The sequence below is a fragment of the Oleiagrimonas citrea genome (assembly GCF_012395255.1).
Taxonomy (GTDB): Bacteria; Pseudomonadota; Gammaproteobacteria; order Xanthomonadales; family Rhodanobacteraceae; genus Oleiagrimonas; species Oleiagrimonas citrea.
Map to the genome: position 1 here is coordinate 54,420 of NZ_JAAZQD010000003.1, position 56,468 is coordinate 110,887.

The following is a 56,468-nucleotide window of genomic DNA, read 5'->3' on the forward strand; positions in this document are numbered from 1 at the left end:
CGTCGAGGAGCAGTCCAGAGCGATGCTGTCGGAAATCGAAAAAGCGGCCGGCGAGGCGGGTGTGAGTTGTCAGACCCATTTCCTGTACGGCGACCCGGTGCATCGGTCCATCATCAAGGCGGCTGATGACAACCATTGCGATCTGGTGGTGATGGGGTCGCACGGGCGCGGCAGTGTCGGCACGTTGCTGCTGGGCAGCGTGACACAGAAGGTGCTGGCTCACGACGAGCGCCCGGTGCTGGTGGTGCGCTGAAGCGCACCGCGTCTAGAGCGTCGTCGCCAGGCGTGTCCCTTGGTCGATGGCGCGCTTGGCGTCCAATTCTGCCGCGACGTCGGCGCCGCCGATGACGTGCGTGTCGATGCCGGCGGCGATCAGCGCATCGGCGAGTCCGCGATTCGGCTCCTGTCCGGCGCACACGATCACGTTGTCCACCGCCAGCACGCGTTCTTCCTCGTCGATGCGTACGTGCAGGCCGGCGTCGTCGATGCCCAGGTAGGTCACGCCGCCGAGCATGTGCACGCCTTTTTCTTTCAGCGTGGCGCGGTGCACCCAGCCCGTGGTCTTGTTCAGGCGCCGGCCCGGCCGGCCTTCGCTTCGCTGCAGCAGCCACAGTTCGCGCAGAGGCGGTTCGGGCGAGCGCGACGTCAGGCTGCCAGGTTGGCGCATGTTCTCGTCCACGCCCCATTCCGCGTTCCAGCGATGCACGTCGCTGCTGGGCGAGGGCATGCCCTGACTCAGGAATTCGGCGACGTCGAAGCCGATGCCGCCCGCGCCGATGATGGCCGCGCGCTTTCCGACGGGGGCATTGTTGCGCAGCACGTCGATGTAGCCGAGCACCATGGGATGGTCGCTGCCCGGCAAGTGCAGCGCGCGCGGCGTGACGCCGGTGGCGACCACCACGGCATCGAAGTCGCGCAGATTCTCGACTCCGGCTTCGGTGCCCAGGCGCAGAGTGACGTTCGCGTCGCGCAGGCGATGGTCGAAATAGCGCAGCGTCTCGTGGAACTCCTCTTTGCCGGGAATGCGCTTGGCCATGTTGAACTGCCCGCCGATGGCGTCGGCGCGGTCGAACAACGTCACGCGGTGGCCGCGTTCGGCCAGGGTCGCGGCGCAGGCGAGGCCGGCCGGTCCCGCACCGACCACGGCGTAGCGGCGCGGCGTGGCGGCGGGTTCGATCTTCAGTTCGGTTTCGTGGCAGGCCCGTGGATTGACCAGGCAGGAAGCGCGCTTGTTCTCGAACACGTGGTCCAGGCAGGCCTGGTTGCAGGCGATGCAGGTGTTGATGGTCTCGGCACGGGCAGCGCGGGCCTTGGTCAGCCAGTCCGGGTCGGCCAGCAGCGGCCGCGCCATCGACACCATGTCCGCATCGCCGGCGGCGAGGATGCGCTCGGCCACGTCCGGCATGTTGATGCGGTTGGTGGTGATGAGCGGCAGCTTCACCTCCTGTTTCATGCGCGCGGTGACCCAACTGAACGCACCGCGCGGCACGCTGGTGACGATGGTCGGTACGCGCGCCTCGTGCCAGCCGATGCCGGTGTTGATGAGCGTCGCACCCGCCGTCTCGATGGCCTTGGCCAGGCGCACGATGTCCGGCCACGACTGGCCGCCTTCGACCAGATCCAGCATGGACAGGCGGTAGATCAGAATGAAGTCCGGACCGACGGCCTCACGGATGCGGCGCACGATCTCGATGGGAAAGCGCATCCGTCGCTCGGCGTCGCCGCCCCAGGCATCGGTGCGCTGGTTGGTGCGTTCGGCCAGGAACTGATTGATCAGGTAGCCCTCCGAACCCATCACCTCGACGCCGTCGTAGCCGGCCCTTTTCGCCAACTCCGCGCTGCGCACGAAATCGGCGATGGTGCGCTCGACGCCGCGTGCGGACAGTGCGCGCGGGGTGAACGGTGTGATCGGCGACTTCACCTTCGAGGGCGCGACGGACAGCGGGTGATAGCCGTAGCGGCCTGCGTGCAGGATCTGCATGCAGATCCTGCCGCCTTCGGTATGCACGGCCTCGGTGATCTTGCGGTGACGACCGACATGCCACGGCATCGACATGCGTCCACCGAACGGCTTCAGCCAGCCGGCGATGCTGGGTGCGATGCCGCCGGTCACGATTAGGCCGACGCCGCCGCGCGCGCGCTCGGCGTAGAACGCGGCCAGCTTGTCGAAGTCCGCCGCGCGGTCCTCCAGGCCGACGTGCATCGATCCCATCAGCACGCGGTTGGGCAGGGTGCAGAAACCCAGGTCGAGCGGGCGAAAAAGGCTGGGGTAGGTGCTGTCGGTCATCGGCACGATCGGTTCCAAACGATCGTTTGATTATGGCCGCGATCTGGAGCCGGGGCCAGCCCGCCCGGCGAATCGTCTATTCCGCTTGCGCGCGATGCTCGCGGCGCTCGGCCCATACGCCCAGCCCGCACACGCCCGCCACCAGCACGATGTCGAGCACCCAGCGCATCGCGTCGTGGGCATTGAACCAGTCGCGCAGAAGATGATCGTGGGTGATCATGCGCGCCGCAGTCCAGGCGATGGCCGCCGCGCCGACGTAGATGATGGCCGGGAAGCGCTGGATCAGTTTCAGGATCAGGGTCGAACCCCAGACCACCAGCGGCACACTGATCAGCAGGCCGATGATGACCAGGCCCAGGTGGCCCTTGGAGGCGCCGGCGATGGCCAGCACGTTGTCCAGCCCCATCAGCGCATCGGCCACGATGATGGTGCGCATGGCGGCCCAGAAGCTGGTGGCGACCTTCACATTGGGATTGTCGCCTTCGTCGCCCTGGCGCAGCAGCTTCCAGGCGATTGGCAGCAGCACCAGACCGCCGACCAGCATCAGGCCGGGCAGCTTGAGCAGGAAGACCACCATGGTCGTCATGATCATGCGCACGGCAATGGCGCCGGCGGTGCCCCAGGCGATGGCCTTCTTCTGCAGTTCGGGCGGCAGGTTGCGGGCCGCGAGCGCGATGACGATGGCGTTGTCGCCCGCCAGCACCAGGTCGATGAGGATGATGGCCACCAGGCCGGAAAGCAGGTCGGGGGTCGAGAATTCCATGCAGGCTCCGTTGCGCGTGGGACTCGTGCGGACACCGGCGAACACGCGCGACGGTCCGCTGGCTGGCACAAAAGTCTCGCTCGCGGCTCGGTGCCGCCGCGACGACCGGGGCGTTGGTGCCCGTGATGACGATCGTCGCGCTAGGGAGCTACTCCCCTTTGATGGAACCGATTGTCGGCAGCCGGTGCATGCGGCGTCAAGCCGGCCGAGGCGGCGAAGATGCCGGGCAGGGTACAATGGGCGTTTGATTCCCTTCAGCGAGGTCCGTCATGAGCGCCCCCGACATCCGTTCCGCCCAGCGTCCCGATCCCGATCAGCCGATGGTCGACATCGCCGATTACGTCGCCGACTACACCATTGATTCGACCGAGGCCTACGACACCGCGCGCTACATGCTGCTGGACTCGCTGGGCTGCGCCATGCTGGCGATGAAGTTCCCCGAGTGCGTCAAGCATCTCGGTCCCATCGTCCCGGGTGCGAACCTGCCGGGCGGTACGCGCGTGCCTGGCACCAGCCATGAGCTGGATCCGGTGCAGGGCGCGTTCGCCATCGGCACGCAGATCCGCTGGCTGGACTTCAACGATACCTGGCTGGCTGCCGAGTGGGGCCATCCGTCGGACAACCTGGGCGCGATCCTCTCGGTCGCCGACTACCTCAGCCGCAAGGCCGAACGCGAGGGCGGCGAGCCGCTGACCGTGCGCGACGTGCTGGGCTACGCCATCAAGGCGCATGAGATCCAGGGTTGCTACGCGCTGAAGAACAGCTTCAACCGCGTCGGCCAGGACCACGTGATCCTGGTGCGTCTGGCCTCCACCGCCGTCGCCACCAAGATGCTGGGCGGCGACAAGGACGCCATCACCACCGCCGTGTCGCACAGCTGGATCGACAACGGTGCGCTGCGCACCTACCGTCACGCGCCGAACACCGGGCCACGCAAGAGCTGGGCCGCGGGCGACGCCTGCCGTCGCGCCGTCACCCACGCGCTGAATGCCGCGCACAAGGGCGTGGTCGGCTACCCGTCGGCGTTGACCGCCAAGACCTGGGGCTTCTACGACGTCGCTTTCGGCGGCAAGCCGTTCGAGTTCGAGCGTCCGTTCGGCAGCTACGTGATGGAGAACGTGCTGTTCAAGATCAGCTTCCCGGCCGAGTTCCACGCGCAGACCGCCGTCGAGTGCGCGATGCAGCTGCACGGCGAGGTCGCCGACAAGATCGATCAGATCGAGAAGATCGTCATCGAGACCCAGGAAGCCGGTTGCCGCATCATCGACAAGACCGGCCCGCTGGCCAACTACGCTGATCGCGATCACTGCATCCAGTACATGGTCGCCGTGCCGCTGATCTTCGGCCGTCTGACTGCCGCCGACTACAACGACGACGTCGCCGCCGATCCGCGCATCGACGCGCTGCGCGCCAAGATGGAAGTGGTCGAGAACGAGCAGTTCACCAAGGACTACTTCGATCCGGACAAGCGCTACATCGGCAACGCCGTGCAGGTGTTCTTCAAGGATGGCACCAGCACCGACAAGATCTCGATCGACTATCCGATCGGACACCGTCGCCGCCGCGACGAGGGCATCCCGGTGCTGCTGAACAAGTTCGAGCAGGCGCTGCGCGGACACCTTCCGGCACGTCAGGTGGAAGCGATCCTGGACGCCACTGCCGACCCGGCGAAGCTGGATGCGATGCCGATCCACGAGTTCCTGGCGCTCTTCACAGTCTGAGGACGTTTTTTGCTCTGACTCGTTTATGAACGGGTTTGTCCGCCCACGTGGGATTTGTTTGTTTTTTGATAAACTGGCGTCAACCGCACGGAAGGAAAAATGCGGGACGCTATTAACGGATTCCCAAGGCTCAGTTGTGGCAGGCGCAATGCCACCGTGGGCGGGAGCGGATGCGAAAAGCAACGAAGTGAAGAGGAGATTCCACATGAAACACAAGGCTTTGTACGTGCTTGTCGCGTTGACGCTTGGAAGCGTCAGTGCCGCGCATGCCCAGGACGCCATGTCCTCCAGCGACAACGGTCAGGCCATGAGCAGCAGCTCGAGCATGAGCAGCGACTCCAGCAGCATGAGCAGCGAAAAGTTCGATGGTCGCTGGTACATCGCGCCGACCATCGGCGGTTACTACAACGATACCGACCGCAACACCAACAGCCGCCAGTTGTACTACGGCCTGGGCTTCGGCAAGTTCGTGAATCCGAATGTGTCGATCGATGCGTTCGCCGACTACACCAGCCGCGACATCGACTACAGCAGCGGTAAGTGGAAGAACCTGACCATGGGCCTGGCCGCGCGTTTCTACGGCGGCAGCTGGGACTCCTGGCGTCCGTACGCCCTGCTGGGTGCGATGGGCAGCCATCACACCAGCATGCTGGACAGCGGTTGGGCGCCGGCGGCCGAAGTGGGTCTGGGCCTGTCCAAGACCATCAACGAGAACTCGGACTTCCGCGTCGAAGCCGGTTATCGCTATGACTGGGATAGCAATTCGCAGGTCACCGATGGTGGCTACGGCGATTACTTCCTGGGTCTGAGCATCGTTTCGCGCTTCGGTCAGGCTGCCGCGCCGCCGCCGCCGCCGCCGGTTGCTCCGCCGCCGCCGCCGCCGCCGACCTGTGATCAGCTCGACAGCGACAACGACGGTGTCAACAACTGCGACGACAAGTGCCCGAATACTGCAGCCGGCACCATCGTCGGCCCGGACGGTTGCGCGCAGAAGGTCGTCATCGATCTGCGTGGCGTGAACTTCAAGTTCGACCGTCCGCACAAGGGCGAGACCGACATCGGTCCGACCCTGCAGAAGCCGACGTCCGATTCGATGGACATCCTCAACCAGGCCGTCGATACGCTGAAGCGCTATCCGAACGTCCACGTCATGGTTGCGGGTTACACCGACTCGATCGGCACCGAGGCCTACAACCAGTCGCTGTCCGAGCGTCGTGCGAAGATCGTCTATGACTATCTGACCTCGCACGGTGTCGACGCCAGCCGTCTGGACGGCCCGGTGGGTCATGGCGAAAGCAACCCGGTCGCCAGCAACTCCACCGACGAGGGTCGTGCGCGCAACCGCCGCACGGAGCTGCAGGCCGAAGACCAGCAGTAAGCCTTCAAGGCAAGTGGTACGAAAAAGCCCGGCGCATGCGCCGGGCTTTTTCTTTGTCCGCGTCCGCGCCACCGCTGCGGGACCCGAGACATTGCCGCGTGCCGGACTTCGATCTCGAGCCGATGGCGACCCGGATGGGGCTTTCGTTGCGAAATCGGGCCAAATGTCCCGCGGCGAGCGGAGCCAAAGAAGGGCACCAACGCTGCCTCCATGGCTTGCCGACGGGATCGTTGTTCGTTCTCCTGGAATCCATGCGAAAAGCCCGGCATGCGCCGGGCTTTTCGGGCCTCGTTGTGACGGAGTCGCGCGTGCTTCAGGGCCGCACGAAGCGATAGTGTCCGACCAGCCACTGCTGTCCCTGTTCGTAGCCGAACAGTTCGGCGCAGGCCATCCAGAAGATCCGCCAGCGCTGATGCCACAGGCGGGCGTCCTCGCCGTAGGCTTCGCTCAGCACTTCAAGTACCCGTTCCCGGCGCGCGTCCTGATTGGCCAGCCAGAGGTTGGCCGTGCGCGCGTAGTGCCGGCCGGAAAGCCGCCATTGCCGCTGCAGCGTCAGATGCTGCTGGAAATGCAGCAGGGTATCGGCTGCGGGCATCAGGCCGCCGGTGAAGAAGTGCCGGCCCATCCAGTTGTCTCCGCCCTCGGTCTCGAACGGGTACATCAGCTCGCGATGGCAGAAGATGTGCACAAACAGCTTGCCACCACTGCGCAGCCAGGTGCCGATGTTGCGCAGCAGGTGCTCGTAGTTGCGCATGTGCTCGAACATCTCGATCGACACCACGCGGTCAAAGGCGTCGGCGTCCAGTTCCAGGCGATTGACGTCGTCGGTGATGACGCGAACGTTGTCCAGACCGCGTTCGCGGCACTGCGCTTCGATGTGGCGGCGCTGCAGCCCAGAATTGGAGACCGCAGTGATGCGGGCGCGCGGATAGCGCTCGGCCATCCACAGCGTCAGCGAACCCCAGCCGCAGCCGAGTTCCAGGATGTCCAGGCCATCCTCGAGTTCGGCGCGTTCGCCGTACAGCTCGAGCATCGCGTTCTCGCCTTCTTCCAGCGATTCGTTGCCCCAGGGGAAATAGCAGCTGGAGTATTTCAGGCGCGGTCCGAGGCATTCGCGAAAGAAGGCCGGCGGCAGTTCGTAGTGCTGTTCGTTGGCGGCGTCGGTATGAATCGCCAACGGACTCTTGCGCAGCTCGTTCAACAGATCGTTGAAATGCTGCCACTGCAGTTCGACGCCGCCTTCCTGTTCTTCGCGCAGGCGTTGCGCGCACAGTCGGCGGATGCCGAGCCGGAGCAGGCTGTCCGGAACCAGGCCGCGTTCGGCCAGTCCGATCAGCCCGCGTTCGCGCGGCATGCGGTGGTTCGATGAGGTCAAAGCCATGCTGTCGCTCATGAGTGGGCGTCCTCCTTGGGTGGCCAGGGAATGAAGGCGCTGGTGCTGCGTTGATAGTCGCGGTAGTCGTCGCCGCGGCTGCGCAGGGCCTGCGCCTCGGTGTAGGGAATGCCGGTGAGGCGGTACAGAAAGATCAGCATCAGCACGGGGCCGCTCCAGGCCAGCCAGCCGATCGGCGAACCGATGGCCAGTAGCGGGTAGGCGAACCAGTGGGTCCATTCGAAGAAATAGTTGGGGTGGCGCGAGTAGCGCCACAGGCCGGCGCGACAGGTCTTGCCGCGATGCGCCGGATCGGCGCGGAAGCGCGCCAGCTGGCGGTCGGCCAGCGCTTCACCGCCGACGCTGACCAGCCAGATCGCGACGGCCAGGACCAGGGCCCAGCGCGGTAGCGGCTGGACGTGGTTCGCCGCCGCCAGGAACGGCAGCGAAAGCAGGGTGGTGAACCCGGCCTGGGCCATGAAGAAGGCCAGGAACTTGCCTTGGGCGTCGTTCCAGTAGTCGCGCAGGTAGGCGTAGCGGCCGTCTTCCGGTTCGCTGTGGACGCGCCGGAACAGGTGCACGAACAGACGTGCGCCCCAAAGGCCGCCCAGGATCAGCACGGCTAGGCGCGCGATCATCGAGCCGCTGCCGACAGCGGCGTACCAGGCCGCGCTGGCGGCCATGGTGCCGGCCCAGACCACATCGACGATGCCGGCATTGCGCGTGACGCGTTGACGCAGCCAGGCCAGCAGCATCAGCACGGCGGTGGTGGCGAACACCAGCAGAGGTTGTGCCCACAGCGGAAGATCAGGCATGGCGGACTCCGGAATCAGTAGTTGCGCGTGTCTCGATGCGCTGCGCTAGCCGCAGCATCAGGGGCAGGGCGAAGGCCCACATCACGGCCAGAGCGATCAGGCCGGGGAGCGGACCTTCACCGAATTGCACGGCCTGCCAGCCGCGCGCGGCGGCCAGGTAGGCCAGCGGTCCGCCGATGCCGCCGAACAGCGCGCTCAGCACCGGGCGGCGGAACAGGAAGCGGAAGGTATGTCGCAGGGTCAGTGCGAAGCTGCACCAGATGGCCGCGATCCACAGCGGAGCCAGGTGCGGCGACGGCACCGGCGCGGCGTAGTGCAGCAGGCCGCTGGCGGCCATCAGCGAATCCATGGCGCAGCCCAGCGGCACCATCAGAGCCATCAGTTGCAGGTCGCTGCGCCGTTCCGGATCCCGCAGCACCATCGCGGCGAAGGGCAGCATCGCCAGCGCCGCGGGCCACCACAGACCGCGTCCGGCACCCCATACGGCGATGAACCAGACGATCTGGTATCCGACAACGTTGAGCCAGATGTTCACGCGGACTCCAGGTCGGGCAGCCAGGAGGCGCGTCGGTTGCCCGGCCGCGTGAACAGCATCTGCACGTCGCCGATGGAACGTTCCAGGAATCCGCCTTCGCAATAGGCCAGATAGAACTCCCACATGCGCACGAATTGTTCGTCGTAGCCCAGTTCGCGCACGTCCGGCAGGCGTTCGAGGAAACGCTCGCGCCAGGCACGCAGGGTCAGTGCGTAACTCGGGCCGATGTCTTCCAGGTTGAACAGACGCAGGTCGCTGCTCTGCGCCGCCGACTGCAGCATCGCGCTGACGCACGGAATGAAGCTGCCCGGGAAAATGTAGCGCTTGATGAAGTCGACCGCGTTCAGCGCCTGCCGGTAGCGATGGTCTTCGATGGTGATGGCCTGGATCAGTGCCGCGCCATCGTGCTTGAGCAGGTTGGCGACGGTGCGGAAATAGGTGCCCAGATACTGGTGGCCGATGGCCTCGATCATCTCGATGGAGACCAGCTTGTCGTAGCGGCCTTCGAGGTCGCGGTAGTCCTCGAGCAGCACTGTGACGCGGTCCTGCAGACCGGCGTGCGCGATCCGCTGCCGGGCCAGATCGTACTGTTCCTGCGAGATCGTCGTGGTGGTCACCCGGCAGCCATAGCGCGAGGCGGCGTGAATAGCGAACCCGCCCCATCCGGTACCGATCTCGACCACGTGATCGTCGGCCTTCAGGTCCAACTTGCGGCAGATGCGTTCGAGCTTGCGCGTGGCGGCGACGTCCAGCGATTCGCGCGGATCGGCGTAGATGGCCGAGGAATACATCAGTGACGGATCGAGGAACAGTTCGAACAACGGATTGCCGAGGTCGTAGTGCGCGGCAATGTTGCGCTTGCTGCCACCGCGCGTGTTGCGGCGCAGGGCGTGCCAGGCGCGCATCGCGAGACCACCGAGACGAGCCATGCCGGTTTCCATCGCATCGAGGATGTCGCGGTTGCGCACCAGAATGCGTACCAGCGCGACCAGGTCGTCGCATTGCCACAGGCCATCGATCCAGGCCTCGCCCGCACCGACGCTGCCGTGGCTGGCGAGGTGACGGTAGAACGCCGGATCGCGCACGCGGATGGACGCGTGCAGGGTGTGCTCGGGAACGGCGGCAGGTTGCCCCAGTGTTTCCTCGCCGAGTGGGTCGCGCAGCGTCAGCCGGCAGTCCGTGAGCTGCGCCATCTGCTTCAGCAGGCGTGCGCGGAGCATTTTCTCCAGGCCGGTGAAGGGGCGGGACTGTTCCGAGTAGGCTTGGTCGATTCGCATGTCCATGGCTTCAGCTCCCTTGTTTGCGGGGATGGTCGTAGACGGGGGTGCGTTTCAGGAACAGGCGCAGTGCCTGCCAGTGAATCGCGGCAATCACTTTCAGCGTCATCAGCGGATAGCGCAGCAGGACCCGCGCCAGCCCGACCCGGTTCAGCGGGCGTCGGTGCAGCACGAGCGTTGCGTCGAATTCCCGCTGTGTGCCGTTCAGGACGTCCATGTGTACTGCGAGGTGGCGGCTGGGTGCGGTGAAGCGCCAGGCGTAGTCGCGTTGCATGGCCATGAACGGCGAGACATGGAAGGTCTTCGGGAAGTGCCAGTGCGCGGCGCGCGCGCTTCGCTGCGCGTGCTCCATCGGCAGCACGTAGGCGTGACGTTCCTTCCAGGGCGTGTTGGTGATTTCGGCGACGATGGTTTCCAGCGTGACGCCGTCCGCGGCATAGCAGTAGTAGAAACTGACTGGGTTGAAGATGACGCCGAAGTAACGCAGGTGGGTCAGCAATCGAATCGGTCCTTCGGGGCGCGCACCGGTCGACTCGGCGACGCGCCGGCGCACGGCTTCGTCCAGGGATAGATTGGTCGGTCCCATATAGTCCGAGCGGCGGAAGGCAGCGACGTTGGTGCCTTCCACGGACCACAGCCAACGGTCCTCGAACAGGTCGTCGAGTTCGGCCAGGTCGATGTACAGCATCGCCACGCGATAGCGGAATGCGTGCGGTCGCGGCGCGTGCCGGCGGTGCCGCACCCAGCCTTCGTAGATGCCGCTGGCGAGTGGTTCGGCATCGGCCGCAGGAGCCGTTCCGCGCGGGATGTGTCGCGGGGCGGTCGAGTCGAGACGTTCACGCTGCATCGTGTTCACGGCCAGTGCACTCCCAGTCCGTTGGCGACCTCGACCGCGCTGCGCATGCCGTCCTCGTGGAAGCCCCAGCCCCACCAGGCACCGGCGAACCACGTGTTGCGGCGACCCTGGATTTCCGCCTTGCGCTGTTGCGCGGCGACGCTCTCGTGGGTGTAGACCGGATGCTGATAGCGCATTCGCGCCAGTACCCGGTCCGGGTCGATGCGGTCGCTGCAGTTGAGCGAGACGCAGAATGTATGCGGCGCGTCGATCGACTGCAGATGGTTCATGCAGTAGCTGACGGTGCAGGCCGCACCGGAATGCTCGGGAATCAAGGCGTTCCAGGCCGCCCAGGCTGCGCGCCGACGCGGCAGCACAGCGATGTCGGTGTGCAGGACCGTATCGTTGTCCTGCCACGGGATCGCACCGAGGATCTCGCGTTCCTCGGCGCTGGGGTCGCCGAGCAGCGCCAGGGCCTGATCGCTGTGGCAGGCCAGTACCACCTGATCGAAATGATCGTCGCCGGCAGCGCTGCGCACACGCACGCCATCGCGGGCGCGCTCGACGCGATCGACCGAGCAGCCGATGCGTTCCTGTACGCTCCAGCGTGTGCGGAGCGCGTCGATATAGCGACTCGAACCGCCCTGGACCACGCGCCAGGGCGGGCGTCCATCGACCTGCAGCATGTGATGGTTGGCCATGAAGCGGACCAGATAGGCAGCCGGGAACGACAGCACCTTCGCTTCCGGCGAGGACCACAGCGCGCTAGCCATGGGCACGATGTGCTGGTCGCGAAAGGCGTCGCCGTATCCTTGCGCGCCGAGATACTCGCCCAGCGTCGGACCCGGCCCGTCCTGCTGCAGCAAGGCGGGCGCTTCGCGGTAGAAGCGCAGGATGTCGCGGACCATGCCGTGAAAGCGCGGCGAGAAAAGGTTGCGGCGCTGGCAGAACAGTTTGTTGACGCTGGTGGCGTTGTATTCCAGACCGCTGCGCTCGTCGTGCACGGCGAAGCTCATCCTGGTCGGCTGGCCGGCGACGCCGAGTTCCTCGAACATCCGGCACAGCAGCGTGTAGTGCGTGGGGTTGTAGACGATGAATCCGCTGTCGATGGCGTAGCTGCGACCGTCGATCTCGATGTCGTGGGTATGCGTGTGGCCGCCGAGCCGGTCGGCGGCTTCGTACAGCACGACGTCGTGTTCGCGCGACAGCAGCCAGGCGCTGGCCAGCCCGGCGATGCCCGATCCGATGACGGCGATGCGCGACCTCATGCGCGGGGCTTCCCGTGCGGACGACGCAGCCCGACTGGGACCGGCTTGAGCGCGCGGATCAGTCCGAACGCGGCCATCAGGCGCAGGCCGTAGTAGGTCGCGTCGATCTCCCACCAGCGGAATCCCTGGCGCGCCGAGCCCGGGAAGTGGTGATGGTTGTTGTGCCAGCCTTCGCCCATGGTCAGCAGGGCCAGCCAGAGATTGTTGCGGCTGTTGTCGCGGGTGGCGAAACGACGCGAACCGAAGCGGTGCGCCAGCGAGTTGATCGTCACCGAGGCGTGGAACAGGGCGACGGTGGAGACGAAGAAGCCCCACACCAGCAACTGGCCACCGGTCACGCCCAGCGCCGGGTGCGCGGCGTGCAGCCAGTCACCGAGGAAAAACAGGCCGGCGGCGAGGGCGACCGGCACCACGATGTCGAAGCGGTCGATCCAGCGCAGCTCCGGATATTTCGCCAGATCGGGGATCACCGACCAATCGGTGACGAAACCGCGCCGGGTCAGGAACCAGCCCATGTGGCTCCAGAGGAAGCCGCGCTGCACCGGCGAGTGCAGGTCGGCCGGCTCATCGGAATGGCGATGGTGATTGCGATGGTGCGCCGCCCACCACAGTGGTCCGCGCTGCACGGCGCTGGCACCGATCACGGCGAACACGAACTGCAGCCAGCGCGGGGCGCGAAAGGCACGGTGCGAGAAGTAGCGGTGGTAGAAGGCAGTGATCGCGAACATGCGGATCAGGTAGAGCGCCAGCGCCGTCCACAGCGCGAAGGCCGACACCCCGACGTAGAACACGCCCAGGCAGGCCAGGTGCATGCCGATGAAGGGCACGACCCGCGCCCAGTCGATGCGGTCGGCGTTGGCGTCGTGTTCGTCGACTTGCGCGCCGGTGTCGAACCACAGGCGGATCGCGGTCCACAGGCGTTGGTGCATGCGGTCGGGACGGGCGGTGGAGGGCATGAATCGGTTCCGTGTGACGGGTCTGTGGAGAGATACGCAGGGCGAAGCGGATCGGATGCAGCAGAAAACGCCGATGCGCCGGTTTTTTTCGACCTTGTTTCGGGTATGTAGACTGGGCGGGTCCCGCGAGCTCCGGCGGCTGCCGTCGAGAGCGCGATGCAACCGCAACGAGGAGACGCGATGAATCGCATTCGCCTGTGGCTGGATACCCTGCGGACCAGCCTGTGGTTCGTGCCGACGCTGATCGTGCTGGCGTCCGTGGTGTTGGCCTACGCGCTGCTGGCGGCCGACGCGGCGCTGCCGCCCGAGTGGTGGAAGCACTACGGTGCGGGGGTCAATGCGGTGATGGACGTGCGCATCCGCGGCGCCACCGCGATCCTGCAGATGATCGGTACCTCGATCATCACCATCGCCGGCGTGGTGTTCTCCATCACCATCGCCGCCTTCACTCTGGCCGCGGGTCAGTACACCTCGCGCGTGCTGCGCAATTTCATCGGCGATCGCGGCAACCAGACGGTGTTGGGCAGCTTTCTGGGCATCTTCATCTACTGCATGCTGGTGCTGCGTTCACTGTCCAGCGCCAGCGACGCCGCGCATGCACCGGCGCTGGCGCTGCTGATGGCGATGGTGCTGGCTTTTTTCGCCATCGGCATCCTGATCTATTTCATCCACCACATCGCCATCGGGTTGCAGGCCACCAATGTCGTCGCAGCCATCGCGCGCGACGCGTTGCCCTCGATCGATCACCATTTTCCCGAACGGTTCGCGCCGCCGGAGCAGGACAATGTCGATCTGGAGCGTCCGCAGGGGGAGCATCGAAGTACGCTGCGTGCACACCGCAGCGGTTATCTCACGGGGGTTTCCTACGCTGCGCTGGCGGAGCGGGCCGAAGCGTGCAAAGGATGGATTCGCGTGTACCGCAACGCCGGTGAGTTCGTTGCCGAAGGCGAGGCGCTGGCTGAACTGGTGACGCCGGAGCCGGTCGAGGACGAGCGCATCGATGCCATGCGCGCGGTCTGGTCGTTTGGCGATCAGCGCACGTTGGCGAACGATCCCGGCTACGGTCTGCGTCAGCTGGTCGATGTGGCTTTGAAGGCGCTGTCGCCCGGCGTCAACGAGACCACCACGGGCGTGATGTGTGTGAACTGGATCGGCGTGATGCTGCTGCGCATGGCCGAGCGTCGTCTGCCCGCGCAGATGCGCGTGCGCGACGGCTGCATCCGCGTCATCACGCAGGCACCGCAACTGGGCGACTTCATCGCGCTGGGGTTCGATCAGATCCGTCAGAACGCATCGGGCAACGTGGCGATCCTGCGTCGTCTGCTGGAAGTGCTGCTGGCGCTGTCGGCCAGCGTGGGCGCGCACAAGGCGCGCAAGCCGATCTTGCGTCAGGTCGAAGCCATCGAGGCCATGATGCACGACACCGTCCGCTGGGATCACGATGCCGAACCGCTGCGCAAGCTGCTGGATACGTTGCGCGAACGGCTCGAAGGCGATACCGAATCACACGCAGAGGGCAAGCCGGCCGGCGAATGACCCCGACCGGGCGCAACCCGCGTCGGTCCGGCCACGTCGTACCGTGGTGCGCGCGATCATGTCCTGGCCCGTGCTTTCCCGGCGATACCGCCTCTCTTCGGGTTGCGCTGAATGCCGGGACCTGCGGCTACATGCGGGGCGATGCGTTGGACAGGTGCACGTGTCGCGGCTTGGCCAGACGCTCGAATTCGACGTAGGGCATGCGCACCAGGTCGGTGTGCGTGCCGTCGTTGAAGGCGATCTCCTCGTTCCCGGCCAGACGTTCGTCGAGGTACACATCCATGTCATACAGATGACCGAACGGCGGCATCGCACCGACTTCGCAATCCGGGAAGCGGTCGCGGAAGTCGGTCTCGGTCGCCAGTTCGACCCGTGACGCGTCGGTGAGGTGTCGCAGGTGACCCAGCGGTACGCGGTGCGCCGCCGGCAGCACCACCATGGCCAGACGGCCGTCCAGTTTCACCATGACGGTCTTGGCCAGCATGTCGCCACGGATGTGGGTGCTGGCGGCGACTTCCTGCGCGGTGATCGCACGGGTGTGATGGATGACTTCGTAGGGGACGTGCTGCTCGTGCAGAAGATGATGGAGTCTTGTCTCGCTCATGGCGCTGCCTCCTCGGGGTCGCGCCGTTCCGCTGGGCGCGGCCGGGTTGCCGGCACACGCGGCGCGTTCCCTGCCCGCGACGGGGAACCGCGCCTTCGTCGCCCCTGCGGCGCGACTCCAGACCGGCTTCGTGTGGGAAGCCGGTCTGCGTTCCAGCTTACTCCCGCCCGCGGCGTTCGTGAATGCCGCGGGCGGCGGAGATTCAGCCGCCGATCACGCCCAGCGAGCGGCCGACGCGGGTGAACGCGTCGATGGCCTTGTCCAGCTGTTCGCGGGTGTGCGCCGCGCTCATCTGCGTGCGGATGCGCGCCTGGCCCTTCGGCACCACCGGGAAGAAGAAACCGGTGACATAGATGCCCTCGTCGAGCAGTGCGTTGGCCATGGCCTGCGCCTTGGGCGCGTCGTGGATCATCACCGGCACGATCGGGTGGTTGCCCGGCTTGATCTCGAAGCCGGCTTCTTCCATGCGCTGGCGGAAGTAGGCCGTGTTCTCGACCAGCTTCTCGCGCAGGTCGCCGGCGGCGTCGAGCATCTCGAACACCTTGATGCCCGCGGCCACCACGTGCGGCGGCAGCGAGTTGGAGAACAGATACGGACGCGAGCGCTGACGCAGCATGTCGATGATCTCCTGGCGGCCGGTTGTGAAGCCGCCGACCGCGCCACCCAGCGATTTGCCCAGGGTGCCGGTGAAGATATCGATCTTGTCCATCACGCCGTGCACCTCGGCCGAGCCGCGACCGGTCTTGCCGAGGAAGCCGGTGCAGTGGCATTCGTCGATGTGCACCAGCGCGCCGTATTTCTCGGCCAGGGCGGTGATCTCGTCCAGCTTGGCGACGTAGCCGTCCATCGAGAACGCACCGTCGGTGGTGATCAGCTTGGCCTTGCAGCCGGCCTCGTCAGCGGCCTTGAGCTGGGCTTCCAGGTCGGCCATGTCGGAGTTGGCGTAGCGGAAGCGCTTGGCCTTGCACAGGCGCACGCCGTCGATGATCGAGGCGTGATTGAGCGCGTCGGAGATGATCGCGTCCTCGGGGCCGAGCAGCGGCTCGAACAGACCGCCGTTGGCGTCGAAGCAGGCCGCGTACAGGATGGCGTCGTCGGTGCCGAAGAACTCGGCGATCTTCGCTTCCAGCTGCTTGTGCAGGTCCTGCGTGCCGCAGATAAAGCGGACCGAGGCCATGCCGAAGCCGTGCGTGTCCAGCGCCTCCTTGGCGGCGGCGATGACCTCGGCGTTGTCGGCCAGGCCCAGGTAGTTGTTGGCGCAGAAGTTGAGCACCTTGCGGCCGTCCGCGAGGGTGATCTCCGACGACTGCGGCGAGGTGATGATGCGCTCGTCCTTGTACAGACCGTCGTTGCGGATGCTTTCGAGTTCGGTCTTCAGGCGTTCGCGGATGGTGTAGGCCATGTCGGGTCTCCCATGCTCCAGTATGGCGAAAAAAGGCGTTGGTGCGAGTGACACACAGGATCGTCATTCCTGCGAAAGCAGGAACCAAGCGTCTTTCAACGCTGCGTGGAAATCGCTGGGTTACTCGCTGCGCTCGCCCCTCCGGGGCCGTCCTGCGGACGTTCTGCGCGCTGCGCGCTTGTCCGGCGTCCGCAGGGATGACGTCCCGATGGGTTGTGCGTAGGTACGGGTGTCACGTCCAAGAACACACGACTTTGCCGCAGTTGCCCGCCGCCATCAGGTCGAAGCCGTTCTGGAAGTCGTCGATGCCGATCTGGTGCGTCAGCACCTTCTGCAGCGGGAAGCCGGTCAGCACCATCTGCGTCATCTTGTACCAGGTCTCGTACATGCGGCGGCCGTAGATGCCGTGCAGGGTCAGGCCCTTGAAGATGATCTTGTCCCAGTCCACGCCCGCGCCCTGGGGCAGCAGGCCGAGCAGGGCGATCTTGCCGCCGTGGTACATGCATTCGAGCATGTCGTTGAAGGCGTGCGGGTTGCCGCTCATCTCCATGCCGACGTCGAAGCCGTCCATGTGCAGATCGGCGACCGCGTCCTTCAAGCGCGCCTTGGATACGTTGACCACGCGCGTCGCGCCCATGTCGGCGGCCAGCTTCAGACGGTAGTCGTTGACGTCGGTGACGACCACGTTGCGCGCGCCGACATGCTTGGCGATGCCGGCGGCGATGATGCCGATGGGGCCGGCGCCGGTGATCAGCACGTCCTCGCCGACCAGGTCGAACTCCAGCGCACAGTGCGCGGCGTTGCCGTAGGGGTCGAAAAATGCGGCCAGCTCGGACGAGATCGGGTCCGGAATCGGCCACAGATTCGAGGCCGGCACGGCCACGTATTCGGCGAACGCGCCGTTACGGTTCACGCCGATGCCGATGGTGTGCGGGCACAGGTGCTGGCGTCCGGCGCGGCAGTTGCGGCAGTGACCGCAGACGATGTGGCCTTCGGCCGACACGCGCTGGCCGACCTCGTAGCCGGTCACGCCGGGCCCCATGTCGACGATGCGACCGACGAATTCGTGACCGATCACCAAGCCCGGCTTGATCGTGCGCTGCGCCCACTCGTCCCACTTGTAGATGTGCAGGTCGGTACCGCAGATCGCGGTCTTCTCCACCTTCACCAATACTTCGTTCGGGCCGATCTCGGGCAGCGGCACCTGTTCCATCCAGATGCCTTCGGCCGCCTCGCGCTTGACCAGCGCCTTCATCGTCTGTGACATGCAAAAAACCTCCTGCGTAAGCGGTCATTATAAGGGGTCGCGCAATCCCCAGGCTGTTGATGTAAGTGTATGACTTTATTCAGGTTGTCATTGCGTCGACTTTCGGGCATAAGCGGTGATCCGGGCGGAAGATCCGTCCAGGTAAGCGTCCCGTGAGGGGACGCGAACACCAGGAGAATGTTGTGCGACGACTGTTGATTGCGGCCGCGCTGACCGCGAGCCTAGGCATGACCCAAGCCGCCCGTGCCGACGAGGGCATGTGGCAACCTTCGCAGCTGCCGAAGCTGGCCAAGACGCTGAAGGCCGAAGGCCTGAAGCTGGACCCGAAGACGTTGACCGACCTCACGGCGTATCCCATGGGCGCGGTGGTGAGCCTGGGTTTCTGCACCGGCTCGTTCGTGTCGCCGCAGGGCCTGATCGTGACCAACCACCATTGCGGCTACGGTGCGCTGCAGTACAACTCCACCGACAAGAAGAATCTGATCGAGGACGGCTTTCTGGCCGGAACCAAGGCGGCCGAGTTGCCGGGCGGTCCGAATCTGCACATCTACGTCACCGAGAGCATTCGCGACGTCACCGGCGACATCAAGGCGGCGATCCAGCCGGACATGACGCCACTGGACCGCTACAACGCCATCGACACCGCCGAGAAAACCCTGGTCAAGCAGTGCGAGACCAGCGAGGACTTCCGCTGCGATGTCTACAGTTTCTATGGCGGCTACCGCTACCAGCTGATCAAGCAGCGCGAGATCAAGGACGTGCGTCTGGTCTATGCGCCGCCGGAATCCATCGGCAAGTATGGCGGCGACGTCGACAACTGGATGTGGCCGCGCCACACCGGCGACTTCAGCTACCTGCGTGCCTACGTTGCGCCGGATGGGCGTTCCGCGGCTTATAGCAAAGACAACGTGCCGTACATGCCCAAGCACTGGTTGAAGGTCAATCCGAAGGGATTGGAGGCTGGCGACTTCGCCATGGTGGTCGGGTATCCGGGCCGCACGAACCGCTATCGCCTGGCCGAGGAAGTGGCGGACGCGATCGACTGGCGCTATCCGACGTTGCAGAAGGTCTACGGCGATCTGCTGGGCATCATCGAGAAGGCCGGCAAGGCGGATCCCAAGGTCGCGGTGAAATACGCGGGCAGGGTGGCCAGCATCAACAACGGCCTCAAGAACTTCGAAGGTCAGCTGGCCGGCTTGACCAAGGCGCATGCCGTCGAGGTCAAACGTGCGCGAGAGGCGGGGCTGATGCAGTGGCTGAATGCGCATCCGAGTGCCGAGAACCGTGCCCTGACTGCCGACATCGCCAAGCTGCGCACTCTGATTGCCGCGCAGCGTGCGAACCGCGAGCGCAATCTGGACACGTCGCTGGCGACGCGCGGCCTGCTCGGCACGGCCATTCAGTTGGTGCGCCTGGCCGACGAACGCGGCAAGCCCGATCTGGAGCGCGAGCAGGGCCTGCAGAAGCGCGACGAGCCGCGTATCAAGGGCCGTCTGGAACAGATGGCGCGACGGATGGATCCGGGCGTGGATCGGCAGATGCTGGTCTACGGCCTGCAGCGCTACGTGAAGCTGCCCGCCGACCAGCGCATGAAGGCACTCGATGCCTGGCTGGACGGCGCCCGCGATCCGGCCGCGCTGGAGAAGAAAGCTGCGGCGCTGTATGCCGGCACGTCGCTGACCACCACCAAGGGCCGTTTGAAGTGGTTCGGTGCCGATGCCAAGCAGATCGCGGCCAGCGACGATGCGATGATCGCCCTGGCGCGCGCTCTGATGCCGGAGCTCAAGCAGCGTGAGCAGGAGGAAAAGGCCATTGGCGGTCAGTTCCAGACGCTGCGTCCACGTTATATGGAGGCGATGCTGGCCTGGAACCGCGCTGAGGGTCGGCCGATCTATCCCGACGCCAACAGCTCGTTGCGCGTCACCTTCGGCACCGTGCGCGGCTACAGCCCGAGAGACGCGGTCGAGTACCTGCCGTTCACCACGGCTGAAGGCATCCTGCAGAAGGACACCGGCAAGAAACCGTTCAACGCGCCCAAGGCCGAACTGGAGGCCATCCGCGCCAAGGCCTACGACGGCTACGCCTCGAAGCGGACCGGCTCGCTGCCGGTCGACTTCCTGACCAACGTCGACACCACCGGCGGCAACTCCGGCTCACCGACGCTGGATGCGAACGGCGAACTGGTGGGGCTGTTGTTCGATGGCAACTGGGAGTCGGTCAGCTCCGACTGGTTGTTCAACCCGAAGCTGACGCGCTCGATCCACGTCGATGTGCGCTACATGCTGTGGGTGATGCACCACCTCGATCATGCCGACAATCTGCTGAAGGAGATGGGCGTGCCAGCCCGGCGCTGACGCGATCCTTCGGCGACAGGAGAACGGGCGGCGCGTGCGTCGCCCGTTTTTTGTGTCCGCATTGCCTACAATGCCGCGCATGTCCGCGACCGATACCCGCCCGCTTGCCATTTTCCTGATGGGGCCAACCGCCACCGGCAAGACCGATCTTGCCTGTGCGCTGAGCGACGAGTTTCCGCTGTCCCTGATCAGCGTCGATTCGGCGCTGGTCTACCGCGGGCTGGATATCGGCAGCGCCAAGCCGGACGCGGCCACGCTGCGCCGCTATCCGCACGCGCTGATCGACATTCGCGACCCGGCGCAGCCGTATTCGGCGGCGGACTTCCGCGAGGATGCGCTGCTGGCCATGCGCGAGGCGACGGAGCAGGGTCGGGTGCCGCTACTGGTCGGCGGCACGGGCCTGTATTTCCGCGCCCTGCAGCACGGGCTGTCGCCGCTGCCGGAGGCCGATCCCGGGATTCGCGCGCGCCTGCAGGCCGAGGCTGAGCGCGAAGGCTGGCCGGCGTTGCATGCGCGCCTGCGCGCGCTCGATCCACAGGCGGCGGCGCGCATCGGCCCGCAGGACGCACAGCGCCTGTCGCGCGCGCTGGAGGTCATCGAACTCAGCGGCCAGCCGCTGAGCACCCTGCAGCAGGGACCGTCCGCGCCGCATTTTCCGTGGCGCGTGCTGAAACTGGCGCTGCTGCCGGTCGACCGTACACGGTTGCATGCGCGCATTGCGGCACGCGTGGACGGTATGCTCGAAGCAGGCCTGATCGAGGAAGTTCGGTGCCTGCGCGCTCGCGGCGATCTGCAGCCGGAACTGCCGGCCATCCGCGCCGTCGGTTATCGGCAGACCTGGCAGTATCTGGACAGCGAGCTGCCGCGCGAGGAGCTGGCCGAACGCATCGTCTTCGCCACACGTCAGCTGGCCAAGCGGCAGACCACCTGGCTGCGCCGCGAATTCGACGCGCGTTGCCTGGACCCGGACCGGCAGGATGTACTCGCGGAAGCGCGCCGTTCCGTGCACAGATTCCTCGCGCATGCCGGGACGGGCTAGCCCCGAAGTCTCTTCCTTCTGTGCCGCGCCGTTCGTCGCGGTCATCGTCTTGGATGCGCCGTCGACCTGCGAGCCGTCTGTGTCACCTCTGCATCGGAAGCTTCAGCGTGGCCCGGGATGCCCGGACATGGCTCTGCACGTTACGCGAAGTCGCCTGCGCAGCGTGCGTTGCGCATCACCTTTCTCCCCCTCCAGAACATGCTTCGCCCGCCCTGATGAGTTCTGAAAGCTCTATAGCGAACGGCCGCGTTCATTTATGCCGAATACGTGCTTGCGCGAAAACGGCAGGGGTTTAAGATTCCCGTCAGTGCCTGTTTCGTCCGGCGAGGAAGCCGAACGGAACGGGCGGGTTGCGATCGGGGCTGCCGGAACGGTTCGGCATGCCATTTCGCCGGTTGCCTGCATCATGCCTTGCGCGCGTCTGCGCGCAGCGAGGCGAGGGGAGATAACAACAATGTCCAAGGGACAATCCTTGCAAGACCCGTTCCTGAACGCCCTGCGCCGCGAGCGCGTTCCGGTCGCCGTGTACCTGGTCAACGGCATCAAGCTGCAAGGCACGATCGAATCGTTCGATCAGTTCGTCGTTCTGCTGCGCAATCAGGTCAGCCAGATGGTGTACAAGCACGCCATTTCCACGGTTGTGCCCAGCCGCAATGTGCGTCTGGACGACCATGGCGCGCAGAACAACCAGCAGGCGGAATCCGCCGAAGCCTGAACCGCGGCCCCTGCGCGGGGCGCTTCGCGGCTCGATCCGCCTCCGTCGCGGGGCGCCGGCGTTACACTATGCGTCCCGCCGTCGATGCATTCCGCATCGCGGCACGCATCCTCAGGGTGAACGCCTCTGTTTGAACGTGAGAAAAAAGGCGAGCGCGCCGTCGTCGTCCTGCCGCATGGCCGCGGCGACGTCGACAGCGCCAGCCGCGCCGACGAATTCGTCGAACTGGTGAGTTCGGCCGGCGCCGAAGTGCTGGCGCGGCTCGACGCGCGCGTCGACCGTCCGAACCCGAAGTTCTACATCGGTTCCGGCAAGGCCGACGAACTGGCCGAGATCGTGCGCGGCGTCGAAGCTGATCTCGTGCTGGTCGACCACACGCTGACGCCGGTACAGGAACGCAACCTCGAAGCGCATCTGAAGGCGCGCGTGGTCGACCGTGCGGGCCTGATTCTGGACATCTTCGCCCAGCGCGCGCGTTCGCACGAAGGCAAGCTGGAAGTCGAGTTGGCCCAGCTCAAGCACCTGGCCACGCGCCTGGTGCGCGGCTGGACGCATCTGGATACCCAGCGCGGCGGCGCCATCGGCAACCGCGGCCCCGGCGAGACGCAGCTGGAAACCGACCGCCGTCTGCTTGCCGCGCGGGTCAAGATGCTGACCCAGCGTCTGGCGAAGGTGAACACGCAGCGTGAGCAGCAGCGCCGTGCGCGTTTGCGCAACACGGTGCCGCGCGTGGCGCTGGTCGGTTACACCAACGCCGGCAAGTCCACGCTGTTCAACGTCATCACCACCGGTGGCGTGTACGCGGCCGATCAGCTGTTCGCCACGCTGGATCCGACCGTGCGCCGCATCGAGGACCTGTCCTGCGGACCGGCCGTGATCGCCGACACCGTCGGCTTCATCCGCGAGCTGCCGCATGACCTGGTCGCCGCCTTCCGCGCCACGCTGTCGGAGGCGCGCGACGCCGATCTGCTGCTGCACGTCAGCGATGCCGCCGACGACGAGCGTGAACTGCTGGCGCAGGTGGTCAACGAGGTGCTGGCGGAAATCGGCGCCGGCGATGTGCCGCAGTTGCGGGTGATGAACAAGATCGACCTGACCGATGCCGAACCGTCGATCCAGCGCGACGGCGAGGGGGTGCCCCAGCAGGTGTCGCTGTCGGCGGTGACGGGGCAGGGCCTGGACTTGCTGCGCCAGGCGCTGGGCGAGCGGCTCGGCGGCGAGCGTGTTCGCGTCGAGCTGCAATTGCCGCTCAGCGCCGGCCGCATGCACGCACGCCTGACCGCGCTCGGCGCCATCGCCGAAGAGCACGTCGACGCCGACGGCTGGCAGCTGCGCCTCGACGCGCCGCGCAGTGTGCTGGCACCGCTGGCCGGTTCCGGCGACGAGGCCGCGCGTGCCTTGCAGGCGGCGATCGCGCCGCCGCAGGAGCCGGTCTGAACCCGCCGGGGCAGGGGCTTGCACGGCCTCGATCTGCTACCATTTGCATCGTTTCGTATTCCCGGCGTGCCGCATTGATCGCGGGTGCCGGATTCGACCCTTCGCAGCGATGCACGAACCCTTCATGACAAGCAGCCGGCGTGGACGCAATGCGCCGACCCACCGGCTGCCCGCAGGAGACGCCTGACCCATGGCCTGGAATGAACCTGGTGGCGGAAAGCAGCGCGATCCCTGGGGCCGCAACAACGGCTCTGGCGGCAATGGCGGCAACGGCCCCGATTTCGAGAAATTCCTCAAACAGCTGCGTGCACGCTTCGGCCGGTTCGGTCGCGGCGGCGGCGGATTGTTCACCATCATCGTGGCGCTGCTGCTGGCCTGGGTGGTGCTGTCCAGCTACACCGTCATCGACGCACGTCAGGTCGGCGTGGTGCTGCGCTTCGGCCAGTACTCGCGCACGCTGCCGCCGGGCTTCCATTTGAAGTTGCCGGCGCCGATCGAGCATGTCAGCAAGGTCTTCACGACGCAGGTGCGTTCGGTTTCCGACCGGGCCACCATGCTGACCAACGACGAGAACATCGTCTCGGTCGATTTCAACGTGCAGTACCAGGTTTCGGACGCGCGCAAGTTCTTGTTCTCCATGACCGACCCGGACGAGACGCTGAAGGAGGCCGCCGAGGCCGCCGTGCGTTCGGTGGTCGGCAACAACAACATGGACACGCTGCTGTCCGGGCAGGGCGCGGAACTGGTCGCCAAGACCCGTGAAGCGCTGCAGAGCACGCTGGACGGTTACCACTGCGGCATCGTCGTGACCGAAGTCAGCTTCCAGAACGTGTCGCCGCCGGATCAGGTGCGCGATGCCTTCGACGACGTCAACAAGGCGCGCGAGGACAAACAGCGCATCGAGAACGAAGCGCAGGCCTACGCCAGCCAGGTGGTCCCGGTCGCACGTGGCGCCGCCGCGCGCATCGCGGCCGAAGCGGCCGGCTACAAGGCTGAGCGCATCGCCCGTGCCACCGGCGACACCGAGCGCTTCAAGCTGCTGCTGGCGCAGTATCGCGCCGCGCCGCAGGTCACGCGCGAACGCTTGTGGCTGGAGACCATGGAAAGCGTGCTGGCCAACAATCCGAAGGTCTTCGACGGCAGCAACGGTCGCAACATGATCTATCTGCCGGTGGACAAGCTGTTCGGCAAGTCCAAGAACGGTTCGCAGCCGTCCGACGCCGTGAAGGGCGCGGCGGTCCAGTCCAGCTCGACCACGGGAGGTGGCCAGTGAAGATCGCAAGCGCCATCGTCGCCATTCTCATTGTCCTGGGCGTGTGGAGTTCGGCCTTCGTCGTGCGTGAGGGACAGACCGCCATCGTCCTGCAGTTCGGCCGCATCGAGCGCACCAACGACCAGCCGGGCCTGCACTTCAAGTGGCCGTTCGTGCAGCAGGTCATGCGCTTCGACGCGCGCATCCAGACCCTGGACGCGCAGCCCGAGCGCTACTTCACGCTGGAGAAGAAGAGCGTCAAGGTCGACTTCTACGTGAAATGGCGCATCGCCAAGAACACCACGTACTATCTGGCCACCGCCGGCGACCTGACCCAGGCGCGTCAGCGTCTGTCGCCGATCATCAAGGACGCGCTGCGTTTCGAGGTCAACGCGCGCCCGCTGGACGAACTCATCTCCGGCGGCCGCAAGGACATCACCAAGCGCGTGCGCGAACTGGCCGACAAGTCCACGCGCAAGTCGCTGGGCATCGAGGTCGTGGACGTGCGCATCAAGCAGATCGATCTGCCCAGCGAAGTCAGCGACTCGGTCTACAAGCGCATGCGCGCCGAGCGCACCAAGCTGGCCAACGAACTGCGTTCGACCGGTAAGGAAGCCGGCGAAAAGATCCGCGCCGACGCCGACCGTCAGCGTCAGGTGTTGATCGCCGATGCTCACCGCGATGCCGCCAAGGTACGCGGCGAGGGTGACGCGACGGCCGCGCAGATCTACGCCAAGACCTACAGCCAGGACCCGAAGTTCTACGACTTCTACCGCAGCCTGCAGGCCTATCGCCACGCGTTCGCCAACGGCAAGGGCGTGCTGGTGCTGAAGTCCGATTCCAACTTCATGCGCTTCTTCGACAATCAGGACGGCAACAAGCGCTGACCGGCGCGTCGTCATGCCGAAGGATTTCTACGCCGCGCTGTGCCTGGTGCTCGTGTTCGAGGGGCTGGTGCTGTTCGCGGCCCCGCAGGCCTGGCAGCGCATGGCGCGCCAGGCCGCGGAGATGGAACCGAAGACCCTGCGCCTGATCGGCGCCGCGGCCCTCGCTATCGGCGTCATCACGCTGCGGTTCGTGTTTTAAGCGTCGTTGACCGGCAACGGAGAAGACAGGATGGGCATCCCGGCAACCGCATCGCGACATGATCGAGCCTGCTCCATGCTTGTCCTGCGCGCGCGCGATGTCCGTTCCAACGCAAGATCCGAAGTTCGTCATCCCGGCGAAGGCCGGGACCCCGCGACTCCAGGATCAGACCACAACGCAACGTAGGGCGGACGCCGTCCGCCAACCGTGAAACTCAATCTGAAACCGCCCGGTACGGGCACTTCCAGTCAAAGCGAGAACATCGAGATGGGCAAGTCAGTCGTAATCCTGGGCGCGCAGTGGGGCGACGAGGGCAAGGGCAAGATCGTCGATCTGCTGACCGAGCGCGTCGGCGCCGTGGCCCGCTTCCAGGGCGGTCACAACGCCGGCCACACGCTGGTCATCGACGGCAAGAAGACCGTCCTGCACCTGATCCCATCGGGCATCCTGCGTGAAGGCGTGACCTGCCTCATCGGCAACGGCGTGGTGCTGTCGCCGGCCGCGCTGAAGAACGAGATCGCCGAACTGGAATCCAACGGCGTCGAAGTCCGCTCGCGCCTGAAGATCAGCCCGGCCACGCCGCTGATCATGCCGTACCACATCGCCCTGGATCAGGCCCGCGAGAAGGCGGCCGGCGGCAAGGCCATTGGCACCACCGGTCGCGGCATCGGTCCGGCCTACGAGGACAAGGTCGCGCGCCGTTCCATCCGCGTCGCCGATCTGATGTACCCGCACGAGCTTCCGGAGAAGATCAAGACCGCCGTCGAGTACTACAACTTCGTTCTGACCCAGTGGCTGAAGGCCGAGCCGGTCGACGAGAAGGAAGTCCTGGACGCCGCATTGTCCTGGGGCGAATACATCCGCCCGATGGTCGACGACGTCGCCACCGTGCTGCATGACGTGCGCGCCGAGGGCGGCAACATCCTGTACGAAGGCGCGCAGGGCGCGCTGCTGGACATCGACCACGGCACCTATCCGTACGTCACCTCGTCCAACACCACCGTCGGCGGCGCGCTCGCCGGCACCGGCGTCGGCGCGTGCGACATCGACTACGTGCTGGGCATCTGCAAGGCCTACGCCACGCGCGTGGGTAGCGGTCCGTTCCCGACCGAGCTGCACGATGAGATCGGCGCCTACATCGCCAAGGCCGGCAACGAATTCGGCGCCAGCACCGGCCGCCCCCGCCGCTGCGGCTGGATCGACCTCGTCGCCCTGCAGCGCGCCGTGCAGATCAACGCCATCAACGGCCTGGCCATCACCAAGTTGGACGTGCTCGACGGCCTGGAGACCATCAAGGTCTGCATCGCCTACGAATACCGCGGCAAACGCCGTGAGCTCGCCCCGCTCGACGCCGACGGTTGGGAAGAGTGCAAGCCCGTTTACCTCGAGTTTCCTGGTTGGGACCAGCCGACTTCCGGCGTGCGCGAATGGAACAAGCTGCCTGCGGCGGCGCGTGCTTATCTTCGCGCTATCGAGGAGCTTTCCCACTGCCGTCTTGCCTTGGTCGCAACCGGGGCGGATCGTGATGATACGATTGTGTTGGAAGATCCTTTTGCGTGAGCGGTAGTACAGCAAGACCCTGTGGACCCCGCCTCGGCGGGGTTCTTTTGTTTTAGGGCGAGGAAGGCTTAGCGCATCTGACGAAGGTCGAGTCACTACTTGATGAGGCGCACATATTTCTTCTGATTCTTGCGGGGGTGTATCCCAATTTTTTGTGGTGGTTGCGCGCTAGCCAAAGTGGTAGGGCTTGCATGTCTGCCCTCAAAGGCTGTATACAAAAAAGGTGTGGCAAAGGGTTTGCTCTGTAACATCTCCTGCCGGTAATACACATATATTCCGATCAAAGGCGGAAGTCGTTTTGTGGTCGGGGCATGCAGAATTATCAAAGCATTTTCAACGTGTCTGTTGAAAGGGCGGGGGTAGAGCATTTTGAATGTGCAAAGAGTATGGCTTCGCTCTTAAAGGATTAGGATAGGTGCGTACAGGAAGTATGAGCAGTAACTTAGCAAGGATGTATGCCGATGTCCTCTCCGCTCTTTAGGGAAGAGGTCGCTGCAGCTCAGCGTGAACGATGGCTGGGTACAGTGCTTCTTCGCCCTCCACGGTTCGGCTGGTTTTTCTTGGCCTTGAGCGCGTTGGTACTAATATCTCTGTCATTTCTCATCGTGTTCGGCGAGTACACGGCGCATGAGCATGTCCGTGGTGTACTTGTGCCCACCAAGGGAGTCGTTACGGTCAATGCGAGATCTTCCGGTGTCGTGGCGAAAATACTTGTCTCGAACGGGGCGCGAGTGCGAGCGGGGCAAGCTCTTGTGAAGATATCGCGTGATATCGACAGTGCGTCGATGGGGAATACATATGCTTCAATTATAAAGTCTCTAAAACAAAAAAAAGAAAATCTAGAGTCCCAGCTCAAAGCCCAGGCGGAGTCAAATGAGCAACGTAAAGGCGATCTCAAGTCACGAGTTCGCGCATTAAAGTTGCAGCTGTCCGAGTTGGGGCAGCAAGTTGAAATACAGCGCGTGCGAGCGAACAGTGCGCAGGATCTATACGAACAGTGGAAAAAAATCGGTGATACGGGCGTCGTCAGTAAGCTCAGAATTCTGAATCAGAGGGATACAGCTCTTGAAAGTATTAGCCAGTTGAAGCAGTTGCTGCAGAAAAAGTTGGAGTTGGCGCAGAAGCTTGCTGATAGCGAGTCTAAACTCCGAGGGCTTCCACTCGAGGCGGAGTTGGCGCATAAAAAAATACAGGAACAATTGTCGGATGTTTCACAATCAATATCATCCAATGCGGCGGAGCACGCTGTTGTGTTGAGGGCGCCAGTCGCAGGGGTTGTAAGTAACCTTTTTGCCTATCCGGGACAGAGTGTTGCTCAGAAACAAGAGTTGGTTGATATTTTACCCAAGGGCAGCAAGCTGCAGGCGGAGTTGGTCGTCCCTAGCAGTGCAATAGGCTTCATCAGAAAGGGGGATCGTGTTGTACTGCATTATAAAGCGTTTCCCTACCAAAGGTTTGGCCAATATTATGGTGGGGTAAGTTTTGTTTCGAATAATATATTGTCATCATCGGATATCGAGAATATTACAAATGAGAAGGCGAATGGAGGAATGTACCGTGTGATTGCCAACATAGATAAGCAGGAAATATACGCTTACGGACGGAAGCATTACCTGAAGTCTGGCATGGCGCTTGAGGCGGATGTAATTTTAGGTCGTAGTAAAATACTGTACTGGTTTGTTGGTCCATTACGACATTTACGATCAGGATTCAAGGATGAAGGTTAGTGGGGAAGTCGAATGTACGCGATATTAGACGATATTAAAAAGAGGCTTCTTTCGCGTAAGCGTTTGCCACTAATAATGCAGAATGAGGCGGCGGAATGCGGTCTGGCGTGTATAGCTATGATTGCGCGTTACCATGGACATGATGTGGATCTTGCTAGTCTTCGGCGTCGATTCAATAGCTCACTGAAGGGTATTAATTTACACGATTTAATTGAATTTGCTAACAAACTAGACTTAGATACACGTCCTCTTCGGGTCGATATCGATTCTTTGCGCTTTATATCGCTCCCATGCATATTGCATTGGGATATGAATCACTTTGTAGTCCTGCATGGTTTAGGCAAGAACAAATTCGAAGTATATGACCCTGCGCAAGGGGGGTGTGTATATACCGCCGATGAGTTAAGCGAGCACTTCACGGGCGTCGTGGTTGAAGTTAAACCTGCAGCTAATTTTAAGCCAGTGCATGAGCGGGAAAGTGTTTCTTTATTCAGTCTGCTCGGCTCAATAGTCGGCCTCAAGCGATCTGCTATATTGTTATTGGGCTTGGCGTTGGCGATAGAGATTTTGGGTTTATTGCTTCCATTGCAAATGCAATTGGTCATTGATCAAGTTTTAACCTCAACAGATACCGCTTTATTATTAACATTGGGTTTTGCTTTTTCGTTAGTGATAATTTTGCAGTCGGCCTTAAAGTTCGCCCGCGGTTGGGTTTTGACATGGGTGGGTGCCAGCATAAATGTGCAATGGGTAACCAATTTGTTTGGCCACTTATTAAAATTGCCTCTTGATTTTTTTCATAGAAGACATATCGGTGATGTCTTGTCCAGGTTTAATTCCGTGACGGCTGTACAGAACACGTTGACAAGCTCATTTATTGAGTCCGTATTAGATGGTTTGATGAGCATTGTTGCCTTGTTGATATTATTTTTATACAGTGGAAAGTTAACGGGAATAGTCGTCTCCGCGTTTATAGTGTATTTGGCAGCAAGGATGATTTTATATAAATATATGTGGAGAGTGCATGAAGAGCGAATCGTGTACCGTGCACGGCAGCAAACTGAGCTCATGGAGTCGGTTCGCGGCGTGCAGGCGATTAAGCTAGCCAATAAACAAGCTTTGCGAAATGCGAAGCTGATGAGTGCAACCTATGAGGCGGCTCGCCGAGATCTTAAGAGTCAGCGCATAGATATCGCATTCAATGCTCTGAGCAAGTCGATATCGGCGGGGGGGAGAGTATTTTTAGTCACAGTGGGCGCATATTTGGTCATTAAGGCAAATTTCACTCTCGGCATGTTGGTCGCCTTTTTAGTTATTGCGGACCAGTTCATGGTCAAAGGGGGGGCGCTTATTGATAAATTCATTGAGTTCCGTATGCTGAAATTGCATGCAGAACGCATATCTGATATTGCTTTGGCCGAGGAAGAGGCTTTTGCATCGAGTGCATATAGCGGGGCGGACCCGGATCCGACGCTAGTGATGGAATCTATTAGTTTTCGTTATTCAGACAGCGATCCTTGGTTATTCGATAGATATAGTCTAAAAATATGTGAAGGGGAGTCCGTGGCAATTATTGGCCCTTCTGGGTGTGGCAAGTCTACTTTGGCTAAGCTTATGCTTGGTCTATTGAATCCTTGCGACGGAAAAATTTCAGTCGGTGGTGTCGATATTCGAGTTCTTGGTATGAATCGTTACAGAGGTATGGTTGCAGTGGTGATGCAGGACGACAATCTTTTTGCTGGTTCTATTGCTGACAATATCTCTTTTTTCGACCAACAAGCGAACTTTGAAGATGTTTGTGAAGCCGCGCGTGCCGCTGGAATCTTCGATGAAATATCGGTGATGCCCATGGGGTTTGAGACTTTAGTGGGTGACATGGGGTCTAGCTTATCTGGTGGCCAGAAGCAGCGCATCATTTTGGCTCGTGCCCTGTATAGAAAGCCAAAAATATTGGTCCTCGATGAGGCCACGAGCCATCTAGATGTGCGCTTGGAAAAATACGTTAATAGCGCCATACAAAAGATGAATATGACGCGAATTGTTATTGCGCATAGGCCGGAAACTATAGCCAGTGCTGATCGTGTTATCGATCTTGGTGCTTTAGGTATGCAAAAAGTTTCTGTGCCGGAAGGAGTTGCGAATTTGGCATGAGCCTATTTCGCGACATGCAGGGCGGAAGGTCCACGTGCCTTTGCCATGCAGAACATCCTGGATGAAATGTGTCCAGGATAAGGATGCATTGCGAGCGTGCAATATGGTGTGGCTACTTGCCACAAGTAAATCGCTCACGATGCTTAATTTTGAAGCTTAGGAGATTAATATGAAGCCGTTTGTTTTGACTCAGCATGAGAAGGACTTCGCTGCAATCCGTGAACTGCGTGACGCAGAGCTTGGCCATGTGTCTGGCGGCCTGTTGAAAGCTAAGCAGCTGAATACCATCACTGTTACGCCTAACAGCGATGGTGGCGATGATGGTTCTGATGAATAATTGATTCAGGATCTGTAAGAAATAAGTGGGAGGGAGAACTCCCTCCCACTCTTTGTTTATTTTTCAGGGATTATACGTTATGGAAGCCGCGAAACCTGTTTTGGTAGTTTTGGGTTCGAAGGTTGATCCGCATGTAAGTCGCGTGTCAGCCTGGCTGGAAAATGATGGTTCTGTGGAAGTAAAGGTCATCGATTATCTGGATGATACATATTTCGAATTATCGATGGATGAAAGTGGGAGGTACTCTCTGTGTATAGATGGTGAGCCTCTTGCTGAAAATTATATAATTTGGAACCGTGTAAAAATTTTGCCTGGTTCAGAGCTATATCTGAAGGGAGATGACCAATCTGCAGGGTATGCAGCTCGTGAATGGCGCGCATTCTATTCGCTTCTATGCGGCTTTTGTGGTTCGCGAGTTGTGAACTCACTGCAATCTCGCATGTGCATGATTAAGCCTTATCAGCAAGCCTTGGCTGCGGAGTCTGGATTCCTAGTAGCGCCTTCCATGGTTACGAATAAAAAGAACTCCGTAAAGGATTTCTATTCGGAAAATTCCGAAAAAATAATCATGAAATCTTTGTCCGGTGCTAAAGTGAAGCCTGAGGGGGATGGGGGGGTTCCTTTTAACATCATGACGATGCGTGTCTCTTCTGAAGATTTGGATGGGGCTTCCGATGAGCAGATACGCTACTGCCCCCATTTTTTCCAGCGTGAGATTGTCAAAAAATATGAGCTGAGAGTGGTTGTTGTTGGCGATAGAGTCATTCCTTTCCGCATTGATTCTCAAAAATATAAGGCGTCGTCCCTTGATTGGCGGAAGGGGCATGTTTTTGATAATTTCAAACCTTGTGCAATCGATGATGAAATAACAAAAAAGATAAAGTTTTTCATGCGTCGTATGGGGTTTTTCTTTGGCAGTATAGATATTGTTGTTGACACTGATGGTCGGCACTGGTTTTTGGAGTGCAATCAAGACGGTGCATGGGGCTGGCTCGATGATATTGTCGATGGAGCTTTAACTAGAGTTTTTGCCACTGAGTTTATGCGCCTTTTGGGCGTGAATTTCACCTGCGATGAGGGTGACGTTGCCTTGGTGTAAGTGGCTTGATGGTATTGGCTCATTTTATTGTGTGAGATGAGTGGGGCGTGGGTTCAGTTGATCCTTTTAACTCCCATAGTGTTTAAAGGACGCCGCTTTGAAAGTGGTCCCCGGGCGGTTTTATTTTTTAGAGAGCGTGGGGCATGGTCTACTCGGTAATGTGAGCGGATGGCATCATAAGGAGCTTGTTCACCACTGCCTGGGAGCCGCGCATGTTCAACATAGCTGTCGTTTTGCTCGTGATCACAGCAGGCGTGGCCTACATCAATCATCGCTTCGTGCGCTTGCCGACGGCGATCGGGGTGATGGTGATTGCGCTGGTCGGGTCGCTGGTGCTGGCGCTGCTCAACGGGATGGGCTTCAGTGGCCTGCATGACTACGAGACGTCGTTGCTGGCGTCCATCGATTTTCCCGAGGTGGTGCTGAAGGGCATGCTGTCGGTGCTGCTGTTCGCGGCGGCGCTGGGGGTGGATTTCAGCGATCTGCATGCGTATCGGTGGCATGTGACGGCGTTGGCGGTGCTGGGGACGATTGCCTCGACGCTGCTGATCGGCGGGGCGGTGTGGCTGGCGTTGGGCTGGGCGGGACTTTCGCTGTCGCTGCCGTATTGCCTGATTTTCGGGGCGCTGATTTCGCCGACTGATCCGGTGGCGGTGGCGGGCATCATCCGCAGTGCCGGTGCGCCGCGCAGCATGGATGTGGTGATCAGCGGTGAGTCGCTGTTCAACGACGGTATCGGCGTGGTGCTGTTCGCCATGCTGCTGGGCATGATCGCGGACGGCGGTGTGCCGGATTGGGGTCACGGTGCGATGCTGCTGGCGCGCGAGGCGGGCGGCGGCCTGATCTACGGACTCATTCTGGGCTGGATCACCTACCGCATCCTGCGCACTATCGATAATTATCAGGTCGAGATTCTGATCACGTTGGCGGCGGTGCTCGGCGGCTATGCGCTGGCGCGCGAGCTGGAGGTGTCGGGTCCGCTGGCGATGGTGGTGGCCGGTCTGGTGGTCGGCGAGCACGGGCGCGAGTTCGGCATGTCCGAGCTGACGCGTAAGCACCACGACGAGTTCTGGGAGCTGCTGGACTGGATGCTCAATTCAGTGCTGTTCGTGCTGATCGGGCTGGAGTTCGCGGCGGTGACGTTCTCGCTGCAGGTGTTGCTGGTATCGGCCGGGATGATCGTGGTGGCGCTGCTGGCGCGGCTGCTGTGCGCGGGCGCGCCGATGGCGGTGCTGTCGCGTTACTTCAACATGCCGCGCGGTGCGTGGCAGGTGCTGACCTGGGGTGGGTTGCGCGGTGCGATCTCGATCGCGCTGGCGTTGTCGCTGCCGAGTGGCCCGTCGCGCGACCTGATCCTGAGCATGACGTACTACATCGTGGTGTTCTCGATCCTGGTGCAGGGGCTGAGCATCGGCAAAGTGGTGCGCTGGGCGACGCGCAAGGAAGTGGAAGAGGGCGCCGTGCCGCGAGAGGGTGTCGATCTTTGATCAGCGGCTGCCGCGGCTCCGCTGCTGCGGTGTGTTGTCGGAAAAGCAATGCTCGCCCTCTCCGATGTGCGGGCCGAACGGGTTCCCGCGCTCGTTGCGGCCTGCGCTGCAAAGCTTGATTCCAGAATGTCTCGGGTGATTCAGCCGGCGCGGTAGCGCTCACGGGACTCATGCACGCTGCCGTCGGTTTCCAGTTCCAGGTGATCGCGCAACCAGGCGGCGAACTCGGCTTCGCTCAGGCGGCCTTCGGCCAGGGACAGCATGTGTGCGTATTTCTCCTCGTCGCTGGCGACCAGTCGGGCATCGTTGAGCGCCAGGAAGACGCGGTAGCAGACATGCGCGGTCCGCTTGTTGCCATCAACGAAGGGATGATTGCGCGCCAATGCATGCGCCAGCGATGCGGCGAGATCGGCCAGGTTGGGAGGCGGTTCGCCGTAGGTGTGCATCTGCTGAGGGCGCGCCAATGCGGACTCGAGCAGGCTCTCGTCGCGTACGCCGTTGCCGCCCCCATGTTCGGCCAGTTGGCGGTCGTGGATGGCGAGGGCGAGCGGTTTCTCGATCCAGGTAATCATGACGGGTCCCCGCTACTGCGCCAGCTTGTGCAGAACCTGGCGGTCCTCGCGCATGATCTGTTCGGCCACTTCCATCTGTGCAGCCAGCTTGGGGTCGTACGCGGTCAGCTTGATGCCGTCGGGCGTTTCCACGGCGTAGAGTTCGTCGCCTTTCTGCAGGCGCAGCCGGGCCAACAGATCCTTGGGCAGGATCACGCCGGAGGAATTGCCGATGGCGGTGATTTTCAGTTTCATGAGATCGCTCCACACTCAGGTTATAACAAATGTTATACCTTCTTGGCGACGCTGAACAAGCCGGGCGATGAGGCCCCGCTGCGATGCGTGTGCGTGCGGCGTACGATGGCCGTACCTTCCATCGAAGGAGCGTGTCATGTCCGCCGAAAGCAGCAAAAGCACGGCCGATCGCCTGCGCGATACGCTGGCGCAACTCAAGGAAATGCGGCATTACGCCAAGAACAACGTCGAGGTGCTGACCGCCGAGTGGCTGGTCTTCGACGGCGAATTGTCGAAGCTGAAGAAAGCCGATGCGATCGCCGATCTCATGGATCGCCAGGGGCAGCTGCATGATGCGCTGCAAGCGATGATCGAGGATCTGGAGGGCGTGCTCGACAAGCTTCCGCCCGAGGAGCCTCCGGCGTAGCCGGAATGACGACGAACGCCGTTCGCACACCGTGAAGGAACGATTGGGGCGCGCATAAAAAAACGCGGACCCGAAGGCCCGCGCTGTCGGAAAACTCCGAAATAGAAACGATTTATGCCTCGGTTTCGGCTTCCTTGTAGGCCTCGACCGGGATGCATTCGCAGAACACGTTCTTGTCGCCGTAGACGTTGTCGACGCGGGCAACCGGCGGCCAGTACTTCTGCTGCTTGAGCACGGCCAGCGGGAAGGCGGCCAACTCGCGCGGGTAGGCGTGGGTCCACTCGCTGCCGGCGACCATGGTCGCGGTATGCGGCGCGTTCTTCAGCGGGTTGTCGTCGCGGTCGAGCTTGCCGTCCTCGATCGCGCGGATTTCCTCGCGGATCTCGATCATGGCGTCGATGAAGCGGTCCAGTTCGTGCAGCGACTCGCTCTCGGTCGGCTCGACCATCAGCGTGCCGGCGACCGGGAAGCTCAGGGTCGGGGCGTGGAAGCCGAAGTCGATGAGGCGCTTGGCGACGTCCTCGGCCTCGATGCCGACGCTGTCCTTGAACGGACGCAGGTCGAGAATGCACTCGTGCGCCACCAGCTTCTTGCGGCCGGTGTACAGCGTCTTGTAGTGCGGCGCGAGGCGCTTGGACACGTAGTTGGCGTTGAGCAGCGCGACCTGGCTGGCCTTGCGCAGGCCGGCGGCGCCCATCATGGTGATGTACATCCAGGTGATGGGCAGAATGGACGCGCTGCCGAAGGTGGCCTGGCTGACCATGCCGACATCGCCTTCGCCACCGAACGCGCGCGGCAGGAACGGCGCCAGATGCGACTTCACCGCGCACGGGCCGACGCCCGGACCACCGCCGCCGTGCGGGATGCAGAAGGTCTTGTGCAGGTTGAGGTGCGAGACGTCCGAGCCCCACTTGCCGGGCTTGGCCAAGCCGACCAGCGCATTCATGTTGGCGCCGTCGGTGTACACCTGACCGCCGTGCGCATGCACGATCTCGCAGATCTCGACCACGTCTTCCTCGAACACGCCGTGCGTGGACGGGTAGGTCAGCATGATCGCGGCCAGGTCGTTCGCGTGCTTCTCGGCCTGTGCGCGGATGTCCTCGACGTCGACGTTGCCGTTGGCGTCGCACTTGGTCACCACCACCTTCATGCCGCACATCTGCGCGGAGGCCGGGTTGGTGCCGTGTGCGGACTCGGGGATCAGGCACACGTTGCGGTGGCCCTCATTGCGCGAACGATGCCAGGCGCGGATCGCCAGCAGGCCGGCGTATTCGCCCTGCGCGCCGGAGTTCGGCTGCAGGCTGACGGCATCGTAGCCGGTGCATTCGGCCAGCATCTGCTCCAGCTCGGTGATGAGCTGGGCGTAGCCGGCGGTCTGCACAGCCGGTGCCAACGGATGGATGTGGGCGAACTCGGGCCAGCTCACCGGGATCATTTCCGAGGTGGCGTTGAGCTTCATGGTGCAGCTGCCCAGCGGGATCATGGTGCGATCCATCGCCAGATCCTTGTCGGACAGGCTGCGCAGGTAGCGCAGCAGTTCGTGCTCGCTGTGGTGGGTGTTGAACACCGGATGGGTCAGGAACGGCGTGCGACGCAGCAGGGTGGCGGGCAGGGCGTCGGGCGTGGCGGCGTCCAAGGCGTCGACGTCGCTGATGGTGGCGCCGAACAGGCCGGCCAGCGTCATGACTTCGGCGCGGGTGGTGGTCTCGTCCAGGCTGATGCCGACACGGGTGTCGTCGATGTCGCGCAGGTTGATGCCGGCGACAGCGGCCTTGGCGTGGAGGGCCGTGGCGTCAACGCCGGTGATGTGCAGGGTGTCGAAGAAGTCGCCGTCCACCTGGATGCCGGCCTCGCGCAGCGCGGCGGCGAGGATGGCGGTGAGGCGGTGCGTGCGGCGGGCGATGCGCTGCAGGCCTTCCGGGCCGTGGTAGACGGCATACATGCCAGCCATCACCGCCAGCAGCACCTGCGCGGTGCAGATGTTGGAGGTCGCCTTCTCGCGGCGGATGTGCTGCTCGCGGGTCTGCAGGGTCAGGCGGTAGGCCTTCTTGCCCTCGGCGTCCACCGACACGCCGATCAGGCGGCCCGGCATGTTGCGCTTGTAGGCGTCGCGGCAGGCCAGCCAGGCGGCGTGCGGGCCGCCGAAGCCCAGCGGCACGCCGAAGCGCTGGCTGTTGCCGATGACGATGTCGGCGTCCCAGCTGCCGGGCGAGGCGATCAGGGTCAGCGCCAGCAGATCGGTGGCGACCACGACCAGTGCGCCGCGTGCGTGCACGGCGGCAGTCAGGGCTGCGTGGTCGGCGATGCGGCCGAAGGTGTCCGGGTACTGCAGCAGTACGCCGAAACCGTCGTCCTCGGCGGCTTCGGCGGCCGGGCCGAAGCGCAGTTCGATGTCGAGGCTCTCGGCACGGGTCTTCAACACTTCCAGCGTCTGCGGGTGCACGCCGTCGGCGACGTAGAACACGTTCGACTTCGCTTTGGCCTTGCGCATGGCCAGGGCCATGGCCTCGGCGGCGGCGGTGGCTTCGTCCAGCAGCGAGGCGTTGGCGATTTCCATACCGGTCAGGTCGGCGACCATGGTCTGGAAGTTGATCAGCGCTTCCATGCGGCCCTGCGAGATCTCCGCCTGGTACGGCGTGTAGGCCGTGTACCAGCCCGGGTTCTCGAAGATGTTGCGGGCGATGACGGCGGGCGTATGCGTGCCGTAGTAGCCCTGGCCGATGAAGCTGCGCGCGACGGTGTTCTTCTTCGCGACGGCCTGGATACGGGCCAGCGCCTCTTCCTCGGTGATCGCGTCCGGGAGGTTCAGCGGTGCGGTGGACTTGATGGAGCCGGGCACGATGGCGTCGGTCATCGCTTCCAGCGAATCGTGGCCGACGGCCTCGAGCATCTGCTGGATTTCGGCGTCGTTGGGGCCGATGTGACGGGCGACGAAGGCGTCGCGCTGTTCGAGGTCGCGCAGGGAAGGCGTGGAGGGCTGGCTCATGGCGGACGGTCCGGAAGCTGGGCGGCGGTCGATGAGACCTCGCGGGCGGTTCCGGTGGCCGTGCCGGCGTGATTCGCCGGGCAGTCCGCTTTTGCGGACGTGACGCCAGAACGCATCCTGCGGATGTCTCGTTGCGCGCCCCTCTGTCCTTTTGCCTGAGAGTTTGAAAAGCGCGTCGCGCTTTCTGCCCCTTCGGCGCCGGATCGAACCGGTCTCTCCAGAGTGTTTTGCGGCGTGCGCGCCGGTGTTTCGACGGGCCGTTTCGCGGCGGTGGTACGGGAGCCTGAGCGATTACGGGCGTTGCGCCTTCGGCAGCGGGTTGCCCCGCTTCTCCCACCGTGGTGTCACAGGGCGCGATTATACAGGGCGCTGGCGTATTTTTCGCCAGCCTCCAACGCCTTTTTTTGCCTGCTCGTGTCCGCCGTGGTGTGGACAGGTTCATTCGGGCGCCCGCATCATGAGGCCCGATTCGCGTTCCATGGAGTCTCGGCATGGCCGACACGCCCTTCGACATCGCCCAGATCGATCATGTGGTACTGCGCGTGCACGATCTCGACCGCATGCGGCGCTTCTATTGCGAAGTGCTCGGCTGTACCGCCGAACGCTGGCAGGAGGAGATCGGGTTGCTGCAGCTTCGCGCCGGCAGTTGTCTGATCGATCTGGTCAGCGTGGATGGCGCCATCGGCCGCAAGGGCGGCGCGGCGCCGGGCGACGAGGGGCACAACATGGATCATCTGTGCCTGCGCGTGGATCCGTTCCACGAAAAACGCATCGTCGCTCATCTGCAGGCGCACGGTGTACGCATCGGCGAATCCGGTCAGCGCTATGGCGCGCAGGGCAGCGGTCCGTCGTTGTATCTGTATGATCCAGAGGGCAACATGGTGGAGCTGAAGGCGACCCTGGAGCGTCCCGGCGGCGAAGTCTGAATCGGTGCGGATCGCAGATACTAAAAACCCCGCTCGAGGCGGGGTTTTCAGGGCGGTACCGGGACTGTATTAGCGTCGCGTTACCTTAAAATGGTGCCCAGGAGAGGACTCGAACCTCCACGGTTTTACCCGCTAGTACCTGAAACTAGTGCGTCTACCAATTCCGCCACCTGGGCAAGGTGCGGGCAACGCCATGGGCGTTGCGGAGCCGCGTAAGATAGGCACCTGAAGCCCACTTGTCAACATCCGGCTGCGGTCTTTTTTTCGAAGACGGCGCCAATCATTCTCACAAGGATTTCCTTTGACCAAGAAAACAACACGTTCCGGCAAGATTCCCGGCAAAGCCGCCGGCGCATCGCCGAACGATCCCTGGGCCGAACGCGAAGCGCAACGCTACGCGCGCCCGATTCCCAGTCGCGAAGCGATTCTTGCGCTGCTGGAAGCGCGCGGCGAGCTGATGCGCGAGGAGACCATCGCCGAGGCGCTGGGATTGACCGAGGAGGTCGATCAGCAGGCCCTGGACAAGCGTCTGGGCGCGATGGTCCGCGACGGCCAGCTGCTGCGCACTCGCCGCGAAGGCTACGGCGTGGCGCGCAAACTGGACCTCATTGCCGGCGAGGTGCTGGCCAACGCCGATGGCTACGGTTTCCTGCGCCCGGACGATGGCAGCCCGGACCTGTATCTGTCGCCGTACGAGATGCGCAAGGTGCTGCACGGCGACCGCGTGCTGGCCAGCATCGTCAGCGTCGACCGTCGCGGCCGCCGCAAGGGCGCGATCGCCGAGGTGCTGGAGCGGCGCTTTTCGCGCATCGTTGGCCGTGTGATGACCGAGCGCGGCATCACCGTGGTGGTGCCCGACGACGACCGCGTGCATCAGGATGTGCTGATTCCGCCGGACCGCTGCAACGGCGCGCGCGCCGGGCAGGTGGTGATCGCCGAAATCACCGAGCCGCCCAATGCCAAACGCGGTCCCATCGGCGCCATCGTCAGCGTACTCGGCGACCGGCTCAAGCCGTCGCTGCTGGTCGAGGTGGCCATCGCCCAGCACGATCTGCCGCACGAATGGCCGCAGGCGGTCTTGTCCGCCGTCGAGAAGATGCCGGTGGACGTGCGCGAGAGCGACCTGGATGGTCGCACCGATCTGCGCGACCTGCCGTTGGTGACCATCGACGGCGACGACTCCAAGGATTTCGACGATGCCGTCTATGCCAAGCCCAAGCGCGGCGGCGGCTGGCGGCTGGTGGTCGCCATCGCCGACGTCGCTCACTACACGCAGCCCGGCACACCGCTGGACGAAGAGGCCTTCGAGCGCAGCACGTCGACCTATTTCCCGGGCTTCGTGGTGCCAATGCTGCCGGAAGCGTTGTCCAACGGGCTGTGTTCGCTGAACCCGAAGGTCGACCGCCTTTGCCTGGTATGTGACATGTCGGTCAACAAGCGGGGCGAAGTCACCCGCTCGCGCTTCTACGAAGGCGTCATGCGCTCGCATGCGCGCCTGACCTACGACGAAGTCTGGCAGGTCGTCGGCGAGCAGGACGCGGCGGCGCGCGAGCGTCTGTCCGCGCATGTGCCGCAGCTGGAGGATCTGCACGCGCTGTATCGGGCGCTGGACGGTCAGCGTCGCCGTCGCGGAGCGATCGAGTTCGATACTGCCGAAGCCAAGTTTCGACTGGACGGCAAGGGCGAGGTGAACCAGGTCGAGGTCACGCCGCGCAACGATGCGCACAAGCTGATCGAGGAATGCATGATCGCCGCCAACGTGCAGGCGGCGAAGTTTCTGGAACGCAAGAAGATGCCGGCGCTGTTCCGCGTGCACGCCTCGCCGCCGGCGGACAAGTACGAGGATCTGCAGGAATTCCTGCGCCAGTACAAGTTGCAGCTCCCGCCGTTGGAGAAGCTGCATCCGGGCGACTACGACAAGCTGCTGAAGAAGGTGCGCGACAAGCCCGAGTTCGAGCTGATCCAGTCGGTGCTGCTGCGTTCGATGAGCCTGGCCGTCTATCTGCCGCAGAACCACGGTCATTTCGGTCTGTCGCTGGATGCCTACGCGCACTTCACTTCGCCGATCCGGCGCTATCCCGATCTGCTGGTGCATCGCGCGATCCGTTACGCGCTGCGCAAGGGCAAGCCGAAGAACTACGTCTATTCCGACGAGCAGATGGCGAAGATGGCCGCGCACTGTTCGCAGCGCGAACGCCGCGCCGAGGAAGCCGAGCGCGATGTCGACGAGCGGCTGAAGTGCGTGTGGATGGAAAAGCACGTCGGCGAATCGTTCGATGGCCGTGTCACCGGCGTGACCTCGTTCGGGCTGTTCGTGGAACTGGACGGGCACGGTGTGTCGGGGCTGGTGCACATCAGCCAGCTGCCCAACGACTATTATCATTTCGACGCCAATCGTCGTCTGCTCAAGGGCGAGCGCACCGGTCGCACGTTCCGTCTGGGCGAAAGCGTGCGCATCCAGGTGCTTCGTGCCAGCATGGAGGATCGCAAGATCGACTTCCGTCTGTTCGAGGAGTCGGCGGGCAGGAGCGAAGGCCGAGGCCGGAACGCGCGTGACGCCGAGGCGTCGGCTTCGGCGTCTCGGAAATCCGGGAGAGCGTCCGGCGCCAAGGGCAAGCCGCGGACCAAGGCCGCGTCTGAGGCGACGGCTCCGTCGAAATCCAAATCCAAGGCGAAAGCCGCCCACAAGAAGAAACGTGCCGCGTCCAAGGGGGCGGCCGGCAAGCGCGGGAGCCGCAAGTAATGAGCAACACCACCTGGATCGTCGGCATCAATCCGGTCGACGGGGCCCTGGGACACGACGCCGAGCGCGTGCGCGAAGTGCGGGTCGAACGCGGTGCGCGCAACCCGCGCGTGGCCGAACTGGCGGCGCGGGCGCGCAAGCAGGGCATCGCCGTGACCGAGGTCGCGCGCGACCAGCTCGAGCGCGTCGCCGGCGGCGCGCGCCATCAGGGCATCGTGGCCAGCTACGCCGCGCCCGAGGCCTTGAGCGAGAACGATCTGGAGCGTCTGGCCGAGGAGGCCGGCAGCGAGGCGCTGTTCCTGGTGCTGGACGGCGTCACCGATCCGCACAACCTCGGCGCGTGTTTGCGCAGCGCGGCGGCGGCCTCGGCCACGGCCGTCATCGTGCCCAAGGATCGCGCGGTCGGCATGACGCCGGTCGTGCGCCGCGCCTCGGCCGGTGGCGCGGATCGCGTGCCGTTGGTGGCGGCGACCAACCTGGCGCGCGCGCTGCGCGTGCTGAAGGACGCCGGCGTGTGGTTGACCGGCTTCGCCGGCGAAGCCGAGACGGAGCTGTACGACATCGACTTGAAAGGTCCGTGCGCCCTGGTGCTGGGCAGCGAAGGCGAGGGTATGCGTCGCCTGACGCGCGAGACCTGCGACTTCCTCGCGCGCATTCCGATGCCGGGCGAGATGGAGAGCCTCAACGTGTCCGTCAGTGCCGGTGTCGCGCTGTTCGAGGCGTTACGTCAGCGGCGTGCGTGATTTCTGTAACGATCGTCACGACCATGGAGTGGCTGGCTTCCGATGAAGATTTCAAGTGTCGGCCTGATCCTTGTTTGCCTTTTCCTGCCAGGCTTGTGCCGATCCATGTCGCCGAAGGATGAGGCACAGCAACTCGTTGATGCGGTGCTTCCCTTTGCCGAGCAATCCTTGGCCAGGCATGGTGAATTCTTTCCCTTCGGGGCGGATCTCACCTTTTCCGGAAAGGTCGAGATGGCGATGGCTGGCGAAGGGGATGCACGCCCTGATTCAACACAAGCCATCGCGATGTTGCGCGCAGGCTTCGCGCAAAAGGCGAAAGCGGGGCGGATCCGCGCAACGGCGCTTGCCTACAATGCTCGTGTGCAGATGCCCGATGGGGCATCCAAATCGGATGTCGTGGTCATCGAGCTTGAGCACCGAGGGGGGTACACCGTGACGGTCTATTTCCCCTATACGCTGAGCGATGGAAAGGCCCGTCTGGGAACTGCTTTTGCCGCACAGGGGTCGCATCGCGTATTTCGAAGCAAAGGGTAGCCACGCGCTTTGTCGGAATATCGGATGCCGGGCCGGCTGAATCCGGTCTCTGGTGTGGCGCGAATGAGCAGGGCATCATGAGCGCAGAGTCATCACCGCAAGGAGACACGCATGAGCATTCTTCCCTGGCATGTCTGGATCGGCCTGGTCGGCGTGGCGCTGGTGCTGCTGGCGTTCTTTCTGCTGCAGGCGCAGCGGCTCAACGGGCATCGCATGATCTACCAGCTGATGAACGCGCTGGGTGCGCTGGGTGTGCTGATTTCGCTGGTGTTCGGCGAGTTCAACCTGTCGGCCTTCCTGCTGGAGGGCGCGTGGTTGCTCATCAGCATCTACGGCATGGTGTTCGGCGTGAAGACGCGCCGGGCGGCGCGCGATGCCAATCGTGACGCGCCCTGGTAGGCGCGTCACGGGAGTCTATTACTCGGTCGGAAGGGTGGGCTCGTCGCCTTTTTCGCGGGGCGCTTCCAGCGGCTCGCCCTTGACCACGAACCAGACGTTCTCGGCGATGTTGGTGGCGTGGTCGCCGATGCGTTCGATGTTCTTGGCCATGAACAGAAGGTGCGTGCACGAGGTGATGCTGCGCGGGTCTTCCATCATGTAGGTCAGCAGTTCGCGGAACAGCGCGTTGTAGGCCTCGTCGACGTCCACGTCGTCGCGCCAGACCTCGTGCGCCATCTCGGCGTCGTCTTCGCGGTAGGCGTTGAGCACCTTGCGCACGGAGGCCGCGGCCAGCTGCGACAGGTGCTTAAGGCCGTGCGCGGGCGAGACCGGCGCGACCATCGACAGCGGGATCGAGCGCTTGGCCACGTTCGCCGCGTAGTCGCCGATGCGTTCGATGTCCGAGGCCACGCGAAGGGCCGAGAACACCGCGCGCAGGTCGCTGGCCATCGGTGCGCGCAGGGCCAGCAGGCGGACCACGCCGTGGCTGATCTCGTGCTCCATGGTATCGATGGCATCGTCGTTGTCGACCACGCGCTGCGCGGCGCGCTCGTCGCGGCGTTCGACCACGTCGATGGCCGCCTCCAGCTGCGAAACCGCCAGTTCGCCCATGCGCACGATCTCGCCGCGCAGGCGCTCCAGCTCCTTGTCGTAACTCTTGATGATGTGATCGGTCGAAGTATTCATGGCAGCGTCTCGTGTGGTCCGCGCGGTAGGCGGGCAGCGTACTCGAATCAGCCGAAGCGGCCGGTGATGTAGTCCTCGGTCTGCTTCTTGTCGGGCTTGGTGAAGATTTTCTCGGTATCGCCGAACTCGATCAGTTCGCCCATGTACATGAAGGCAGTGTGGTCGGACACGCGTGCCGCCTGCTGCATGTTGTGGGTGACGATGACGATGGTGAAGGTCTTCTTCAGTTCCTCGATCAGCTGCTCGATGCGTCCGGTGGCGATCGGGTCCAGCGCCGAGGTCGGTTCGTCGAGCAGCAGCACTTCGGGCTTCAGGGCGATGCCGCGGGCGATGCACAGGCGCTGCTGCTGGCCGCCGGAGAGGCCCAGGGCGCTCTGCTTGAGCTTGTCCTTGACCTCGTCCCACAGCGCCGCGCTGCGCAGGGCTTCCTCGACGCGCTCTTCCATCTGCTTGCGCTTGAGCTTCTCGTGATGGCGAATGCCGTAGGCGATGTTCTCGTAGATGGTCATCGGGAACGGCACCGGCTTCTGGAACACCATGCCGACTTTGCTGCGCAGACGGTTCATCGAATAGCGCGGATCGAGAATGTTCTCGCCGTCCAGCAGCACGTCGCCGCTGGCGACCTGGCCCGGGTAGATCGCGTAGATGCGGTTGAACACGCGCAGCAGGGTGGACTTGCCGCAGCCCGAGGGACCGATGATGGCGGTCACCTTGCGTTCGGGGATGTCCATGCTGATCTGCTTCAGGGCATGGAAACCGTTGTAGTGGAAGTCCAGACCGCGCACCTGGATACGGGTACGCGACGCCGTCGTGGTCTGGGCGTCGGCCGTGGTGGGCGGAGTGGCGGCGAAGCTAGTCATGGTTCACCTTCTTGCGCGCGAAAAACAGTCGGGTCAGCAGGGACAGCGCCAGCACGAACAGCGTGATCAGCAGCGCGCCGGCCCAGGCGATGGCATGCATCGCCGGGTTGGGGTCGTTGGTGTACTGGTAGATGGACACCGGCAGGCTGGCCATCTTGTCCAGCAGGCCGTAGGCCATGTAGTTGTTGCCGAAGGCGGTGAACAGCAGCGGGGCGGTCTCACCGGCCAGACGTGCCAGCGCCAGCAGCACGCCGGTGGCGATGCCGGAACCGGAGGCGCGCATCAGCACCTGCACGGTCAGCTTCCACTGCGGGATGCCCAGCGACAGCGCCGCTTCGCGCAGGGTGCCGGGCACCAGTTGCAGCATTTCGTCGGTGGTGCGCACGATCACCGGCAGGCCGATCAGGGCCAGGGCCACCGCGCCGGCAAAGGCCGAGAAACTGACGGAGCCGTTGGTGATCGAGGTCATCGGCAGCACCACGATGACGTACACGAACAGGCCCAGCACGATCGACGGCGCTGACAGCAGGATGTCGTTGAGGAAGCGAATCACCGAACCCAGCTTGGTGCGGCGCGCGTACTCGGCCAGATAGGTGCCGGCCAGCACGCCGATGGGCGCGCAGATCAGGATCGCCATCAGGTCGATCAGCATGCTGCCGACGATGGCGTTGGCCAGACCGCCCTGGTCGGCGTAGGCGGTGATCTTGGTGAACAGCGGCACGCCGACGGCGCTGATGCCGCGGCTGATGGTGATCCACAGGATCCAGGCCAGGAAGGTCAGGCCGATCAGCGTGGCGATGCCGCTGAGGGTCAGCGCGATGATATTGGTCGCGTAGCGGCGGCGGTAGATGGCGGACATCTCAGTTGCCCTCCTTGCGCGACAGTCGGCGCAGCATCAGCCGCGCGATCATCAGCACGATGAAGGTGACCACGAACAGCAGGAAGCCGAGCGCGATCAGCGCCGAGCGGTGCGTGCCGACCGCTTCGTTGAACTCGTTGGCGATGGACGAGGAGATCGATGTGCCCGGCATCAGCAGCGAGGCCTGGATGTCGTAGGAGTTGCCGAGCACGAAGGTGACCGCCATGGTCTCGCCCAGCGCGCGGCCCAGGCCCAGGAAGATGCCACCGATCACGGCCGAGCGGGTGTAGGGCAGCATGATGTCCCAGACCACTTCCCACTTGGTCGAGCCCAGCGCGTAGGCCGACTCCTTCAGCCGCGTCGGCACGGTCTGGAAGACCTCGCGCATGACCGAGGAGATGAACGGGATGATCATCACCGCCAGCACGATGCCGGCCGTGAGGATGCCCAGGCCCAGCGGCGGGCCGTCGAACAGCGCGCCGATGATCGGCAGCTGGCCGAGCGTGGCGCTGAGTTTGGGTTCGACGTGATCGGCCATGAAGGGCACGAACACGAACAGGCCCCACATGCCGTAGATGATGGAGGGGATCGCCGCCAGCAGCTCGATGGCCGTGGCCACCGGCGTGCGCAGCCAGCTTGGCGCGATCTCGCTGAGGAACAGGGCGATGCCGAAGCTGATCGGCACCGCGAGCACGATGGCGATGATCGAAGTGACCAGTGTGCCGAAGATCGGTCCCAGCGCACCGTATTTGTTCTCGACCGGGTTCCAGTCCGATGTGGTCAGGAATTCCCAGGTATGGCCGAACAGCACTTCGCGCCCGCCCCATAGCGTGGAGGCAGCGGCGCCCAGCAGTGCGAGCAGCACGAGCAGTGCGCAAGCTTTCAGGATCAGACGGAAAATGCGGTCGTGACGAGCGTCGCGCTGGGCACGCTGGTCGCTTTCGCGAGGTTCGGCGGGGAGGCTGGTAGCGTTCATCGTGGGCTTGGCATTCCGCGATCCGTTAGACGAAAACGCGACACGCCGGAGGAACCCGGCGTGTCGCCTTGCTGGCTCGGTATCATCGTAACGATACCGGAGCTTGGGGTCTTACTTCGAGAACTGCGTGTTCCAGTAGTTCTCGATGCGCTTGACCAGGCTGTCCGGCAGCGGCACGTAGTCCAGCGACTCGGCCTGCTTCTGACCGTGCTCGTAGGACCACTTGAAGAAGTCGAACACGACCTTGGTGTTGGCGGCGTTCTTCGGCTTCTTGTACATGATCGCCCACGTGGTGGCGGTGATCGGCCAGGCGTTGGCGCCCGGAGCGTTGGTCATGATCAGGTGGAAGTCCTTGGCGTGCGACCAGTCGGCCGTCGCGGCAGCGGCGGAGAAGGTCTCGCTGTCCGGCTTCACGGTCTTGCCCGCGGCGTTCTTCATCAGCGCGTAATTGATGTGGTTCTTCAGCGCGTAGGCGTACTCGACGTAGCCGATGGAACCCTTCAACTGACCGACGTAGGCGGAGACGCCCTCGTTGCCCTTGCCGCCGATGCCCGTCGGCCACTTGACCGCGGTGCCTTCGCCGACTTGGCTCTTCCACTCGGGACTGACCTTGGACAGGAAGTTGGTGAAGTTGAACGAGGTACCCGAACCGTCCGAGCGATGCACGACATTGATGCGCATCGACGGCAGCTTCACGCCCGGGTTCAGCTTGGCGATGGCCGGATCGTTCCAGGTCTTGATCTTGCCCAGGAAGATCTTGGCCAGGGTCGGGCCGTCCAGCACCAGCTGGCCGGTCTTGATGCCCGGCACGTTCAGTGCCGGCACGATGCCGCCGACCACGATCGGGAACTGGCCGAGGCCCTTGGCATTCAGGTCGGCTTCGCTCAGCGGCTTGTCGGACGCGCCGAAGTCGACGGTACCGGCCTTGATCTGGGCGATGCCGCCGCCCGAACCGATGGACTGGTAGTTGATATGGTTGCCCGTCTTCTCGGCGTAGGTGGCCGACCACTTGGACAGGACGGGGTACACGAAGCTCGAACCGGCACCGGTGATGTCGGTAGCGCCTGCGGCCGCGCTGAACAGGGTAGCGGCAGCGACAACAATGGCGATGCGCGTTTTCATGGACTTGAACACGGTAACTCCTCGGTTTGCGGTCTGAAGGCAATGCCTGCCTGCTGCCTTTGTAGGTGTTGCGTGTTGCAATGAAATGAGCTTAGTGTTTCAGCTGTATGACAGCGCCTGAAACAAAGCGCCCGCATATCGCGAAAGGGTGTCATGTTTCATTCGAAGAAACATGATTTCATTGCACTTTTTATGCGGGCTGCGGCGAAGTGTCATCACTTGCCGTCGTCGGCGATATGCGTCGGTCCCTTGCCCGCGGTTTTCTCGTAGACGCCCTTGGAGACCTTGCGGTACTGGGTGAAGCCGTGCTTTTCGAGATGGCTTTCGCTGGTTCGGTGGCTGTTGCCGGCGACCACGGTGGGGGCACTGATGCGTTGGTGGACAGGTGCGCCGCAGTGCGGGCATTGCTGCAGCGGGGCGTCGCTCAGGCGTTGCAGCAGGTCGAACCCGGCGCGGCAGCGTTCACAGCCGCGTTCGGTCGATGCGATGTACTCATAGATGGGCATGATGCGTGGGCGTGAGCAGTCAGGACATGCGCAGGCCGACGTGGTCGCGCTCCAGATCCTGCAGTTCCTTCCAGCGGTTGACGATGGTGCAGAACAGCTGGGCAGTGCGTTCCGTATCGTATACCGCCGAATGCGCTTCGCGCGCATCGAAATCGAAACCGGCGGCCTGCACGGCGCGACTCAGTACCGTTTGCCCGTAAGCGAGGCCGCCCAGCGTGGCGGTGTCGAAGCAGCTGAAGGGGTGGAACGGGTTGCGCTTGTGATTGCAGCGGTTGACGGCGGCATTGAGAAAGCCGAGGTCGAAGGCGGCGTTGTGACCGACCAGCACCGCGCGCTGGCAGCCGCTGGCGCGGACCGCTTCGCGCACCGGCTTGAACACCATGTCCAGGGCTTCGCGTTCGGTCACGGCGGCGCGCAGCGGATGATCGGGGTCGATGCCGGTCACTTCGAGCGCGCGCGGGTCCAGATTGGCGCCCTCGAAGGGTTGGACGCGTGCCAGCACGGGCGGGTCGAAACGCAGCGTGCCCTCGTTGTCCATGCGTGTGACGGCCACGGCGATTTCCAGCAGCGCGTCGCGCTGCGGATCGAAACCGCCGGTTTCCACGTCCACGACCACGGGAAGGAACCCGCGGAAGCGATCGACCATGCGGGTCACGGGCTTGGAGGAGGTAGTGTCCATCGGCGCAGCATACCAGTCCGGTCAAGCGGACCGGACTGTGCCGCCAGCGGGGCGGTCAGCGCACGCGTGTCACGTGCACGCTCTCCCGCGCGCCATCCACGCTGAGCAGCCAGCTGCCCAGGAAACCCTTGCGCAGCGTGACCTTCGGGTTGTCGATGCTGTGCATGGTCATCTGGCTGTCCTCGCTGACTCGCCAGCGCTGACCGTTGGCGAGCGTGAAGACCGTGTAGGAATCCCAGCCGCGGAACGTGCCGGCGATGCGGGAGTGGATATCCGCGTCGCCGGTGTCGTCGTGCGATGCACGTGCGCTGCGTGCGGGTACGAAGTCGTCCATCGACGGGCCGCGCTCGCCGTGCGTCTGCAGCCAGGTATTGAGCGCCTTCAGTTGCGCCGGCGTCAGCTTGTCCAGTCCCAGGCGCAGGAATTCCGCATGCGACATGCGTTCCTCCAGCGGCGCCGATTTCGGCTTTGCCTGCGCATGGGCGACGGTGCAGACCGAAAGCACGGAAAGGCAGGCGACGAGGAACAGGGAAAGCGGGCGGGTTGCGATCACGGTGAACTCCTTGATGACACGCGTGCGGCGCGCAGTGCGTACGTGGAGCCTGCCAGCGCAACATGACAGTTCCTTTGCAGTGCGGTCCGGGGAGGTGTCGGGCGTTTCGCTGTCATCAATTCGTCATCTATCGCCAACACAACGGTCAAACTTCGCCGTCATGCTGCGCGGCATCACGGCGATTTAACAAGACCGTTGATGCTCATCGAGGGGTAGCACGACGCCGTGTCGTGCTCGCCGGCAGATTCAAACGAAGGAGTCCTTCCCATGCGTTGCAAACTCGTCGCCACCGCTATCGCCGTCGCCCTGAGCGCGGCCAGCGTGACCGCCCATGCCGCCACCGGTGACACCACCATCGGCGGCAAGATGTATTTCGATGTCACCCACATCGACCAGAAGAACAGCGATACCGGCAAGACCGACAAGACCGGTACCGGCACGGACGTCAAGCGTTTCTACCTCAGCGTCAGCCACCAGTTCGACGATGTGTGGTCGGCCAACCTGACCACCGACTTCAACTACGTGTCGAACGACGGTGAGACCAATCTGTTCGTGAAGAAGGCCTACGTGCAGGGCAAGTTCAGCGACGCCGCCGTGCTGCGCATCGGTTCGGCCGACATGCCCTGGATCCCGTTCGTCGAGAACATGTACGGTTTCCGCTACGTCGAAAACACCATTACCGATCGCCTGCATTTCGCCAACTCGGCCGACTGGGGCATCCACCTGGGCGGCAAGGTCGGTCAGCGCGGCATGTTCAGCTATGAGGCAGCGGTGGTGAACGGTGGCGGCTACAAGCACCCGGGTCGCAGCAAGAGCGTTGACTTCGAAGGTCGCGTGGCCATCATGCCCATCGATGGCCTGGTCATCGCCGCCGGCGGCTACTCCGGCAAGCGCGGTCAGGACACCCAAACCATGGGTGCGCAGAACACCGCTTCGCGCGGCGATCTGATGGTGGCTTACGCCAGCAAGCGTTTCCGTATCGGTGGCGAATACTTCAACGCCAAGAACTGGAACAACGTGATGACCCCGACCACCGACAAGGCCGACGGTTACTCGCTGTGGGCCAGCGTCGGTATCTCCGACGGCGTGACTGCCTTTGCCCGCTACGACAACGCCAAGCTGAGCAAGGATCTGGATTCGGCCAAGAAGGACACCTACTACAACGCCGGTGTCGAGTTCCAGGTGACCAAGGGCTTCAAGCTGGCCGCCGTGTACAAGCACGAGAAGGGCAACTACACCGCCGCCACGCCGCTGCCGATCCACGTCGCCAACACCAAGACCGACGAGATCGGTGTGTGGGGCGAAGTGAAGTTCTGAGCTTCACGAGGCTGCAACATAAAAGGACCACGATGGTCCCGCAGGCAGGACGCCTGCGTCGAGCAAGATTCCCATGGAAGGAGAAACGGCGGGCAGGCAGCCCGCCGTTTCCTTTTTCAGGCGTCGGCCTTGGTCTTCGACTTGAAGCGGCACAGGTCCGCGAGCACGCAGTTCGGGCAATCCGGTTTGCGCGTCTTGCACACGTAGCGGCCGTGCAGGATCAGCCAGTGGTGTGCGTCCTGCATGAATTCCTTCGGCACCACTTTCAGCAGTTTCTGCTCCACTGCGTTGACGGTCTTGCCCGGCGCCAGGCCGGTGCGGTTGGAGACCCGGAAGATGTGCGTGTCGACAGCGATAGTGGGTTCGCCGAAGGCGGTGTTCAGCACCACGTTGGCGGTCTTGCGGCCCACCCCCGGCAGCGCTTCCAGCGCGGCGCGATCGCGCGGCACTTCGCCGCCGTGCTGCTCGATTAGCATGCGGCAGGTGGCGATGACATTCTTGGCCTTGGCGTTGTACAGCCCGATGGTGTTGATATAGCGCTTCAGACCCTCCTCGCCCAGCTTCAGGATCGCCTGCGGCGTGCCGGCTTTCGGGAACAGCTTGCGCGTGGCCTTGTTCACGCCCACGTCGGTGGCCTGTGCGGACAGGATCACCGCGATCAGCAGCTGGAAGGGCGTGTTGTATTCGAGTTCGGTGGTCGGATTCGGATCGAGTTCGCGCAGGCGGCGGAACAGTTCCTCGACATCGGCTCGCTTCACGATGGGTTTCCTTTGCGTTTGGCCTTGGCGCGCGCAATGGCTTCCTGCACCGCGCTGCGGGTGATGGTCTTACGGATGCCGTTGTCGCCGGTCGCGGGTTCGGCCGGTGCGTGCATGGCCGCCTTGCGCGCGGCGAGTTGGGCCTCGCGTTCGCGGCGATTGCGCGCCAGCCGTGCTTCGCGCTGGCGGAAGTGTTCGCGTGCGGCGTCGGCGTGCGCCTGGTCGAGCTGCTCGGGCGGCATCGGGTCCAGCGCGATGCAGTCGACCGGGCAGGCCGGCACGCACAGCTCGCAGCCGGTGCAGCGGTCACTCAACACGGTATGCATCTGCTTGCTGGCGCCGAGGATGGCGTCGACCGGACAGACCTGGATGCATTTGGTGCAGCCGATGCAGTCGGCCTCGATCACCCGTGCCAGTGTGCGCGGCTTTTCGACGCCGTTCTCGGGGTTCAGTGGTTTCGCGGCGCGATCCAGCAGCGCGGCCAACTTCTCGATGCCAGCCTGTCCGCCGGGCGGGCACTGGTTGATGTCGGCATCGCCGGCCGCGATGGCCTCGGCGTAGGGGCGGCAGCCGTGGTAGCCACATTGCTCGCATTGCGTCTGTGGCAGCAGGGCGTCGATGCGGTCGGCGAGGTTCATGGAATCGTCAGTCACGCGGAAACAAGTCCGTTAGGATCGGTCCATTGTCGCCCAACGGAGCACGAGCATGAAATCGAGACTGTCCATCGCCGCCCTGATCTTTCTCGTGGCTTGCCTGATCGGTGGTTCATTGGTCGCCACCGGCGCCTTCGCGCGCTCCCGTTCGGGCGATCAGCCGCACACCGTCACGGTGTTCGTCGACGCCACGTTCGGCATGCGCAAGAACCACATGGCGCGCAAGCTGACCAAGTCGCACGCCGAGTACGCCGCCAAGGGCTATCACTTCGCGCAGATGGTGGCCTACAACGAGAACGGCGATCTGGAGGGGTTCTTCGTCACCTACGTGCGCAATTGATCGGCGACGCTACTTCAGCGGCTGCCAGTCCACTGGAACGGGGTAGCGGCGGCCGTCGTAGACCATCGTGCGACGACGCGTGCTGCGTTCGCTGCGCAGTTCGCGGCAGGCGCCGCCGGGGCCTTGGCTGCGATAGCGGATCGTGGTGATTTCCGCGATGTCGAGATTGGCCATGCCCTGAAAGCGTGACGAGGACAGGGACGGGCGTCGCTCGATGTTCGTGAAGCGTGCCTTGCAGGGACCGTCGATCTCGCCGTTGTGCTGGGCCACGACCAGGCCGTCGAGCACCAGCTTCAGTCGGTCGCCATCGAGCACGACCAGGGACAGCGTCGTTTCACCGAGTGGGCTGATGCGCGACCGGTTGGCGCGTTCGATGCGCAGGCCGACCGCTCGGGTGCCGGCGGCGAGGTCGTACGCTTTCCGTTCGAGGGAAAGTCGCTCGACTTCGATGGCGTCTTCATCCATGCGGTTCTTCAGCCGCAATCGTGCGATGAGGCGGTGCGAGGTCGGATCGGCGACCAGCAGTTCCAGGTCGCCGTTGCGGAATCCTTCATCCGGCGCATTCAAGGCCTGGGCCATCAGCGGCACGGCCAGCCAGGTCTGCGCAGGACGCGCCGCGCAGACCACACGGCGGCGGTCGATGTGATCGGGCGCAGCGTGTCGCGGGTAGGCGCGCTGCAGGATGGCGTCGACAGTGGATGCGTCGCAGGGCTTTGCGGGTGCGCCCGCAGCGTGCGCCGCCACGCCCGCGAACATCAGCAGCAGGCTCGATCCGAGCCGGACAGCGATGCGGGCGAGGCGTCCACGCATGTCGCGGAACTCAGCGCACCGAGGCGCCGGGCTTGGCTGCGGCGTCGACCTCGATCACGTTGAGATCCGCGCCGCCTTCGCCGGCGGACAGGATCATGCCCTCGGACATGCCGAAGCGCATCTTGCGCGGGGCGAGATTGGCGATGAACACGACGTTGCGGCCGATCAACTTCTCCGGTTCCGGATAGGCGGCCTTGATGCCGGAGAAGATCTGGCGCGTGCCCAGGTCGCCGGCGTCCAGTTCGAAGCGCAGCAGCTTGTCCGCGCCTTCGACGTGCTCACAGACCACGACCTTGCCGACGCGCAGGTCGAGCTTGGCGAAGTCGTCGATGCCGATAGTGGCCGACTCTTTCTCTTCGGCCTTGGCCGGCGCGGGAGCAGGAGCGGGCGCCGATGCGGCGGCGGGGGCGAGGGATTCCTTGGCGTCTTCGATCATGGCTTCGATTTTCTTGGCGTCGATTCGGGTCATCAGCGGCTGGAACGGAGCCAGCGCGTGGTCGGTCAGCGGTTCGCGCACATCGGCGAACGCGGCGGTTTCGGTGGCGAGAAAGGCTTCCGCACGCGCCACGGTGGCCGGCACGACCGGCTTCAGCCAGGCGCTGAGCAGGCGGAACAGGTTGATCGCCATCGAGCAGACCTGGTGCGTTTGCTCGCGCAGGCTGTCGTCCTTGGCCATCTTCCACGGCGCCTGCTCGGCGATCCAGGCATTGGTATCATCGGCTACGCTCATGATGGTGCGCATGGCGTGCGCGTACTCGCGCTTCTCGTACAGGCCGGCGCAGGCGTCCAGGCGCGTCACGGCATCGTCGTAGCGTTGGCGCAGCTCGGGATCGATGGTCGCGGTCAGCTTGCCGTCGAACAGCTTGTGCACGAAGCCGGCGCAGCGGCTGGCGATGTTCACCCATTTGCCGACCAGGTGCGAGTTGACGCGGTCCTCGAAGGCCTTGAAGTCCAGGTCCAGGTCAGCCAGCGTCGGCCCCAGCAGCGCGGCCAGGTAGTAGCGCAGGTAGTCCGGGTCCAGATGATCCAGATAGGTGCGCGCGTTGATGAAGGTGCCGCGCGACTTGGACATCTTCGCGCCGTTCACGGTCAGGAAACCGTGCACGTTGACCGCGGTCGGTGTGCGCAGTCCGGCACCGTGCAGCATGGCCGGCCAGAACAGGGTGTGGAAATAGGTGATGTCTTTGCCGATGAAGTGCACCATCTCGGTGCCGGCCTCGGCGGCCGCGTCGCGTTCGATGAAGGCGTTCTTGTCCAGGCCGTTGGCGTCGGCGTAGTCGCTGAAGCTGGCCAGATAGCCGACCGGCGCGTCGAGCCAGACGTAGAAGAACTTGCCCGGCGCATCCGGCAGCTCGAAGCCGAAATAGGGCTTGTCGCGCGAGATGTCCCAGCTGCGCAGGCCGTCGGTGAACCATTCCTCGAGCTTGTTGACGACCTCGCTCTGCAGGCCGCCGGCTTCGCGGCGTTCGGCCAGCCATTCGCGCAGCATGGACTCGAAGTCACCCAGGCGGACGAAGTAGTGCACCGAATCGCGTTCCACCGGGCGCGCGCCGGAGATCACCGAATACGGTTCGATCAGGTCGGTCGGCGCGTAGGTCTTGCCGCAGACCTCACAGGAGTCGCCGTACTGGTCCTTGGCGTGGCAGTTCGGGCATTCGCCCTTGATGAAGCGGTCCGGCAGAAAGATGTCGCGATCCGGGTCGTAGAACTGGCGGATCGACTTGGACTCGACGTGGCCGGCGTCGCGCAGCGCCTCGTAGATGCGCACGGTCAACGCGTGGTTGGTCGGGCCGTGGGTGCTCGAATAATGGTCGTAGCCGATGTCGAAGTCGCGGAAATCGGCCTGGTGCTGCGTGTTGCTCTCGGCGATCAGCTGTTCGGGCGTGATCCCCTCGCGCTCGGCGCGCAGCATGATCGGCGTGCCGTGGGCATCGTCGGCGCAGACGAAATGCACGGTGTTTCCGGCCATGCGCATGGCGCGCACCCAGATGTCTCCCTGGACGTGTTCGACCATGTGCCCGATGTGGATCGGACCGTTGGCGTAGGGGAGGGCGCAGGTGGCCAGGATGCGGCGATTCATGCTCACGTTCCGGTGCAGCGGGTCAAGCAGCACATTATGGCAGGGAGGGCCGAGCGCCGACCAGCGCGGGAGGCATGACGCAAACGCATGAGGCCGGAGCGGCGTGCGTCGCTCCGGCCTCGTGTGGGTGTCGCGAGGCGGTCAGCCCTGGTCGGCGCTTGTCGCGTCCGGGTGCATGTCGGGGCTGGCGGCCGGTGCGGGCGTCATCGCCGGTTTCGGCATGTCATGACGCAGCCAGATCTGGGTGCGCCCGAGCAGCGAGAAACCGATGTAGCCGCGAACCTTGAGCTTCTGGCCGCCGTCGACGAGTTCCATCTTGGCCTTGTAGATCTTACCGGTCTTGGGGTCGAGGATGCGTCCGCCGTCCCACTCGTCGCCGTCGCGGGTCAGGCCCCAGACGAAGGTCATGCCCTCGATGGGCTGATT

Annotated in this window: 53 protein-coding genes, 1 tRNA gene and 2 riboswitches (2 of these 56 cut by a window edge); of the genes, 25 read left to right on the forward strand and 29 right to left on the reverse strand. The window is 63.5% G+C overall.

Features of this window, described 5'->3' with window-relative positions:
• On the forward strand, positions 1–253 hold the 3' portion of the coding sequence (locus HF690_RS07325; protein ID WP_146742229.1) for a universal stress protein. 188 nt of this gene lie to the left of the window's left edge; only the last 253 of its 441 coding nucleotides appear in the window; its start codon lies beyond the left edge, outside the window; its stop codon occupies positions 251–253.
• 12 nt (positions 254–265) lie between these two features.
• Here the strand turns inward: HF690_RS07325 and HF690_RS07330 are convergent, their stop codons facing one another.
• Both HF690_RS07330 and HF690_RS07335 read right to left on the reverse strand, forming a co-directional pair.
• Positions 266–2,305, reverse strand: coding sequence for an FAD-dependent oxidoreductase (locus tag HF690_RS07330; protein WP_425495906.1), 2,040 nt, complete (start codon positions 2,303–2,305; stop codon positions 266–268).
• Between the two features lie 58 nt (positions 2,306–2,363).
• Positions 2,364–3,050, reverse strand: a complete 687-nt coding sequence (locus tag HF690_RS07335) for a TerC family protein (RefSeq protein WP_168608996.1) — start codon at positions 3,048–3,050, stop codon at positions 2,364–2,366.
• Positions 3,051–3,319: 269 nt separating this feature from the next.
• Here HF690_RS07335 and HF690_RS07340 point away from each other — a divergent pair, with 269 nt between their 5' ends.
• On the forward strand, positions 3,320–4,771 hold the full coding sequence (locus HF690_RS07340; protein ID WP_168608997.1) for a bifunctional 2-methylcitrate dehydratase/aconitate hydratase: 1,452 nt from the start codon (positions 3,320–3,322) through the stop codon (positions 4,769–4,771).
• Positions 4,772–4,976: 205 nt separating this feature from the next.
• Positions 4,977–6,149 (forward strand): OmpA family protein, encoded by a 1,173-nt coding sequence (locus tag HF690_RS07345; protein ID WP_168608998.1) that lies wholly within the window; start codon positions 4,977–4,979, stop codon positions 6,147–6,149.
• A 313-nt stretch (positions 6,150–6,462) separates the two neighbouring features.
• On the opposite strand, the gene HF690_RS07350 is transcribed toward HF690_RS07345, so the two are convergent.
• Genes HF690_RS07350 through HF690_RS07380 form a run of 7 tightly spaced genes read right to left on the reverse strand, consistent with a single transcriptional unit; the run spans position 6,463 to position 13,207 of the window.
• Positions 6,463–7,542: an SAM-dependent methyltransferase gene (locus HF690_RS07350; RefSeq protein ID WP_113063458.1), complete on the reverse strand. Its 1,080-nt coding sequence runs from the start codon at positions 7,540–7,542 to the stop codon at positions 6,463–6,465.
• Positions 7,539–8,336 (reverse strand): DUF1295 domain-containing protein, encoded by a 798-nt coding sequence (locus tag HF690_RS07355; RefSeq protein ID WP_168608999.1) that lies wholly within the window; start codon positions 8,334–8,336, stop codon positions 7,539–7,541. Before HF690_RS07355 ends, HF690_RS07350 begins: the two co-directional genes overlap by 4 nt.
• Entirely contained in the window at positions 8,329–8,871 is a 543-nt protein-coding gene (locus HF690_RS07360) for a DUF2878 family protein (RefSeq protein ID WP_168609000.1), read from the reverse strand. Before HF690_RS07360 ends, HF690_RS07355 begins: the two co-directional genes overlap by 8 nt.
• A complete protein-coding gene (locus HF690_RS07365; RefSeq protein ID WP_193568444.1) occupies positions 8,868–10,148 on the reverse strand; it encodes an SAM-dependent methyltransferase in 1,281 nt (426 codons plus the stop codon). Before HF690_RS07365 ends, HF690_RS07360 begins: the two co-directional genes overlap by 4 nt.
• A 10-nt stretch (positions 10,149–10,158) precedes the next feature.
• On the reverse strand, positions 10,159–10,995 hold the full coding sequence (locus tag HF690_RS07370) for a DUF1365 domain-containing protein (protein WP_168609315.1): 837 nt from the start codon (positions 10,993–10,995) through the stop codon (positions 10,159–10,161).
• Between the two features lie 5 nt (positions 10,996–11,000).
• Positions 11,001–12,251 carry an NAD(P)/FAD-dependent oxidoreductase gene (locus HF690_RS07375; RefSeq protein WP_168609002.1) on the reverse strand — a complete coding sequence of 417 codons (1,251 nt, stop codon included), beginning with the start codon at positions 12,249–12,251 and terminating at the stop codon, positions 11,001–11,003.
• Positions 12,248–13,207 carry an acyl-CoA desaturase gene (locus HF690_RS07380; protein WP_240151677.1) on the reverse strand — a complete coding sequence of 320 codons (960 nt, stop codon included), beginning with the start codon at positions 13,205–13,207 and terminating at the stop codon, positions 12,248–12,250. Before HF690_RS07380 ends, HF690_RS07375 begins: the two co-directional genes overlap by 4 nt.
• Before the next feature lie 180 nt (positions 13,208–13,387).
• Between HF690_RS07380 and HF690_RS07385 the strand changes: the two genes are divergently transcribed.
• A complete protein-coding gene (locus HF690_RS07385; protein WP_168609003.1) occupies positions 13,388–14,743 on the forward strand; it encodes a DUF2254 domain-containing protein in 1,356 nt (451 codons plus the stop codon).
• A gap of 127 nt (positions 14,744–14,870) precedes the next feature.
• On the opposite strand, the gene HF690_RS07390 is transcribed toward HF690_RS07385, so the two are convergent.
• From HF690_RS07390 to tdh, 3 genes are all read right to left on the reverse strand, one after another.
• Positions 14,871–15,347: an aminoacyl-tRNA deacylase gene (locus HF690_RS07390; protein WP_168609004.1), complete on the reverse strand. Its 477-nt coding sequence runs from the start codon at positions 15,345–15,347 to the stop codon at positions 14,871–14,873.
• Positions 15,348–15,549: 202 nt separating this feature from the next.
• The gene (kbl, locus tag HF690_RS07395) at positions 15,550–16,749 is read right to left on the reverse strand and encodes a glycine C-acetyltransferase (RefSeq protein WP_168609005.1); all 1,200 of its coding nucleotides are present in this window, start codon (positions 16,747–16,749) and stop codon (positions 15,550–15,552) included.
• A 232-nt stretch (positions 16,750–16,981) separates the two neighbouring features.
• Complete coding sequence (tdh, locus tag HF690_RS07400) at positions 16,982–18,004, reverse strand: L-threonine 3-dehydrogenase (protein ID WP_113063450.1); 1,023 nt, start codon at positions 18,002–18,004, stop codon at positions 16,982–16,984.
• Positions 18,005–18,198: 194 nt separating this feature from the next.
• Between tdh and HF690_RS07405 the strand changes: the two genes are divergently transcribed.
• The 13 genes from HF690_RS07405 to HF690_RS07465 all read left to right on the forward strand — a co-directional run bounded on the left by HF690_RS07405 (position 18,199) and on the right by HF690_RS07465 (position 34,260).
• Positions 18,199–20,370 carry a S46 family peptidase gene (locus tag HF690_RS07405; protein WP_168609006.1) on the forward strand — a complete coding sequence of 724 codons (2,172 nt, stop codon included), beginning with the start codon at positions 18,199–18,201 and terminating at the stop codon, positions 20,368–20,370.
• A gap of 79 nt (positions 20,371–20,449) precedes the next feature.
• Positions 20,450–21,409 carry a tRNA (adenosine(37)-N6)-dimethylallyltransferase MiaA gene (gene miaA, locus HF690_RS07410; RefSeq protein WP_205300812.1) on the forward strand — a complete coding sequence of 320 codons (960 nt, stop codon included), beginning with the start codon at positions 20,450–20,452 and terminating at the stop codon, positions 21,407–21,409.
• Between the two features lie 454 nt (positions 21,410–21,863).
• Positions 21,864–22,124: an RNA chaperone Hfq gene (gene hfq, locus HF690_RS07415; protein WP_113063447.1), complete on the forward strand. Its 261-nt coding sequence runs from the start codon at positions 21,864–21,866 to the stop codon at positions 22,122–22,124.
• A 126-nt stretch (positions 22,125–22,250) separates the two neighbouring features.
• On the forward strand, positions 22,251–23,561 hold the full coding sequence (hflX, locus tag HF690_RS07420; RefSeq protein WP_168609316.1) for a ribosome rescue GTPase HflX: 1,311 nt from the start codon (positions 22,251–22,253) through the stop codon (positions 23,559–23,561).
• 190 nt (positions 23,562–23,751) lie between these two features.
• Complete coding sequence (gene hflK, locus HF690_RS07425) at positions 23,752–24,834, forward strand: FtsH protease activity modulator HflK (protein WP_113063445.1); 1,083 nt, start codon at positions 23,752–23,754, stop codon at positions 24,832–24,834.
• Entirely contained in the window at positions 24,831–25,700 is an 870-nt protein-coding gene (gene hflC, locus HF690_RS07430) for a protease modulator HflC (RefSeq protein WP_113063444.1), read from the forward strand. Before hflK ends, hflC begins: the two co-directional genes overlap by 4 nt.
• Positions 25,701–25,713: 13 nt before the next feature.
• Positions 25,714–25,899, forward strand: coding sequence for a DUF2065 domain-containing protein (locus HF690_RS07435; protein ID WP_113063443.1), 186 nt, complete (start codon positions 25,714–25,716; stop codon positions 25,897–25,899).
• Positions 25,900–26,166: 267 nt separating this feature from the next.
• Positions 26,167–27,459 carry an adenylosuccinate synthase gene (locus HF690_RS07440; RefSeq protein ID WP_168609007.1) on the forward strand — a complete coding sequence of 431 codons (1,293 nt, stop codon included), beginning with the start codon at positions 26,167–26,169 and terminating at the stop codon, positions 27,457–27,459.
• A gap of 461 nt (positions 27,460–27,920) precedes the next feature.
• Positions 27,921–29,186 (forward strand): HlyD family secretion protein, encoded by a 1,266-nt coding sequence (locus HF690_RS07445; protein WP_168609008.1) that lies wholly within the window; start codon positions 27,921–27,923, stop codon positions 29,184–29,186.
• Between the two features lie 12 nt (positions 29,187–29,198).
• On the forward strand, positions 29,199–31,337 hold the full coding sequence (locus HF690_RS07450; RefSeq protein ID WP_168609009.1) for a peptidase domain-containing ABC transporter: 2,139 nt from the start codon (positions 29,199–29,201) through the stop codon (positions 31,335–31,337).
• A gap of 169 nt (positions 31,338–31,506) precedes the next feature.
• Positions 31,507–31,674 carry a hypothetical protein gene (locus HF690_RS07455; protein WP_168609010.1) on the forward strand — a complete coding sequence of 56 codons (168 nt, stop codon included), beginning with the start codon at positions 31,507–31,509 and terminating at the stop codon, positions 31,672–31,674.
• Positions 31,675–31,753: 79 nt separating this feature from the next.
• Positions 31,754–32,773, forward strand: a complete 1,020-nt coding sequence (locus tag HF690_RS07460) for an MvdC/MvdD family ATP grasp protein (RefSeq protein WP_168609011.1) — start codon at positions 31,754–31,756, stop codon at positions 32,771–32,773.
• Positions 32,774–32,985: 212 nt separating this feature from the next.
• Positions 32,986–34,260 carry a cation:proton antiporter gene (locus HF690_RS07465; RefSeq protein WP_168609012.1) on the forward strand — a complete coding sequence of 425 codons (1,275 nt, stop codon included), beginning with the start codon at positions 32,986–32,988 and terminating at the stop codon, positions 34,258–34,260.
• A 140-nt stretch (positions 34,261–34,400) separates the two neighbouring features.
• On the opposite strand, the gene HF690_RS07470 is transcribed toward HF690_RS07465, so the two are convergent.
• Both HF690_RS07470 and HF690_RS07475 read right to left on the reverse strand, forming a co-directional pair.
• Positions 34,401–34,832 carry a type II toxin-antitoxin system death-on-curing family toxin gene (locus HF690_RS07470; RefSeq protein WP_168609013.1) on the reverse strand — a complete coding sequence of 144 codons (432 nt, stop codon included), beginning with the start codon at positions 34,830–34,832 and terminating at the stop codon, positions 34,401–34,403.
• Between the two features lie 12 nt (positions 34,833–34,844).
• Complete coding sequence (locus HF690_RS07475) at positions 34,845–35,066, reverse strand: AbrB/MazE/SpoVT family DNA-binding domain-containing protein (RefSeq protein ID WP_113063435.1); 222 nt, start codon at positions 35,064–35,066, stop codon at positions 34,845–34,847.
• A gap of 136 nt (positions 35,067–35,202) precedes the next feature.
• Between HF690_RS07475 and HF690_RS07480 the strand changes: the two genes are divergently transcribed.
• Complete coding sequence (locus tag HF690_RS07480; protein WP_168609014.1) at positions 35,203–35,472, forward strand: hypothetical protein; 270 nt, start codon at positions 35,203–35,205, stop codon at positions 35,470–35,472.
• Between the two features lie 112 nt (positions 35,473–35,584).
• Here HF690_RS07480 and gcvP read toward each other — a convergent pair whose 3' ends face one another.
• The gene (gcvP, locus tag HF690_RS07485) at positions 35,585–38,458 is read right to left on the reverse strand and encodes an aminomethyl-transferring glycine dehydrogenase (protein WP_168609015.1); all 2,874 of its coding nucleotides are present in this window, start codon (positions 38,456–38,458) and stop codon (positions 35,585–35,587) included.
• 133 nt (positions 38,459–38,591) lie between these two features.
• Positions 38,592–38,689, reverse strand: a riboswitch (glycine riboswitch).
• Positions 38,690–38,719: 30 nt separating this feature from the next.
• Positions 38,720–38,804: riboswitch (glycine riboswitch) on the reverse strand.
• Between the two features lie 145 nt (positions 38,805–38,949).
• Between gcvP and HF690_RS07490 the strand changes: the two genes are divergently transcribed.
• On the forward strand, positions 38,950–39,384 hold the full coding sequence (locus HF690_RS07490) for a VOC family protein (protein ID WP_168609016.1): 435 nt from the start codon (positions 38,950–38,952) through the stop codon (positions 39,382–39,384).
• Positions 39,385–39,475: 91 nt separating this feature from the next.
• Here HF690_RS07490 and HF690_RS07495 read toward each other — a convergent pair.
• Positions 39,476–39,560: transfer RNA gene (locus HF690_RS07495), tRNA-Leu, on the reverse strand.
• Positions 39,561–39,685: 125 nt separating this feature from the next.
• Here HF690_RS07495 and rnr point away from each other — a divergent pair.
• From rnr to HF690_RS07515, 4 genes are all read left to right on the forward strand, one after another.
• Positions 39,686–42,127: a ribonuclease R gene (gene rnr / locus HF690_RS07500; RefSeq protein WP_240151678.1), complete on the forward strand. Its 2,442-nt coding sequence runs from the start codon at positions 39,686–39,688 to the stop codon at positions 42,125–42,127.
• Entirely contained in the window at positions 42,127–42,870 is a 744-nt protein-coding gene (gene rlmB, locus HF690_RS07505; protein WP_168609017.1) for a 23S rRNA (guanosine(2251)-2'-O)-methyltransferase RlmB, read from the forward strand. The genes rnr and rlmB overlap by 1 nt, the downstream gene beginning before the upstream one ends.
• 42 nt (positions 42,871–42,912) lie before the next feature.
• Positions 42,913–43,404, forward strand: coding sequence for a hypothetical protein (locus HF690_RS07510; protein WP_113063429.1), 492 nt, complete (start codon positions 42,913–42,915; stop codon positions 43,402–43,404).
• A 111-nt stretch (positions 43,405–43,515) separates the two neighbouring features.
• Positions 43,516–43,803, forward strand: coding sequence for a CBU_0592 family membrane protein (locus HF690_RS07515; RefSeq protein WP_113063428.1), 288 nt, complete (start codon positions 43,516–43,518; stop codon positions 43,801–43,803).
• A gap of 18 nt (positions 43,804–43,821) precedes the next feature.
• Here HF690_RS07515 and phoU read toward each other — a convergent pair whose 3' ends face one another.
• From phoU to HF690_RS07555, 8 genes are all read right to left on the reverse strand, one after another.
• Positions 43,822–44,529: a phosphate signaling complex protein PhoU gene (gene phoU, locus HF690_RS07520; RefSeq protein ID WP_113063427.1), complete on the reverse strand. Its 708-nt coding sequence runs from the start codon at positions 44,527–44,529 to the stop codon at positions 43,822–43,824.
• Between the two features lie 47 nt (positions 44,530–44,576).
• Positions 44,577–45,389: a phosphate ABC transporter ATP-binding protein PstB gene (pstB, locus tag HF690_RS07525; RefSeq protein WP_113063426.1), complete on the reverse strand. Its 813-nt coding sequence runs from the start codon at positions 45,387–45,389 to the stop codon at positions 44,577–44,579.
• Positions 45,382–46,248 (reverse strand): phosphate ABC transporter permease PstA, encoded by an 867-nt coding sequence (gene pstA, locus HF690_RS07530; protein WP_168609018.1) that lies wholly within the window; start codon positions 46,246–46,248, stop codon positions 45,382–45,384. The genes pstB and pstA overlap by 8 nt, the downstream gene beginning before the upstream one ends.
• A gap of 1 nt (position 46,249) precedes the next feature.
• Entirely contained in the window at positions 46,250–47,224 is a 975-nt protein-coding gene (gene pstC, locus HF690_RS07535; protein ID WP_113063424.1) for a phosphate ABC transporter permease subunit PstC, read from the reverse strand.
• A gap of 111 nt (positions 47,225–47,335) precedes the next feature.
• Positions 47,336–48,358: a phosphate ABC transporter substrate-binding protein PstS gene (gene pstS, locus HF690_RS07540; protein ID WP_338042889.1), complete on the reverse strand. Its 1,023-nt coding sequence runs from the start codon at positions 48,356–48,358 to the stop codon at positions 47,336–47,338.
• 203 nt (positions 48,359–48,561) lie between these two features.
• A complete protein-coding gene (locus HF690_RS07545; protein ID WP_168609020.1) occupies positions 48,562–48,852 on the reverse strand; it encodes an FmdB family zinc ribbon protein in 291 nt (96 codons plus the stop codon).
• 19 nt (positions 48,853–48,871) lie between these two features.
• Positions 48,872–49,531 carry a ribonuclease T gene (gene rnt / locus HF690_RS07550; protein ID WP_113063422.1) on the reverse strand — a complete coding sequence of 220 codons (660 nt, stop codon included), beginning with the start codon at positions 49,529–49,531 and terminating at the stop codon, positions 48,872–48,874.
• A 55-nt stretch (positions 49,532–49,586) separates the two neighbouring features.
• Positions 49,587–50,084 (reverse strand): hypothetical protein, encoded by a 498-nt coding sequence (locus HF690_RS07555; protein WP_168609021.1) that lies wholly within the window; start codon positions 50,082–50,084, stop codon positions 49,587–49,589.
• Positions 50,085–50,351: 267 nt separating this feature from the next.
• Here HF690_RS07555 and HF690_RS07560 point away from each other — a divergent pair, with 267 nt between their 5' ends.
• Positions 50,352–51,401 carry a porin gene (locus HF690_RS07560; RefSeq protein WP_113063420.1) on the forward strand — a complete coding sequence of 350 codons (1,050 nt, stop codon included), beginning with the start codon at positions 50,352–50,354 and terminating at the stop codon, positions 51,399–51,401.
• Positions 51,402–51,517: 116 nt separating this feature from the next.
• On the opposite strand, the gene nth is transcribed toward HF690_RS07560, so the two are convergent.
• Entirely contained in the window at positions 51,518–52,159 is a 642-nt protein-coding gene (nth, locus tag HF690_RS07565; protein ID WP_168609022.1) for an endonuclease III, read from the reverse strand.
• Positions 52,156–52,797: an electron transport complex subunit RsxB gene (locus tag HF690_RS07570; RefSeq protein ID WP_168609318.1), complete on the reverse strand. Its 642-nt coding sequence runs from the start codon at positions 52,795–52,797 to the stop codon at positions 52,156–52,158. Before HF690_RS07570 ends, nth begins: the two co-directional genes overlap by 4 nt.
• Positions 52,798–52,864: 67 nt before the next feature.
• Between HF690_RS07570 and HF690_RS07575 the strand changes: the two genes are divergently transcribed.
• Positions 52,865–53,152: a hypothetical protein gene (locus HF690_RS07575; RefSeq protein WP_168609023.1), complete on the forward strand. Its 288-nt coding sequence runs from the start codon at positions 52,865–52,867 to the stop codon at positions 53,150–53,152.
• Positions 53,153–53,161: 9 nt separating this feature from the next.
• Here the strand turns inward: HF690_RS07575 and HF690_RS07580 are convergent, their stop codons facing one another.
• From HF690_RS07580 to HF690_RS07590, 3 genes are all read right to left on the reverse strand, one after another.
• The gene (locus tag HF690_RS07580; protein WP_168609024.1) at positions 53,162–53,962 is read right to left on the reverse strand and encodes a PA3715 family protein; all 801 of its coding nucleotides are present in this window, start codon (positions 53,960–53,962) and stop codon (positions 53,162–53,164) included.
• A 10-nt stretch (positions 53,963–53,972) separates the two neighbouring features.
• Positions 53,973–56,042 (reverse strand): methionine--tRNA ligase, encoded by a 2,070-nt coding sequence (gene metG / locus HF690_RS07585; protein ID WP_168609025.1) that lies wholly within the window; start codon positions 56,040–56,042, stop codon positions 53,973–53,975.
• Positions 56,043–56,183: 141 nt separating this feature from the next.
• On the reverse strand, positions 56,184–56,468 hold the 3' portion of the coding sequence (locus HF690_RS07590) for a DUF2147 domain-containing protein (RefSeq protein ID WP_113063413.1). The gene runs 240 nt beyond the window's last position; the window shows 285 of its 525 coding nt (coding positions 241–525); its start codon lies off the right edge, out of view — the gene reads right to left on this strand; the stop codon is at positions 56,184–56,186.

Coding starts and splice junctions, on each gene's coding strand:
- HF690_RS07335 (WP_168608996.1), bottom strand. CDS start 3,050: ATGGAATTCTCGACCCCCGACCTGCTTTCCGGCCTGGTGGCCATCATC.
- HF690_RS07340 (WP_168608997.1), top strand. CDS start 3,320: ATGAGCGCCCCCGACATCCGTTCCGCCCAGCGTCCCGATCCCGATCAG.
- HF690_RS07345 (WP_168608998.1), top strand. CDS start 4,977: ATGAAACACAAGGCTTTGTACGTGCTTGTCGCGTTGACGCTTGGAAGC.
- HF690_RS07350 (WP_113063458.1), bottom strand. CDS start 7,542: ATGAGCGACAGCATGGCTTTGACCTCATCGAACCACCGCATGCCGCGC.
- HF690_RS07355 (WP_168608999.1), bottom strand. CDS start 8,336: ATGCCTGATCTTCCGCTGTGGGCACAACCTCTGCTGGTGTTCGCCACC.
- HF690_RS07365 (WP_193568444.1), bottom strand. CDS start 10,148: ATGCGAATCGACCAAGCCTACTCGGAACAGTCCCGCCCCTTCACCGGC.
- HF690_RS07370 (WP_168609315.1), bottom strand. CDS start 10,995: ATGCAGCGTGAACGTCTCGACTCGACCGCCCCGCGACACATCCCGCGC.
- HF690_RS07375 (WP_168609002.1), bottom strand. CDS start 12,251: ATGAGGTCGCGCATCGCCGTCATCGGATCGGGCATCGCCGGGCTGGCC.
- HF690_RS07380 (WP_240151677.1), bottom strand. CDS start 13,207: ATGCCCTCCACCGCCCGTCCCGACCGCATGCACCAACGCCTGTGGACC.
- HF690_RS07385 (WP_168609003.1), top strand. CDS start 13,388: ATGAATCGCATTCGCCTGTGGCTGGATACCCTGCGGACCAGCCTGTGG.
- HF690_RS07390 (WP_168609004.1), bottom strand. CDS start 15,347: ATGAGCGAGACAAGACTCCATCATCTTCTGCACGAGCAGCACGTCCCC.
- kbl (WP_168609005.1), bottom strand. CDS start 16,749: ATGGCCTACACCATCCGCGAACGCCTGAAGACCGAACTCGAAAGCATC.
- tdh (WP_113063450.1), bottom strand. CDS start 18,004: ATGAAGGCGCTGGTCAAGCGCGAGGCGGCCGAAGGCATCTGGATGGAA.
- miaA (WP_205300812.1), top strand. CDS start 20,450: ATGTCCGCGACCGATACCCGCCCGCTTGCCATTTTCCTGATGGGGCCA.
- hfq (WP_113063447.1), top strand. CDS start 21,864: ATGTCCAAGGGACAATCCTTGCAAGACCCGTTCCTGAACGCCCTGCGC.
- hflK (WP_113063445.1), top strand. CDS start 23,752: ATGGCCTGGAATGAACCTGGTGGCGGAAAGCAGCGCGATCCCTGGGGC.
- HF690_RS07435 (WP_113063443.1), top strand. CDS start 25,714: ATGCCGAAGGATTTCTACGCCGCGCTGTGCCTGGTGCTCGTGTTCGAG.
- HF690_RS07440 (WP_168609007.1), top strand. CDS start 26,167: ATGGGCAAGTCAGTCGTAATCCTGGGCGCGCAGTGGGGCGACGAGGGC.
- HF690_RS07445 (WP_168609008.1), top strand. CDS start 27,921: ATGTCCTCTCCGCTCTTTAGGGAAGAGGTCGCTGCAGCTCAGCGTGAA.
- HF690_RS07450 (WP_168609009.1), top strand. CDS start 29,199: ATGTACGCGATATTAGACGATATTAAAAAGAGGCTTCTTTCGCGTAAG.
- HF690_RS07455 (WP_168609010.1), top strand. CDS start 31,507: ATGAAGCCGTTTGTTTTGACTCAGCATGAGAAGGACTTCGCTGCAATC.
- HF690_RS07460 (WP_168609011.1), top strand. CDS start 31,754: ATGGAAGCCGCGAAACCTGTTTTGGTAGTTTTGGGTTCGAAGGTTGAT.
- HF690_RS07465 (WP_168609012.1), top strand. CDS start 32,986: ATGTTCAACATAGCTGTCGTTTTGCTCGTGATCACAGCAGGCGTGGCC.
- HF690_RS07470 (WP_168609013.1), bottom strand. CDS start 34,832: ATGATTACCTGGATCGAGAAACCGCTCGCCCTCGCCATCCACGACCGC.
- HF690_RS07475 (WP_113063435.1), bottom strand. CDS start 35,066: ATGAAACTGAAAATCACCGCCATCGGCAATTCCTCCGGCGTGATCCTG.
- HF690_RS07480 (WP_168609014.1), top strand. CDS start 35,203: ATGTCCGCCGAAAGCAGCAAAAGCACGGCCGATCGCCTGCGCGATACG.
- gcvP (WP_168609015.1), bottom strand. CDS start 38,458: ATGAGCCAGCCCTCCACGCCTTCCCTGCGCGACCTCGAACAGCGCGAC.
- HF690_RS07490 (WP_168609016.1), top strand. CDS start 38,950: ATGGCCGACACGCCCTTCGACATCGCCCAGATCGATCATGTGGTACTG.
- rlmB (WP_168609017.1), top strand. CDS start 42,127: ATGAGCAACACCACCTGGATCGTCGGCATCAATCCGGTCGACGGGGCC.
- HF690_RS07510 (WP_113063429.1), top strand. CDS start 42,913: ATGAAGATTTCAAGTGTCGGCCTGATCCTTGTTTGCCTTTTCCTGCCA.
- HF690_RS07515 (WP_113063428.1), top strand. CDS start 43,516: ATGAGCATTCTTCCCTGGCATGTCTGGATCGGCCTGGTCGGCGTGGCG.
- phoU (WP_113063427.1), bottom strand. CDS start 44,529: ATGAATACTTCGACCGATCACATCATCAAGAGTTACGACAAGGAGCTG.
- pstB (WP_113063426.1), bottom strand. CDS start 45,389: ATGACTAGCTTCGCCGCCACTCCGCCCACCACGGCCGACGCCCAGACC.
- pstA (WP_168609018.1), bottom strand. CDS start 46,248: ATGTCCGCCATCTACCGCCGCCGCTACGCGACCAATATCATCGCGCTG.
- pstC (WP_113063424.1), bottom strand. CDS start 47,224: ATGAACGCTACCAGCCTCCCCGCCGAACCTCGCGAAAGCGACCAGCGT.
- HF690_RS07545 (WP_168609020.1), bottom strand. CDS start 48,852: ATGCCCATCTATGAGTACATCGCATCGACCGAACGCGGCTGTGAACGC.
- rnt (WP_113063422.1), bottom strand. CDS start 49,531: ATGGACACTACCTCCTCCAAGCCCGTGACCCGCATGGTCGATCGCTTC.
- HF690_RS07560 (WP_113063420.1), top strand. CDS start 50,352: ATGCGTTGCAAACTCGTCGCCACCGCTATCGCCGTCGCCCTGAGCGCG.
- HF690_RS07570 (WP_168609318.1), bottom strand. CDS start 52,797: ATGAACCTCGCCGACCGCATCGACGCCCTGCTGCCACAGACGCAATGC.
- HF690_RS07575 (WP_168609023.1), top strand. CDS start 52,865: ATGAAATCGAGACTGTCCATCGCCGCCCTGATCTTTCTCGTGGCTTGC.
- HF690_RS07580 (WP_168609024.1), bottom strand. CDS start 53,962: ATGCGTGGACGCCTCGCCCGCATCGCTGTCCGGCTCGGATCGAGCCTG.
- metG (WP_168609025.1), bottom strand. CDS start 56,042: ATGAATCGCCGCATCCTGGCCACCTGCGCCCTCCCCTACGCCAACGGT.